We start from the raw sequence: 57,671 nt of genomic DNA, 5'->3' as shown, positions 1-57,671 counted from the left end.
ACTCAGGGTGAAGAGCTGGTCGATCAGGTGCTGGCCCAGCCAGATAGCCTGGCAAACATTGATGACATGCCCCTGCGCGACAATTTGCCCTATCCGTATTGCGACGAATTAGATCTGACAGCAGGACTGCTCTATGAGCAAAAAACCGAGCAGGAATTGCCATATCACAACACCGTGAACTATGCGCCACAGGGCAAACAGTTTAAAAATAAACCCAAAGTGTTAAAGCAAACCTACCCACAGTTGTTTGCTAAGTACTGGCAGGGGTAATGCGCCCCGCTCAGACTTGGTTTTTGGTTGTTTTTGATATCTGTACCAGTGATAAAGCGTCGGTACAGATGCAAAGCTTGCTGTACCTGGCTTATGGTGGCCGCTTCAATGTATGATCACATTAACTTTTGTACACCAAACGCAGGGTTGTGTTTGGTGTTTAAGTTCTAAAAAAGCAAATAGTTTCCCTTCTATGAAAACTTCGGGCCCGCTTAACTTTCTGAAGTATCAATTAACTTTTCAATCAAAGAGCGCATTTATTTTTGTATAACGGAATAATCTTCTGATTGTTCGTAAAATACCAGCATACAAACTGACTAGGTTTAGAGCTTGTCTGTTTAGTCTGAGCGTGATTAAAGTGCGAGTGCGAATATGAAATTTTAACAGGTTGTTTGTTTTTTGTTTCATTTTCGGTGTTTGTAAATTACGCTTTTATGACGTAATGCGTTAGGTTTGAACACCCTATAAAAAGAAGTAATTACTTCATAGTGTTAGCGCTATAGCCGGGTCACAAACTTACAAGGAAAAGTCTATTTTTTAAACTATGTGTATTCAGGGAGAGAGTGAATGCCTATTAACAAAGTCCCCATGGTGGCCTTTTTGTGCTGTTTCAGTTGTCTGAGTTACGCTGATACACAATGGGTCGACAAGCACACGCTACTAAATCAACAGCATCTGTGGCAGGAAATTGAGGAAGTATTGCAGGCGCAAGTCCGGGTAGAACCCTTTGCGTTGAAGACTGGACCTGCCGAAAAAGGGCTTACTTATCAGCACGTAAAAACTATAGGAACAGCCAAACGGTTCGAGCATTATCAGGTTCTTTATCGAGATAAGCCGGTGATCGATGGGCAATTTGTACTCGTCAGGAACAGTGCGGGCCAGATCCTACAGGGCCTTGGGGCTGCATTGAGGGTGAAAGAGGTAAAGAAGGCTCTGGATGGTCAGTACTTTCATAGTTCCCTGTTGGAAATCAGGCAACGACTGCTTGCCGATCCAAGCATAACCCCGGAGACTCAATTTCAGGATTTCGGCCGAGCTTACATGGTTTGGCAAGGCCGCTTGATTGGTGTGTTTCAGGTCACTGCCACTTCGAAAAAGGGCATACATAGACTCACTATCAGTGCTGATACACTCAGTGTACTTCAATCTGAGCAGGGGGTTGATCATTTTTCTGATGAGGGCCGATATGTGGCTGCTGGTGGCATTGGTGGCAATGAAAAAATGGGTGCCATATGTTACTCACCGCAACCGGCGACCATGGAGGCTTGTCTTGGATATCAATACGATGAAACGACCAGCGCTTCAACTGAACTGTTGTTTAATGATGTAAGTGATACAGATAGCCCACTCATCTTCGCAGAATTCAGCGGTTATCCTTTTGTGGTGAGAAAAGAAGGTGGAAGTTGTTTTTTGGAAAACCCGTATGTGCAGACTATTAACTTCCTTATTCATCAAACAGAACCTTATGAATTTGACTGTAACGGTAAGCCTGAAAGCTTTGAGCGTACCAAAGTCGATGAAGCTTACTATCATTTGTTTAGTTACAGTCCTGAGAATGAAGCTCACTTTTATGGTGGGCTAACAATGCAGTTTTTTCATAAGCAGCTGAATGAGTTATTTCCAGAACAAAATGTACATTGTGTAGAGAATGGCTACTGTCTTCAAACCTTGAAACAAAGGGTGCACCAGAATTCACTTGGCATGACTCAAGCTTATTGGGATGGTACCTATACCAATTTTGGTAATGGGGATAGCTACTTAAATTATTCGTTAACTACGTTGAGTGTAATAGCGCACGAGGCTGCGCATGCCGTGACACATTGGAATAGTCGGTTGGATAGTCAAGGTGAATCTGGCGCTTTTAATGAAGCATTCTCTGATATTACAGGCCTTGCTGTGCTGGACTACTTGCAGCGTAGTGTAGGGGGGAGTTTTAGCCAATCGGAACCATTTTTAAAGCAAGTACTTGATGGGACGGGTTACCCGCAAACCGATAAAAAGTGGTGGCTAGGTTGGGATGTTAAGTCTCATGACATAGGGCAGCGTTACTTTGCCCTTCCGTCACTGGATGGTCGTAGTATCGACCATCTGATAATGTATCGTGCAAACATGTCTCATTATGACTTGGGCGGTATTTTCAGAAAAGTGTTTTATGAGCTCGTAAAAACTTTCGGCTGGACAATTGAAGAAGCATTTAAGTTATACCTGAAAGCTAATGTATCTTGTCTGCCAGCTCACGCCAGTTTGGATGATGCATCAGTTTGCTTGATGTTGGTTGCAGATTCAGATGTTGTGAGCAAATCTAGACAGGAAGCACAGAAGAACGTCGATGAGGCGTTGCACTTGGTAGGGCTGGTGGCGCAGACGTCTGAAATTTCCAATTTGGCGGTCATGACTGTACCTCAGTACGATGAATTTGGCTACCAGATCGATACTCTTCCCATTAATGAAATTGAAAGCATCGCTGTTGATTGGGGTAATGGAAGCACCGAACGCTGGGAGCGTAATTCCAGTGATGCGATTTACCCGTTTTTACAAAGGGCACATGATGTTGAGCCCGATTTGCTTACGCGTTTTAAGTTAAAAGTAGTGAAAACAGACAATAAGGAGTTGCTTGCTTACCGTGATTATTACTCACGTCCGCTGGGAGTGATATGTCCGCCGTGGTTTGGAGGTGAAAGATTAGACATGATGAACAAGGTTTTGATTAATCATCAAAGTCTTTCGCTATTACCGGAGAGCTATCAGGAGGTTCTGGACCAGCCCTTGAGCTTATACTTGAAGCAAAAAAATATAATTGAACTAGGCGTAAATGCTGTCGGACACCAAGCGATAGTGATGCTAGATACCAACCGTAATGGTGTTTTTGAAGAACGAGAAGTGTATCGAAAAGAGGTGGTAACGGACTCGGGGCAGGTTGCCTTTACTCTACCTGAGGGGTTTCAGCCAGGCAAAACAATGATGCGTGTGGTTGTTGGTGGCAGATATAGCTTCTTATTTTCCTGCGGAGGTATTAGTGAGGGCCAAGTTTTAGATGTCAAAGTCAACTTTTCAGGCACAGACGAAATGCTGCCTACTGACTATGGTTTCGAAATTCATAGTGGTAATAAAGTGAAATTCATCAACAGTCTTGTCCAAAGTAACATACAATCTTCGGAAGATTTTGAACAATCCTTATGCGGAAATGGCTTGGAGCACAGCCTTTTATCAAACGCTATTTCGCACTCTTTTGGCACCCAGACTTGTTTTGAGGCAATTTCTGAAATGAGCTCACGAATTTATACATATATTGAACCGTTAGGTTTATCTGCCTATCAAGCAAAAAGCATCACGACTCAAACCTGTATGGTGCTCCACCCAACGTAATTGAAGGAATTGCTGTAGGGTTGCACTTGCATATCGCGGGTGGGACCTGAGCGTTTGCTCAAAACACTCTCCATATTAAGGGAATAAAATATGAAACCTCTCTATTTATCCATTGCATTTGCATTGGGGACGGCATCCGTCATGCCTGATGCTTTTGCAAGTCTAATTGAAGCTGATAATAATGTTGTATACCAACAAGACATTCAGATTAAAAATGATCGCTTGAAAGCGCGGCTAGCGCAGCACGGTCTGAGTAAAAAAAATCGACCTCATTTGTTTTCTCTGATTGAGCAAAGGCTGGAACAAGATGCATCAAGTGCTGATACTTTAGGGTTCAGCTTATTACAAAACTGCACAAGCGGCAGGCCTGAGCTGTGTTCGTTTTTTAAACATATGGGAATTGGGTCTGCGACTAAAGCATCTTCGGGTGAACAGTTTGTTGTGTTATCTGCATTAAATAGTAAAACGGTGCCGACCGATTATACGTTGATAGATCTGCAACTGGTCAACGAAAAAGGCGAGCAGTTAACTATGCCAATATACAATGAATACTTTGGTGACGGACAGGAAGCTAAGCGCAAATCGGTGTATTCCTACGCTAAGGTACAAAATATTCTCTCTAACCTTGCTGCTTCAGAACGTATCTTTGCTGATGGATGGATAACCGTAGTTTACAGGGATGCAAACAACAAACAGGTTATGGAAGACCGTAACGTTGTGGTGGAATATTCAAAAGAGACCTTGTTGGCTAAATTAGGTTATTTTTCCCAGCCAAGATCGATTGTATCCTCAGGGGCAGATACCATATTACTGCCTTTAACTGGTCGAGTTGGATTCGGAACACAGATTGATATGCCTATTGATAATCGCTCTGAAGCAGGTGCAGGCGTGCCGGATGGCAGGATCGTGATGTGTCTTAATCGGAATTTTGGGGATTGTGATTATGAAAATATCTATCCAACAGGAACCCCTACCAGTCAAACCAAACTAAAGGTGCCATTCAAGGGGAAGCTTGATGTAATGGGTAAAGTTACACGTATTTACCTACCTGACTTTACCACCCTGGAGGTAAAGGAAGAAAACGGCAAAATCACGTTAGTTGAGAGCCCTGAAATTGATAAACCTATTTTTGTGAATCATGGCACTAATATCTTTATTCAGACCAAAGAAGGTGGAGGAGCTGTATCTATAGACGGTTCTGCTTATCAGAGTATCAGCAACTTCTTTGCTAAGAATTTAACACTTAGCTACGAGAAGTCAGGTGTAATGGATATGACTGAAATATCCTGGGATATCCCACAAAATGAAGGTGTATTCGGAGATGCTACCTTATTTGGTAGATATCAGGATACCCACTGGATTATGCATTTTGCACTTGATCACGTAATTCGCCCTGGGAGACCGCCGCTAACGGCTTCTTTTGTTATTGGCTCCTCAGATATGGATAGTGGTTGGCAGGATATAGGTCATCCCCAGATGCAAATTGTATATAGTTGCCTGGCCGAAGGCACTTTGATCACCTTACCAAATGGTAAGCAGCTTCCAATAGAACAGCTTGAAGTGGGCGACCAGGTGTTGGGTGCCAGTGAGTTTTCACCTGCTAACCATCTAGCTCTGACAATTGAGGATATTTCTGTTGGTGTTGAAACCATCCCTATGGTTCAGCTGAGAACTAAGTCAGGTAAAACACTGTTATTGACTGAGTCTCACCCTGTTGTGATGCAATCTGGTAAAGCTGTCTGGGCGAGTAAGGTTGAACAGGGTACGCAGATCTTAACTGAAAATGGGCTAGAGATGATCACTCACATAGAGGAGGTTGAGTTTACCGATAAGGTATATAACCTTCGTCTGGGTCGCGGTAATGATGATCCGGATTATCAGCCAGATGAGTCCTTCAGCATGTTTGCAAATGGCCTGCAAGTGGGTGATTTGGCAATGCAAAGTGAGCATGAGTTTAGCAATGAGATCGAAACAACTGAAGATGTGCTTAATCGTTTGCCTCAGGCCTGGCATCAGGACTATCTGAACAGTCTGAAGCAGTAGTCATGGATTGACAAATACTAAGGCCCATCAGGGCCTTTCATGGAGATATGATTATGAAAATACGTAATGTGGTTTCGATTATGTTGTTATTTGGGGTCGCCCTGTTATTGATAAAGGCACACGCTCTCGATATAGCTGTCCATGAAGTAGAGAAACGAACAAACATTGATCAGAGTAACGACCTAGTGCCGCTGGGAACGGCTTATCAGAGCAAAGGTAAGCGATTTTTAGGGCTGCAATCTGTGCTTGGCAGACGAGTTGAGCATCTGGGTAATACGCATATAGATTTCAGAGTAGGTGTTGACTTGAGCTATCAGCAAGCTCTCAAGCTTGTTGATGGTAAGGTTGATGCTGGCTTCGAATTGCCTGCGGTACGAGCGGATGCTGGTGCAAACTATGCCAAAGACATCAGTGCTGACAGGTATACGGGTACTTACACTGTCTATTCTTCAATTAAACCTAAATCGAGCATGTTGATTCCCAACAATGATTCGGGCTACCAGCCGACACTAGCCGCAAAGGAATTGGCGAAGGCATATCCCGGGAACAAGGCAAGTAACCTGGGTGATGGGTTTGTGCATGGTTTTGCGTATGGTTCAAATGTCGTCATTAATATGAAAATTGAGTACCGAAATGAAACAGACAAACGCACCATTGGGGGCTACCTGAGTGTTGACTGGATAGGCACAGTGAAAGTTGACGGTGAACTTCAGAAAATAGCTGAAGATAAGAGAAAATCAGTTAAGATCACTATAAGTGGTATCCAAAGTGGGGGAGATCCCAACAGGCTGCTACAAGTCATACCTAACGGTATTATGCACTGCACATTGTTCAACCCTGAACCCTGCTTTAACTTGTTTGAAGCGGCGATACATTATCTGAAAACGGACTACATCAATCAATTTAATTCATTGGATGATTACAATATTACTGACGTATATACAGCCAGTTATCTGGATTCTGGTGCAGATCTCCAACTGCTTATTCCTGATAACGGTTACACACCCGGTAATTACCTGACGCGATTAATCGTCAAGGAGCTGACGGCACGCTGGATAGATGAGCGATTGGTTTATCGGCGTGCAAAAAATCTGCAACGTTATTACGCAGCACAGTTTTCTGCCCAACAACTTGAGCAGCTGCAGGATATTGAGACTAAGAGTCGTGCTAACGCCAACCTATTTGCCGATTTGGTGGACTACTGTGAGCGTAACCCTGAAGGCAATCACTGCATTGATTACGAGGCCGATAATCTGGTTTATTTGCGTGATTATAGCGCCATCAGTGACGTATTAAGATAAGGATATCCCATGAATATACTCAGATTTTTATTGGTTTTGTTCGTATTGCTTGTGCCTTTAGGTCTGCCAGTTCTGGCGTTAGCATCAGAGCAAAATACAAATACACACCAGCAAGCCAGGTTTAGCGAGCTGGGTGACTTACTTACGGTAGAGCAGGCTCAAGGCCGGTTTGCCTGGTTGAGTAAGTGTTACGATGGATTATTGGTTGAGCTGTGGGAGCGAATGCATGGCACGACCGATATTGTCGGTAAAGAGGAAAAACTTCGTCAGCTTAGAGAGTTATGGCTCTCTGACGCTGCGCTAGCCGCGGGGAAAGCTCAGTACCTGACCTTTGCAAACGTTGATTTTACCAATCCTTATCAATGGTATGCAGGTACCAGCGCGGGCGAAGCGTGCTCTATCTTGCCTCCAGAATATGAGCCGGTTGCCCTTAAAACGACAGTTTTGCCGAGATCATATTGTGATAATCGCAGCTATGATCACGAATGGGAGTGGATCTCTGAAGTAACAGTGGATGATTTTATTCACCAGTCTGAGAAACATGAACATAGCCTGGTTTCGGGAAAAGTGATTGTACTCAGAGCAAATCAGGTAGCGAAAGTGACCATTAAGCCGGGAAACAAACAGCCGGAGTTTCCTTCTTATGTAGCTGTTCGGGTATGGCTAGACTGGAATCACAATGGTCAGTTTGAGCAATCTGAAATGGTGTACCGTTCGGCATCATCAGGCGTTTTCAAGTTTTTGCTGGATGTGCCCACAACAGTGCCTGAAGGTTTGACGTTGATGCGTATTGCAACCGATGCTGGCGGAGGCTCGGATAACGCGTGTACTCGAATTCATTATGGTGAAGTCGAAGATTATCTGGTAACGGTTCGTTAAGGAAGATGATATGAAACCTATTTACTCTGCATTACTGACGATAAAGTTGGCGGTTGTAAGTGTTTGTACATACAGCACTGATACTCAGATGACCCATAACAGTCTTACAGGCTCTGTCATTTCGGGGCTGATCAATGATCATATAGAAGTAGGCACGGCTTATGATAGCCAAAAAAAGCGCTTTTTGAATGTACAAGCTGTCAGTGGTGTTGTTGACGAGAGCTTTGGTAATACCGAGCTGCAATTTAAAACCGGTATCGACATGAGTTACGACGATATGCTGACTATGCTTAATGGCAGTGTTGATACTGATGTGAATTTCCCTGTGGTGCGTGTATCTGCCGGGGCCTCGTTGGCAAAAGAAATGGCATCCAGCACGTATTCAAGCTCCTACACATTCAGTGCTTCCAGCACCCCGAAAAAGCGTGTGTTTTTGCCTGTGAATCAAAACACAGGATATACCCTCTCACAGGTTGGAGAAAAAATAGCGCACAATCATCAGACTCAGTTACAAGACTTGGTTGGTGATGAGTTTGTGACTGGTATTGAGTATGGTGCAAATGTCCTGGTCAATTTAAAGATTGACTATGGGAGTAATAAAGATAAGTCAGATATTGGAGGGTATCTGGATGTTGACTTATACGGGGGCGCATTTAATGTCGGCGGGCAACTTAATTACTTGCAGCACGATAAAAAATCGTCGGTCAAAATAACGGTGAGGGCGGTTCAGCAAGGAGGTGATCCCAAACAGTTGCTGAGTGTCATACCCAATAATATCATTACCTGCTCTTTGGATAACCCACAGCCCTGCTTTGATATGTTTTATGAGGCAGTTAAATATGCGAAAACGGGATTTAATGGTCAACTAACGTCACTCAGTGATTACAATGTGGTGCGTTACTACACAACTCGATACGACAAATCCTCATTGCCATTACGCGCGCTGGTACCAGAATATCAGATAGTGAGAAATGCAACCAAGTGGTTGATCAGCGAACTGGAAGATGACTTCAAACAGGCTATTTTGGATGAGCAACGAGCTGCCAGTTTGCTCAACAGCTATTATGCCTATTTGCCTGAAACACAGCGCCTGGCTGTAGAGCGCATCAAGAGTCTTGCCTATGACAATGCGTGGTTTTCCTTCACCGCAGCCCGGTTTTGTCGTGATAACCCCTTTGGATATGCTTGCGAAAATAAAGTTCAGGAAATGAAAAATGCCTGTGTGCAGCGCGGGAAATCTTGCCCAGCGAGCTACGATATAACTGATTTGCAGTTGCCTACCAGCGATGCTCAGGATTGGAAACAATGTGAGCTGGCGAGGCAAGAGGCTGTTCGTTCTGGTGCTGTGTCACAAGCGCACAGTGTTCTGTTTCGTAATTTGCGATGGGCACCGACTTTCATTGATTCAGCTGCACCTGCACGTGGGATTTTGAACTGGCGATTGTGTGAGGGGGCATTAAGCACTTATGGTATGGCTTTTCAGCAATAGAAATATCGTGTGTGTCTGTTAGCAGGCACACGCTTTAAAGCTTAACTTCGTCAAAGATTATGGCACCTTTGAAGGTGAAATAACAACCAATGTGGACTGATTAGATTCAGGTTTATATTCGTTTACATTGGCGCGTATATCGATTTTTTTGTAATTTTTATGTTAAAGTGAGTTTGGCGTTAGCTGGGAAATGAACACGGTTTTGGTGTTGTGAATGCTTCAATTTCACTATCAAGGAGTGACTATGTACAAAGTAATGAGCGGTCTTTTATGTTTTTTGACGTGCACTGTATTGGCAAGTGACGCGCAGTACTTTTGGCGGTTTGGTGACGGTGCTGTATCTCATGATGCAGAGCCTGAGCATCAGTACGAACAACCGGGGATTTATACTGTGACCCGGGAGGTGTATCAGGGTGGCAAATTATTGGAGTCCTCACAGAAACTGGTTGATCTTATCACGCCAAAAATCTCCGGGTTGGTGATCGTGCAGCCAGAGCAAGTCGTGCAGGGCACAAATGTCGAATTTCTGGCAAACTTGACGTCTAGTGAGCCGCTTGATTTAAATTTTCAGTGGTTTGTTGCGGGCGAGCCCATCGCTTCGGGTTCACAAACGGGCAAGTTAACTACTCAGTTTGCTGAGTCAGGTACTGTCGAGTTGTCGGTTGATGCAATGTGGCAGCAAACTGTCGTGTCGAGTGCAAGCACACAGCTATCAGTTCAAAAGCCTGAAAGTGAAAAACCTGATGGGGAAGATGGTGATGGCTCCGATGAGAGTGACAAAAACCCTGATGGCGATAACTCAGACGGTGGAAGCGATAATGACAATGGCCAGACACCAGGAAAAGAGGATGGCAGTGACAATAAAACGCCTGACACTGGAAAGTCTGGTGACGGGGGCTCTGGCGGTAGTCTTCACTTCCTGATGTTACTCCTCGCAGGTGCTAGTATTATACGCAGGCGTCTTTAGTTAAATAGTCCTGCCAACTCGTTTAGCTGCCAACACTTTGGCAGCTAGCGACTTTCCCTTCATTAATCACTTAAGTTACTTTGTCATCTTGATCTTCTATACGCTTCGATAAGCAGCATAGTATTACTTTGCTGATCTGAGTGGTTATCAGGCACATGCATTGTCGGATGGAGCGACCCGACACACCAACAACAGACAGTTACCCTTGTTATCGGCTGACTTGTTCTTGAGTAGTAAGCACTTGAGATGTGGAACGGTTTCATTTCTTTATTGCTCTATTGCTCTGCACGACAAGAAACTACTATTTACTGATTTTGTGATCGCTGTAATTCCCAAGCACAGCGCGCGCTGCTCATTTATCAGCAAGAGAGATTGTTATCTTTGCTGGCTGGCAAGGACCATGATGTGTCAGGCAAATGCCGCCCAGTCTCTGAATTTAAGCCTGCTTAATCTCAAACTATTGCATTTTTTAGTCACTGTTGGGCTAAGTTGGGGTCCCACGATATAGTTATTTTGTAACTGTAAAAGTCTAGTCCTCTGTGGCAACTGTTTGAACCACTTGTATATTTGCTGTACACTGCCTTCTCTGTACCTTTTATGGTTAATTTCTTTTTGCTAATTGTAATGCAAGGGTTAAAATGAACGTCAGGACTATAGTTTCATTTCTTATTTTTTGGGGAGTTGTGTCTTCTGCACTGGCCTCAAAAAGTGTCTATGCCGCAGGGTATGCGTATAACGCAAATGCGGGTTTTTCAGTCTCTTCATTTCAGAATGCAAGTAGTGACTTTTTAGTTATTAGTGGCACACAAAAGCTTGAACGGTTAGAGTTTTCTCAATTCAGTCAAGCCGGCAAGCCCTTGACTATCAGAGTGGCTGAAAACAGCCCCCTTGAAACTTTGGTGATAACAGCACCACATATGAAGCTAAACAGTAAAATTTCAGTCGTTGGAAAAATGATTGATGTGGTGTTTGCGACCAATTCCACCAGTTTAACTTGCCAAAGCTGTAGTTTTGATAATATGGGGCGGGTTACCCTGTTAAATGGTGCTTTTTCGGGTACTAACCTTAACTCTGGCAGCACGGGTAAAGTTGACATCAATAATCTTTTTGCACCAGGGGTCCAGTCTCTCGAAATAATCGCGAAAAGCATTGTGACCGCAGGCGTAATTGATACAAACCTGAGAGCAGAGCGTCACCCCAGAGGCGGGTTTTCAATATCACCAGAGGGTAACTACATTATTGGTGCTGGTGGCATCAATCTATATTCGGGTGAATTTAGTATTAAGTACAGTAACCTGGATATCCTGACGGCAAAAACGACCACATCATCTTATGTTCCGGGTGGCACATTCAAAGCAGCCAGTATTGGCATCGTAGCAGCGGGCCCGGTATCCATTTCCTCACAAACCGAGCTAAATACGCTATCTGATGCACTAGCGACCAGTACCAGGTTAAACGACTTCTATGCGCCGAATGAGGGAATATTCATTCAGGTCGCTCAGAGCAACAGTGGAAATGTATTCCTATCTGGTAAATTGTATTCTGATAACATTGTAACGGTTAAAAACCGTAATACAGTCTCTGTTCAGAGCTCTTCTCATGTTATGGCAAGCACATTCAAGGTACTGACTGAGGGCACTTTTTACAACTATGGTCGAGTTGATAGCGGGGCCATAGAACTTAAGGGGGCGAGGGTAATTAACAGCGGCCGACTTGTTGGGCAGCGTATTGAAATCGATAGTGATGGCGACGTATACAACAGTTTTGGTGGCGTTATGCAGGCTGGAACCATTAAAGCTACTGTGACCAATGGTATCTTTACTAATGGTTCTCGTACGACACGGTCTTACACACCTTCTCCATTAGCGTTAAAAACACCGACTTTAGACGTGACCAGCGCTAAACATGGCCTATATCAAAATGCGACCTTCAGTGGTTCCAACAGGTCTAATCTTAGTGCTTCTATTCACGCTAATTCTTTGTCAATCAGTGCGAAAGCTATCGAGAATATAAATCCTTATTCATTGAAGAAAGGGTCAGGTGAAAGCTGGGATTCAGGCATAAAGGTTAGCACCATACAGGCTAATCAGGTACGAATGTCAGCAGAGCATGCCCTGGAACTGAAAGCGAAATATTACATTCGTAACTCCTCTGCCATTATGGCACTCAATCAGGCGGGTAATTTTGACGTAAATACGCCTAAATTCTACAACGAGCGTTACAGACTGGAAGCAACGACCTTCCTTGTGTCACAAATGTCTTACGATGCGACCGATAATGCCACCTACAAAGAAGTACAAGTTGGTACTGAATCTAAAATAACGGCGTACTCGCCCCCAGGTCGCATTATTAGCTATGGCAAGTTGAAGGTCAGTGATGGTAACAATACAGATTCTAATGAGCAATTGGTAAATGCTTTCTCATATTTTGAAGTATTTGGGCAAAGTCACTTTCATCAGCTTGAGTTGAAATCAGTGGGACTTGAACTAAGCAGAGATATTGCAACTGCTGCTGTGACGAATATGCGGCTATGCATGCTTGGAGTCCGATGTAAAACCGATACAATAACAACTTATGCTGAAGCTGAAACCCTGCTTTCGTTGCAAGGTAATGTATATGGTCTGAATGAGCAAATGCTATCAGAGACCGACTATACGCAAGAGAATATCAATGTTCAGGACCAGATCAGAAGAGAAGCGATTGATAAATATAAGGCCCAGTTTATTTGGGATAAATCGAGTACTCATTATTCTCGGGTAACTAGTATCAAAGCTGAAGGTGACTGGCTCTCTGGTACTTACAAAGTATGTAACGGAACTAAGTACATTTTTTATGTTGGTGTCGAGGTTCCAGCTTGCGTTAATTCTTCTTTTGGAACTCGAATTTCTAAGCTCGTAGAAGAAGAAATTAAAGATAACTATGTTGGCACAACTGGCAAGACACACGCACAGATAAAGCAAGCATCCATCAATTATGTTGACACACTACCTAAAGATAATCCGACAGCCATAGAAACAATGGATAGTAAATCATATCAGTCTTACGCATTTAGCGCCGATTATAAGACCATAACGATCGTATACATAGAATATGGCAAAACATGGACTCCTGGCTCTGGTCAGGGCTATATCAAGTATAACCGTCGGCTCAGCAAAGAATTACCATTCTCTGATCTGATTAAGCATTTATAAGGGACTTTGAATCGTATGAAAAACAATAACTTCAACCCTGAAAAGCCTATATCATTGTGGCAAAAGTGTGTCGGTTACTTAAACATTGCATTATTAGTTGGTCAGCTCGGTTTACCGACGCTTGCGCAGGCTTTCACCTTGTTCGATGCTCAGCAAGCCGCAGCTGAACTTAATGCTGATCCGGCGTTTACTAAAGTCAGCAATTCGGACAGCCAATTTGTTAAATCAGACTATGTAGTAGAGTCTTCACAGGCGCGCTCCGCACAGACGATCGAAACATTTCATGCAAAGTTGGTTGAACACAACAAGAGTGGTCTGAATCCGCCAAAGTACATTCCTATTGCTAATGACTCGATTACGGTTATTTTTCCGCACTATGAGTTGACCAAAAGAGTGGGTGACAGATTTGTGCAATCGCGCATGGTGCGAACACAAATCTATAACCAGCTTAACCGTACTTTGATCAATGGCTCGTATACCAATGAGACACAGCAAATTAATGACTTGTACAACAATGCATTTGAATTTGCAGGGTCAACTGCGACTAAGTTTGGCGATAAAGTTACAGAAAATAACCTGAAGAGCTTCAATAAAAACTTCATCTGGCCAGAACTTCAGACTATCAATGGCGAAAAGGTATTGGTGCCAGTTGTACACCTGACTCAGAGTACCGTTGATAATCAGAGAGTTGATGGCCATGTAACAGAATTTGGTGGTTCAAGAGCTGAGTTCAGAAGCATTACAATTAATAGTGGTACGCTTAAAACTCAGCGTGACACCTTTGTAAAGACGGCCAAAGACCTTACCGTGATGCCCAAAGCAGAGATCCGCGCAGATGGCGACTTAAACCTATTTGTGGGGGGCACATTACAAAATTTGTCAGGTCGTCTTTCTGCGGCTCAAAACGTCGATATCGTGGCTGGCCAGTACGTACAAAAAACAGTATTGCACCGTTACAACACAGCTTATGGGCAGGGCACCCGACTCGGACAAATTGCTTCCGTAGATGGTCAGAATATTCGTATTCAAAGTTACGGTGACATAGTTGTTGAAGGTGGAGAAATCAATGGCAACACCATTGGCTTACGTGCCGATGGCAACATTATTTTAAAGTCTCAACAAACCACTTATTCAAGCAATAAAGAATATAAAGGTTTTAAAGAAAGCGCCTCAGAGGTAGAACATCTAACCACTAAGCTCTCTGCAAAAGACAGTATTTATCTGATGGCAGCGGGTGCGATAGAACTCAAAGCCGCAGAGCTACATGCTGACGAAGGGGTTATCGAGATTCTGGCTGGCCAGGGTATCTTTATCTCTAACGAATTTAATCAGTTCCAGAAGCAATCCAGTGCCAAGTGGGGTAAAACCACGGAAGAAGAGCAGGAATTCCAGACCATTGCTATCCGCTCAGCTCTTGAGGCAGGGAAAGGCGTAATGATCGCCTCGGACTTTGGTGATGTAACGTTACAAGCAACCCAAATCACGTCAGGTACTGGTACCACTATTGATGCGCGTAATGGCAAGGTTAACTTGTTACTGGCGAAAGAGCAGGATCATTATTTCTACAATAGAGTTAAAAAAGGTACATGGAAAATAAAGACCGAAACCATACAGGATACGGTCGATACCGCGGTATATAACGAGATCATTGGTGGTGTTAAGGTTCATGCAACGCACGGTATGACACTTGAGCTGGGGCAGTATGAGGGGGAGACACTCCAACAGACCCTAAACAAATTTAGCGGTAACGAAAGTCTAAGTTGGATGTCAGACCTGCACAATGATCCAGAATTTGCAGGAAATATTAATCTTGTATATCAAAAACTAGTCGAAATTCATAAGCATGATAAGACTAGCAGTTTGAGCCCGGCGGCCATGGCGATTGTAGCGATTGCAGTGTCGGTTGCAATGGGACCTGCTGGTGCTCAATTGATCGGTACTAGTGGTTCTATTGGTGCTGTTGGTTTTGTTAATGGTGCTGCAATGCAGGCTGGTGCCCTGGCGTTAGCGACACAGGCTGCAACAAGTATTGCTAATGGTGAAGGTATCGACGGTGCCATAAAGAATATTACCTCTAGTGAGGGACTGCGTTCGTTAGCCGTTTCAATGGCAACTGCGGGTGTTCTTAATAGTGAAGTATTCAAAAGCTCATCGTTCTTTGCTAACGCTGACCTAGGTTCACGCTTCTTCTCGAGTGAGTGGGCAATTGATATTGCTAATCAGGCAACACAGGCTGTGGTTACTTCAACGGTAAGGGCAGGTATAACTGCAGCCATTAACGGAACAAGCTTTGGCGATTCTTTCAAAACCTCATTGATGCAGTATGGCGTTGATCAGCTTGGCGAGTATATGGCCAGTGAGATCAAAGGTTTGGCTAGTGAACATAATTGGTCAGATGCAGTTCGCTATATTGCACATGCAGGAGCCGGGTGTATTTATGGTGCAGCTTTGGCTGAGGCAAGCGGTTCGACAGCAAATGGTGTCAGCTGTGCTTCAGGTGCTGGTGGAGCAGTCGTTGGTGAAATCATCGGCGATGCCCAAAAGAAGAAAATAGAAGAGCGAGAACAGCAACTTTCAAAGTTGTTGGAAGGTGAAGTTAACCTCATGCTGGCCAACTCAGATTTTGTTGGTTTAGAAGCCGAGGTTGCGAAAAGAAACTACTTGTTAGACCGTACTCCTGCGATCACCGAAGAGTTACACAGGCTTAAAGCGGCGGGTGTTGACCTTGCTAAACTCGGTGCTGGCTTAGCGGCATTTGCCGCTGGAGGCGATGTCAATATAGCTTCTAGTTCTGGCGCGAATGCAGCTGAACATAATGCATTGTTCCTGATATTTATCCCTGTTGTTTTAAAGCTAATTGACACGGCTTTGCTAGTTAATGACTTTGTTGAAGTTGCTCAGGTCTATGATGATTTCGGTCCGGAAGCGGGAGATAAAGCTCTTGCAGACACGCTCACCGCAATGGGAATAGGACTGGCTATCAGTCAGTTGATTCCCGGCTCGAAAGTTTTTGAAAAAGCCCTGGATAAGCTTAAAGCAGTTGGACAAGATAAAATTGCGGATAGCTTGTATGCGATGGCCCAAGGTCGTCTTGATGGAGCATCGGGTTCTTCTAGAAAAACAATGGAAGAGCAGATTGTCGAAGCAGGTCTTGATACTCGTAGGATGGCTAAGCGAGGGGAGGTCTTTTACAAAACAACAAAGGAAGCAACAGCTGCGGCGAAAAAGCTTGGTTTTGAAAAAACTAATGAGAAAGTTCATCGTGAAGTAGTTTACTTCAACAAAAAGAAGAAGCTGTATATATCACGTGATGTGGGCAGCGGAGATGGCAATGGCGCACATAATGGTGGGGTATGGAAAATGGCCAAATCAGTAAAAGAACTTGGAAGTAGAAAAACTCGTATGGGAACTTACGATGCTGACTTAAAATGGATTGGAGATTAGGTTAATGAGAGTTGACGACTTGATTAAATCGCTCATGGAAGTTGAGTCATGTAGCGTTTTAAGGGCAAGGTTCGGTAGAGAAGGTGAGGATCGCTTACTAGATATATTTGGGAATCATAATGGTTTTCCAGTTATATCTACTTTTGATTATGAGCCTGGTGAACAAGATAAGGCACTTCAAACCCTACTGACGGAACTTGTTGTCTGGAGGAATAGCAAAGCAGATCTGCTTATCGATAATGAAGTCCATCTCTCTAAGGTGACTGAGCATGAGGATGGAAGTTATGACATCCAATATTACCCGGTCATTCTTGTTAAAGAGCACGATGGTTATTTAATTGTCCAAGCATCTTGTGACGAGAGTCCAAGTCTCAGGGAACATTTCGAAGCTTAGACATAGCCTAAAATGCAGAAGGTACATTTTGTTTTCAGGGGTGTACCTTTAGTATAAATATCCTTTGCTAGCTCAGACTTGACCTGATAGTTGCATGTTTGTTGAATTCTGAAGATCAGCCTTTATTTGGGTTGGGTTGAGTTCTGATCAGCCGGATAGGTTTTTAAATCCAATAATATTGCACATGGTGTTTTGCCACGGCGCTGAAAAGTCGCTCTCCACACTAATGTCTCACTAATAACCGCACATTAAAATGATCTAAATGTTGGAAGAGCCTGTATCACCAGGCTCTGCCATTCTCAAAGGGCCGAATCCATACCCTGCCAGTCTCTGATTGCGCAGGGCGCATTTGTTAGCCTTGTGCTTGTAGTGCTTTAAGCGCCCGATTCACTTGTTGATCGGCCTGGCGGGTTGTTTCTGGCAGGCGGTATTTTGGCGTGAGTTTGAGGATCCAGTCTCTGGCTGTGCTCAGACTGACTTTGTGGCCGACAGAGACATACACAGGCTTAATGTTGTCCTGAGTCCGTAACACTTCCCCTATTATCTGCTCATTATCGATGAGCTTTGCGCTTGCCCCCCGCGTTTCAATTAAGGCCTCGTGTGTGCCTGTGAGTCGTGTTTTACCACACCCTATGGTTGGAATATCCAGGGTTACACCGAGGTGGCAGGCCAGCCCAAAGCGCCTTGGATGAGCCAGGCCCTGGCCATCACACACTATCATATCTGGCTTATGTGTAAGCTGCTCGAAAGCAGATAGCAATGGGGGCAACTCCCGGAATGAGAACAAACCGGGAATGTACGGAAAGCGTACACTTTCGGTGACTACCTGAGTTTCAATGATGTCCAGTGTATTGGCATCCAGCACGACAATGGCACCAACCAGTTGATTTGTCGCATCGTCATAGGCCACGTCCGTCCCTGCAATGGTGGAGATGGACTCAAAATTGTCTTCACAAATAACCTGAGTGGCGAGCGTTTCTTGCAGTGCCTGAGTTTCTGTTTCAGAGCTGGGGTACTCAATTTGCATTGTAACTACCTTATTCTTTGTATTACTGTGCAATTTTAACGTATCTTAGTTTGTTATTTATAGAGCAAAGTGGACAAACGGGTCGAGTAAAAAAGTGTTTTCGACGCAGTGATATAGGTAACTGACTGTTATTGGCTTTCACGAGGCGCGCCTAATTAGCTCAGGCTAAAAGTTCACGAACTTGTTTTTTGGAGCAAAAATTATGGCACTAGATTATGAAGAGATAAGAGGCGTTAGTTGTATGGTTGTCCGTGAAAATCGCAAGTTTTTTGTCAGTTATGACAGTGGTGCACAGGGCTCTCGCCCCACCGTTCAACAAATTACTGAACGGGATTTCAATGCGGTGAAAAGTGGCAGCCTGAGTGTTGAAAATGTGATGAAGCGTTATCATTATCAATGAGGTGTCTTGGAGGCTTAAACAGTCTGCTGTGGAGCTGGTGCCTAACGTCAAGCAACTATTATAAATTGGCCAATGTTTTACCTGATGTGCAACCGTTTGAGCGTTATTCGAATGATTGAAAATGAAGCGCGGCAGCGATCTTATAAAGGATAGCTGCCGCGCTTAATTCTAATTAGTATGTACTAATCATGGCTATTTATTGGTATAGATAGCTCTGTCGGTTATCCACAGCCAGGTATTTTCTACGCTGTGTGGCGTGCCGAGATTTTCAGAGAACACCTGATTCTGGTTGTCTTTTACAATAAAGTAACTGGATGAGCCATCGCTCTCTTGCGCTTTATATTTTAGAACGACCTCACCATTGTCTGCTGCTGCAAGCGGAGCGGTCGGTTCGTTGAGAAGCGATACTTGCTCTAAGCCACTACTCTTCGAGAAGCGCCAAACTTTATCATCATGTTCAAAAGTAAACCACTGACGATTAGGCGAGTGATAGTGGCTCAGGTCAGTACTACCGGTGTTATAGCTACTTACAGCCAGTTGTGCATGAGACTCGGAATCAAAGAAGTACAAGCTGTAATTCGGGTCAGTACTAAATTGGTCGAATGGAGACGTGAGGACCACATAGTAGCCATCCATAAACTCGATTCGACGTGCGCCCGACAGGTCAAGTGCTACATCAGTCCACTCACCACCAATGGCTTTAAATTTGAAGCTTTCAAAGTGACGTACTTGCGCTCCATCATATTGTTGACAGCTATTTTGATAGTAAACCGTACCTGCATTATTCACGAAAAAGCCATCGCTATAAGCATCGCACCAGTAGGTGTAGTCAGGCCAAGTTAACGCGGTAAGTTCGTCATCGGAAATACTATACAGATAAGGCAGTGCATTCTCTTTTTGCTCGTGAGATGTTCTGAGCAATAAGTAGTTGTCAGACGCAGAAGTCAAGAAGTAGTTGGCGATGATGTTTGCGCTTAAGTCAGCCGTATCTACCTTATATGTCGTATACTGTTTCTCTGTTTGATTAGAGATACTGAAGTAGAGCATATTGTCTTTACGAACAATGGTGCTGTCCACTTCAAAGCCTTGAGGAACGTTGAGTAGATCAATCGAATGCGCTTCACTAATACTAAACTGTGAGATAAAACGTGAATCTTCCGTTTGTCTGTAGTAGTAAATGTAGTTGCCATCCATTGAGTGTACTGAGCTGGCGTCGAAGTCTGCTGCTTTTTCCCATGCGTCATTTTTATTGATCAATCGCAGGTTGACAGCACTCAGTGAGGTAGAACCCAGTTCATCTTCTGCCTGAATGTGCGCTTTGGTAGCGGTAACAGGTGGTACTTTAGTATATTGCAGCGAATTAGTGTCCGAGGTGTGAACAATTTCGTCTTCGAGTTTCAGCGATAAACGGCAGTCTCCGTTATCATCACTGCACTTTGCAGCAAAGGCTAAAGTGCTCTGCGCATCAATGGTGAAATTGTCCGCAGCAATGAGATCTTGCCCATTAATTGTAAACTCTTCAACAACAGGTCGATTATTTGGGTACATAGGTAAAGACAGCAAAGCTGTTTGGCCATTCTTATCTTTAATGGTTGCCAGCAGGTGAGTCTCTTCTTGCATTTCGAACGCAGGGAAGGTGAAGCGCTTAGATGAGGTATCTACTTCGACTTGTTTTCCGTTGTAAGATACAAGGATGCTAGCCAGTTCAAATTGACTTGTAATATCAAAACGCAATGTTGCGCCATCATCGATGATAATTTTGTTGATATCCTGCACAGTGTCGAGGTAACCATAAGATGCCGTGTTCGCACTCACGTGTGCTCTTAAGGATATATTGCCGTTGATCGTAACTAAAAGCATCTGAGAGCCTGCTGTACCATCTGCAAAGTTTGCTTTCGCGGTAACAGCATAGACTCCTGGTGTGTCATACGTATTATTGACAGTAAACTCACTGCAAGAGGTCAGGTCATGGTCGAAAATACCATCGCCATTAAAGTCTAATTGGCAACTGGTAATGTCGCTATCATCTCGATTCAGTGTTCCCTGAAAAGTTACAGGAGACCCTACATCTGCAGTAATGCTGCTGAATTTGCCTTGTGAAGAGAAGTCAAATATCAATGCCGGTAGCTCTGGATCTGGCACTGGGTCAGTATCTGTATCTTTGTCCGAATCCTGATCTGTGTCTTTATCCGCATCCTGATCGGTGTCTTTATCAGTATCTTTGTCAGTAGTCGGGTTCTGTTCTTCACCAGCGTTATTATCTGGCTGAGGTTCAGGTGTGTTATCGTCGCTGGAGCAGGCTGTGTTCATTAACACGAGCCCAGAAATGAGTAGGAGCTTAAGATTCATAAAGTTTTTTCCCTTAACTTATTTAGATTATTGCAAGAACTATTTTACACTCTTGTCCACTAGAATGTGAAGTACCTTTTTATACTATATATCATTGTGACGCGAGTAAATTGTAAACCCTAAGTATTAGTAGGCATTACAGTTTTAATGCAGAGGACTTTATCACAATAATAAGAGCAGGGTATTTTTCTTCAATTAAACAAATTTCTTTTGGCGCAATGAAATCCCCGTAGCGAGCAAAATAGATGTGCCAAATCTGCGGGCTAAAATGTAGCATAGAGCAACTGAAATAAGGCCATCGAGCCTGTCCTCAGATTATTCCTCACGTTTAGCTCTATGATGATGCGCAAGGCTTTTGAACTAAGCGTAATACTGGATAATCACCTTTTGTCTGTCTATGGTTAGAATGTGTTCACCTTCCACAGTGGTGCCGTTTGACTGCCTGTTTCAATCGTTTTTCTTATTGTCTGAAATATATCAGAGTCATTTTACTTTTGGCCCTAATAATATGTGGGTTTGCAGTGAGTGCCAGCGTGACAGGGAGCTGTCAGGAGTTGAGGGTGGGTGGACCGATAAGTTGGTGGCCTATTGGGTATGTCAATGAGCAAACGGATCAAGCAGAGGGGGTTTCGTTTGAGTTGCTCGAGTACATTGGCGAACAGTTAAATCTGCCAATATGGGTCGCGCCGCCTTTACCCTGGAAACGTGTACTAAAAATGGTGGAAGTGGGGCAGCTTGATGTTGTCTCTGGCGCCTACAAAACCGAGCAGCGCAGCGCATTATTCCAGTACAGCGCACCTTATTACCGTAATGAGATCAGGGTGTTTGTACATAAAGACAGGCCATTTGTGTTTGAGAAGCTTGAGCACCTGAAGGGGCGTGTGGGGCTAAAACCGCTCGGAGGTAGCTATGGCCAGGCATTTGATAGTTTTGTGGCCGAAAACAAATCCAGTTTCGTTAGTGTCGCTGCGCATAAAGCCACTTTTGAGGTCAATGTACTGCGACCACTTATAGAAGGACTTGCGGATTACTTTGTGCTGGATTATCAAGATGGTTTGCTGTTTTTGCAAAAAAGTGGCTTGCAGGATGAGTTTATTGCTTTGCCGCACCCCGTTGCCGTGCTCGATGTACATTTATTATTATCTCGCCATTCCTGGTGTGCCAGTCTATTGGCAGAGATTAATCAGGTCATCGCGTTGGCAAAACGCAATGGCATACTGGCGAATATCATTGCAGGTTATAGCCGGTAGCTGCGCACCTTTGTCGGCGCGTACTAAAACTGATATCGATATACAACACCCCATGTCCTCGGATTGTTCCAGTTGGCCTGGATTGAATTGGCAGGCAAACCATTAACGATTTGAGAGTGCACAACAGCACGGTTGAGTACATTTTGGTTGGTCAGGTTTTCTACAAAGAACTGAATGTCTGTTCTGTCACTCAGGGTCCAGATAAGACGCACATCGGCCATCAAATGAGCATTGACTTTAACTTCTGGGATGTTGGTATCAAATGCGTAGTAGTCGTCTTTATAACTGAGCTGGATATACGGTGTTAAATAGGACGCTTCATCCAGGTAGAAATGATAGAGCGCACTGAACCCCAGCGTGTATTCTGAGGTCATTGCTGGTTGCCAGCGGGCAAAACTAAACTGGCTGGTGTGGTCATTAATATCTTGCCTGCCATCCAGATTTCCAAGCCCAAGGAGCGGACGAAGCGCCGCATTACCAACTTTAAAGTCATCGCTGAATCGAGCATCAATCCAGGTCATATTGGCGGACAGGCGCATATCGTCCATGGGTAACCAGAACAGCGCTAGATCCAGGCCCAAAGAGGCTATATCTCCACCGTTTTCATAATATTCGAATGTGGTACTGGTGCCGTCAGTAAGGCATTGGGTCACCGTATGGCCTGAGTTAACATCATTGCAGGCAATGGCAAACAGTTGTGCTTTTACATCGCTGTACTTATTCATATATGCGGATATATTCAACTGCATTGCGCCTCCCAGGAGAGAATGCTTCATACCTAACTCAAAGGAAACAACCTGCTCATTGTTGTAAAAAGGGTCTGCGCCACGCTCGATCACGCGTGCATCATTGGCACCTCCTGTGCGATAGCCATTGGCAATGCTGGCGTAATACAATGCGTCCTCGTTGACTTTAAGTTCCACCCCCGCTTTGTACAGCAAGGCTGAATTTTGCCATTGCGGGGTCAGGTTGCCTGTGAAGTCTTTCTTATCCTTGTTGTAACGTAAACCGCCGATTAAACGAAGCTTGTCATTTAGTGCAAACCTTAGTTGGCCAAATAGTGCTGTTGAGTGGGTGATATGAGGGTCATGCTCAGGGTTGCCCCAGGATGGCACATGAATGCTGTCTGCAATACCGTCACCATTGTTGTCTGTGTGCCACAACCACGCCCAGTCAGCTTCCTGATGAAATATGTTCAGGCCAGCAATCCAGGACAGCGGGCCTGCAGTTGCACAAGACGCTTGCAGTTCTGAGGACCAGCTATATTGTTCGTCCTGACGGCCGAACCCACCTACTTTGTCTGTACCGCCATCGCTGAAGTCATTATCGTAAAATTGTTTACCACTAAACTTGGTGTAGTTGCTGGTCCATTTATAGTGAGTCAGCGCATCGTGCCACTCTAACAGCACGGTGCCAGATAGCTCGTTTTGCTTATTAAAAGACAGTGCGTTGCGATACACATCATATGGGCCTGTGTCGTCATTTCTGACATTATCAGGTTGATAAATGTGGCCCGGTGTGACAGTGGCTTGAGGATGAAAAATGCCGGAACCAGGCTCGGTTTCACTGAGCTGATAACCATATATTTGTTGATAGCCCCAAATCGCATCTGAGTTGCCGTCTTTACTGGAGAAATCGAATCGTGCGGTCATCTGAAAACCGGAGTTATTCAGAAATTTGGAGATCCAGCGCGCGTAAAATAAGTTTTTCTCTCTGAGATCGTCCTCCGGGCCTGGCAGATGATGGTTGGCAATTAAGCCTTGGTGCTGATCTGTCACCATGACCAGCCGGGTTGCAAGTGAGCCGCTGATGGGCAGGTTGACCATTCCCTCATAGCGGTTTCTGTGGTAGCTACCTCTGAGCAATTTAATGCTGCCTTGCAGTGACTCAAAGTCAGGTTGTTTACTAACGATGTTAATACTTCCCGCAAATGTATTACGGCCATAAAGAGTACCTTGAGGGCCCCTTAAGACTTCTATCCGGTCAATATCAACGTAAGCGCCTATGCCTGCCGTGGTTGTTGGTACATAGACTCCATCCTGAAAAATCCCGACAACTTGTTCGGCAATCCCAGGGCCAGATACTCCTACTTCGTTGGTTCTTGCCCCGCGCATCGCCGGGCGTATTTCGGCTCCAGACTGCCCGATGCGTAATCCGGGAATGAGACCATCTAATCTGGTGATGTTGATAATACCTGCGCGTTCCATGTCTTCATCACTTAATACGGACATTGAAGATGAGACAGCCTGTGAATCTTGTTTACGGCGATTAGCCGTCACAGTAATTCGCTCTAGTTGTACTACCTTTGCATTTTGAGTGGGCTTATCTTGCGCCATTGTGGATGTGCAGAGCAGGTATAACAGAGGAACTGGTAAATAAAGTGAAAACCCTTTTAAATGGGTGACATACATACTGTTCTCAAGCGCTTCAGGAGTATTTTGAATTAAGTATAGTAAGTTACTAGTGGCCTGCCCCTATTGCCAAACAGTGATTTAACTCTTTCTCATAGTATACATCCTGAACATAAGTTGGTTGTTAACTGGAACCGTTCTTTTTAAGTCTGGCTCATGGCTTCCTGGCCATAAATTTCGCGAATACCCTGTATATTTGAAATTGTCGACAATCTACTCGGTGTTAGGTTGACGTAAACGTCAAGTAGCACTATATTGTCTACAACTTTTAACAAGACCGGAAGGCGAAGACAGAATGAGCTTTATGCATGAAAGTGCCGTAACTGCTTCAGATAAAGCATTTTTCCGGCTTAGGAAAGAGATTGTTGAAGGTGATGTTCCGGCTGGTTCTAAATTGAGCGAAATGGAATTGTCGACAAAATATGAAGTAAGTCGCGCTGTTGTACGGGAAGCGATAAACCGCCTTGAGGCCTGTCATTTGGTTGAGCGTCGTCCGAATGTGGGCGCCAGAGTGGTGTCATTAAGTGAAGAAGGCTTGATGGAATTGTATCAGGTGCGTGAGGCTCTCGAAGGTATGGCCGCACGTTTGGCAGCACAGCATATGCCAGATGATGAAGTCACTAAACTCAACAGCCTGTTGAATGAGCAGTTCGATGAAGTGAAAGGCGGTGAATCCTACTATCAGGAAGCCGGTGATCTGGATTTTCATTACCGCATCATTATGGGTAGTCAGAACCAGCAGCTTATCGCCATGTTGAGCAATGGTATTTATCACCTGGCACGTATGTATCGGGTACAGCTCGGAATGGCCGGGCCGCACGTAACGACGGCCTACGATGATCACAAACACATAGTACGTGCTATCGCAAGTCGGGATGCCGAACTGGCAGAGATGCTAATGCGTCGCCATATTCAATATTCAAAAAATAACATTGCTACCAAGTTAACCAAACAGCACCAGTAATTATCCGGGAGACACACTTATGAGTACAGGTATCTTCAGCGCAGGTAAAAAATTCCGCGACGCGCTCAAAGCCAATCGGCCGCTACAGATTGTAGGCACCATCAATGCTTACAGCGCAATTATGGCGAAGAAGATTGGCCATCAGGCGATTTACCTCTCCGGTGGTGGCGTAGCCAACGCATCTTATGGTCTGCCAGATTTGGGTATTACGTCTCTAAATGATGTGATTGCTGATGTACAGCGCATCACCTCAGCTTGTGATTTACCTCTGATGGTTGATATCGACACTGGCTGGGGTGGGGCGTTTAATATTGCTAAAACCATTCAGGAAATGCAAAAGGCTGGTGCAGCGGCAGTGCATCTGGAAGATCAGGTAGCACAAAAACGTTGTGGTCACCGTCCAAACAAAGAGATTGTTTCGACTGAGGAAATGGTTGATCGGATCAAAGCTGCCGTTGACGCGCGTACCGATCCTGACTTCTTCATCATGGCCCGTACTGATGCGTTTGCACAGGAAGGTCTGGAAGCGGCAATTGAGCGTGCCAAAGCATATGTTGCAGCGGGTGCGGATGGGATTTTTGCAGAAGCTGTTCAGACAGAAGAACATTATCGCGCGTTTTCAGAGGCGCTGGATGTGCCTATTCTCGCAAACATCACGGAATTCGGTAAAACCGAGTTGTGGAATAAACAAGAATTGGGCGAGTGGGGCGTTGATATGGTGCTTTACCCGTTAAGTGCCTTCCGTGCTATGAACAAAGCAGCAGAAATGGTGTATCAGTCCATCTTAGAGAATGGCGATCAGAAAGCCGTCATAGACAACATGCAAACTCGTATGGACTTGTATGACTATCTTGGCTACCACGAATATGAGCAAAAGCTCGATGGGTTATTTGCCCAGGGTAAAAATAAGTAAAAGACACAAAGGATAATGAGCAAGCGCCGCTGATATGTGGCCTTTCTTATAATGAAATTAACCAGCAGGTAAAAATTCAGGAGATAACAAAATGGCTAAAGTATTAAGCGGTGCAGGCCTTCGCGGTCAGGTTGCAGGTAAAACGGCACTGTCGACAGTGGGTGTATCAGGTTCAGGCCTGACCTACCGCGGTTACGACGTGAAAGACCTGGCAGAGCATTGTCAGTTCGAAGAAGTTGCGTATCTGATCCTAAAAGGCAAGCTACCGAATCAACAGGAGCTAGACAGCTACAAAGCTCTGCTGAGATCTCAGCGTGGACTGCCAGATGCGCTCAAAGAAGTACTAGAGCGTATTCCGGCTGACGCACATCCAATGGACGTATTACGTACTGGTTGTTCTATGCTGGGCAACCTAGAGGGTGAGCACGATTTTGAACAGCAGCAGGCAATTACTGACCGAATGTTGGCGTGCTTCCCAAGCATCATCTGTTACTGGTATCGCTTTAGCCATGACGGCGTTCGTATTGACGTTGAAACTGATGACGATTCAATCGGCGCCCACTTCCTGCACATGCTGCATGGAGAGAAGCCAAACGAATTACATGAGCGTGTTATGCATGTTTCTCTGATCCTATACGCAGAGCATGAGTTTAACGCGTCTACTTTCACGGCGCGTGTTTGTGCGTCTACCCTGTCAGACATGCACTCGTGTATTACAGGTGCAATTGGCTCATTGCGTGGTCCTTTGCACGGTGGTGCAAATGAAGCTGCAATGGAAATGATTGAGCGCTTTGAATCTGCTGATCACGCAGAGCAGGAAATGATGGGCATGCTTGAGCGTAAAGAGAAGATCATGGGCTTTGGACATGCTATCTACTCCGAGTCAGATCCGCGTAACGAAATCATCAAACAGTGGTCAGAAAAACTGGCTGCTGATGTAGGTGATACAGTTCTTTATCCTGTTTCTGTGCGCTGTGAAGCGGTCATGTGGCGTGAGAAAAAGCTATTCTGTAACGCGGATTTCTTCCACGCATCGGCTTATCACTTCATGAAGATCCCAACCAAGCTATTTACGCCTATTTTCGTGATGTCACGTTTAACAGGGTGGGCAGGTCATGTCATGGAGCAAAGAGCTGACAACCGTATTATCCGTCCGTCAGCGGATTACACGGGTGAGGAGCTACGTCCGGTTCCACCTATGTCTGAGCGTTAATATCTAAATCATCATTTCGCGTCACCTAATGGCACAGATCGTCCACAACAATTATAAAGATCTGTGCCGTTGAGCCAATGAGCAATTCTGGAAGTAGTTATGAACAGCCAATTTCGCAAAAAATTACCTGACTCTTCGTTGTGTTATTACGACACCCGCGAAGCAGTTGAAGCCATTAAGCCGGGTGCTTATGATGGCTTGCCTTATACCTCTAAAGTGTTAGCAGAAAATCTGGTACGTCGCGCTGAGCCTGAAAAACTCAATGATTACCTGACTCAAATTATCGAACGTCGTCGCGATCTGGATTTTCCCTGGTTTCCGGCTCGTGTAGTGTGCCATGACATCCTGGGTCAAACTGCATTAGTAGATCTTGCCGGCCTGCGCGATGCCATAGCAGAAAAAGGCGGCGATCCGGCTAAAGTAAACCCTGTGGTCCCGACACAGCTTATTGTTGATCACAGTCTAGCGGTTGAACACGCAGGCTATGAAGAGAATGCCTTTGAGAAAAACCGGGCGATTGAAGATCGACGTAACGACGACCGTTTCCACTTTATTAACTGGACTAAAACTGCATTTAAAAATGTCGATGTGATCCCGCCTGGCAACGGTATTCTACACCAGATAAACTTAGAGAAAATGTCGCCGGTTATCCAGGCGCGTGATGGCGTGGCATTTCCGGATACTCTGGTTGGTACCGACAGCCATACGCCGCATGTTGACGCGCTGGGTGTGATCGCAGTAGGCGTGGGTGGCCTTGAAGCTGAGAGCGTCATGCTGGGACGCGCATCATATATGCGTTTGCCTGATATCGTTGGTGTCGAGCTGGTTGGTCAACGTCAGCCAGGGATCACTGCGACGGATATCGTACTGGCCATCACTGAATTCTTGCGCCAGGAGCGTGTGGTTTCATCTTACCTTGAGTTCTTCGGTGAAGGCTGTGATGGTCTGTCCTTGGGCGATCGGGCTACTATTTCAAATATGACGCCAGAGTACGGTGCAACAGCTGCCATGTTCTATATCGATCAGCAAACTATCGATTACCTGCGTTTAACGGGTCGTGATGATGAGCAGATCAAACTCGTTGAACAATATGCGAAACACACAGGCTTATGGGCTGATGCCATGACCGGAGCGCATTATGAGCGCGTACTGAAATTTGATTTATCATCCGTTGGCCGCAACCTGGCTGGCCCATCTAACCCACACCGACGTGTCGCAACGGCAGACCTCGCCAAGCAGGGTATTGTAGCTGACTATGAACAGCGTGATGGTGAAATGCCGGACGGTGCGGTGATCATTGCAGCCATCACCAGCTGTACCAACACCAGTAATCCACGTAACGTGGTCGCGGCGGGGCTGTTAGCACGTAATGCGAATAAACTGGGCCTGAGTCGCAAGCCCTGGGTAAAAACGTCATTTGCGCCGGGCTCTAAAGCGGTTCGTTCTTATATGGAAGAAGCGCAGTTACTCCCTGAGCTGGAGCAGTTAGGCTTTGGTATCGTTGCATTTGCCTGTACTACCTGTAACGGTATGAGTGGCGCACTGGATCCAAAAATTCAGCAGGAAGTGATTGACCGCGACCTGTATTCCACCGCGGTGCTATCTGGTAACCGAAACTTTGATGGTCGCATTCACCCCTATGCTAAACAGGCTTTCCTGGCATCACCACCGCTAGTTGTGGCCTATGCTATCGCGGGCTCAGTTCGCTTTGATATCGAAAACGGTGTTTTGGGCAATGATCAGGAAGGCAACCCGGTTACGTTAAAAGACATCTGGCCGAGCGATGAAGAGATTGATGCGGTGATTGCTCAGAGCGTGAAGCCTGAACAATTCCGTGCCGTCTATGAGCCAATGTTTGATCTCAGCGTTGATTATGGCGAAGACAATGATCCATTGTACCAGTGGCGCCCAATGAGCACCTATATTCGCCGTCCGCCATACTGGGAAGGCGCACTAGCGGGTGAGCGCACTATGAAAGGCATGCGACCACTTGCGATTCTCGGTGATAACATCACCACAGATCACTTGTCTCCGTCGAATGCAATTCTGGCATCCAGCGCCGCCGGTGAATATCTGGCGAAAATGGGCCTGCCTGAAGAAGATTTTAACTCGTATGCAACGCACCGGGGCGATCACCTGACCGCACAGCGAGCTACCTTTGCGAATCCAAAGCTGCTGAACGAAATGGTGCTGGAGAACGGTGAGGTGAAGCATGGCTCTTTAGCACGTTTAGAGCCTGAGGGTAAAGTAACCCGTATGTGGGAAGCCATCGAAACCTATATGGATCGTAAGCAGCCACTGATCATCGTAGCCGGTGCAGATTATGGCCAGGGCTCCTCGCGAGACTGGGCAGCCAAAGGCGTGCGTCTGGCTGGGGTTGAGGTGATTGTGGCAGAAGGGTTTGAGCGTATCCACCGTACCAACCTGATAGGTATGGGTGTATTACCGCTTGAATTCCAAAATGGTACAACGCGCAAGACTCTGGAACTGGATGGCACCGAAACTTATGACGTGGAAGGTACGCGCACGCCGGGTGCGACCTTAAAGTTGATCATCCATCGTAACAATGGGGTACAAATCGAAGTACCTGTATTGTGTCGTTTGGATACAGAAGAAGAAGTGTCCATTTACGAAGCTGGTGGTGTACTGCAACGTTTTGCCAAAGATTTTCTGGAAGCAAACGCATAATCGATTCCGCTCCTGCTCCGCAGCCAATGCGGAGCTTACCTGAGCCGTGGGCATTCACTGTGAGTGTCCACGCTGCTATTTAGGATAAAAATGATGACTTTCAAACCTCAATTACGTGTGCCGGCGACTTATATGCGTGGCGGCACCTCCAAAGGTGTGTTTTTTAATCTCAGTGATCTGCCGGAAGTCGCACAGACTGCTGGTGAGGCGCGCGATAAGCTGTTACTGCGAGTAATTGGCAGCCCGGATCCTTATGGTAAACAAACGGATGGAATGGGCGGTGCGACCTCCAGCACCAGTAAAACTGTGATCTTGTCTAAAAGTAGCAAAGCTGAGCACGATGTGGACTATCTTTTTGGCCAGGTTGCCATAGATAAACCTTTTATCGACTGGAGTGGTAACTGCGGTAACCTGACCGCCGCTGTGGGGGCATTTGCGATTAGCAATGGTCTGGTTGATGCCTGCCGAGTCCCTGAAAATGGCATAGCCGTAGTAAGGATCTGGCAAGCCAACATAGAAAAAACCATTATTGCGCACATTCCCATGCTCAATGGTGAAGTTCAGGAAAGCGGTGATTTTGAGCTAGATGGTGTGACTTTTCCTGCTGCCGAAGTGGTGGTGGAGTTTATTGATCCGGCAGATGCTGATGCCGATATGTTCCCAAGTGGTAATTTAGTCGATCAACTGGTAGTGCCCGATATTGGCACTTTTGATGTGACTATGATAAATGCAGGGATCCCGACCCTGTTTTTCCGCGCAGAGGACTTGGGTTACACGGGGGTGGAGCTGCAAGAAGCCATTAATGGCGATGCAGCTGCACTGGCGCGCTTTGAGCAAATCCGCGCTTATGGCGCAGTCAAGATGGGTTTGATTGAGCATATTGATGAAGCCAAAATACGTCAGCATACGCCTAAGATTGCGTTTGTGTGCGGGGCCAAAGCGTATACCGCATCCAGTGGAAAAGTGATTGCAGAGCAAGATATCGATTTATCTGTTCGTGCCTTATCTATGGGCAAGTTGCACCACGCTATGATGGGCACCGCGGCGGTTGCGATTGCCACAGCCGCTGCCATTCCTGGCACATTGGTGAACCTGGCGGCAGGTGGGGGAGAGCGTAACAGTGTTACGTTTGGTCACCCTTCAGGCACGCTAAGAGTGGGGGCTGAAGCGGAGCAAGTGAATGATCGCTGGCTGGCCAAAAAAGCGGTGATGAGTCGCAGCGCCAGGGTGGTGATGGAGGGACATGTCAGAGTCCCACAAGAACAAGTTTAATGACGTACATCGGCCCGGTTTATCCGGGCTGATTTTTTAAGGAACGAAGTAGATGTATGAAGTGTTATTGTCGATAGCCCTGACAACGGCTTTGCTCATTGGCTCTCCCGGACCCGCTCCACTGGCATTGGCTGCGGTTGGAGCCAGTTCTGGGGCTCCCCGTGGTGTACCATTTTTAATTGGTATTCTGCTGGGTTTGCTCGTTGCTATTATTGTGGCTGCTACGGGTCTGGGCGCACTGCTGTTGAGTTATCCTAATCTCAGCGCGGTATGTCAGATTGTGGCCATTGTTTACTTGTTTTACGTCGCGTATAAAATTGCAAATAATCAAAGCGGTCTGTCGGATATTGAGGGGAGTGAAGTGGGGTTCCGGGACGGGTTTATTTTGAACCTGTTAAACCCCAAAGCTTACGCAGCCTGTATTGCTATTTTTGCTAATAACAGTGTACCTGATGTCAGCCCGATGATGGGAGCCATGTTGGCAGCGATCACCTGCTTTGTTGTTGCCATTGTCGTGGATAGTCTGTGGCTGATGCTCGGCGGCGTGTTGCACCGTTTCATTAAAACACCAGCACAGTTGCGTAATTTACGTTTATTTTTTGCCTTTTTGTTAACCTGTCTGCTAATTTGGATTAGTACAACCCATATCCTGAGCTGAGACTGCCATGGAGCGCTTTCATTCAATCTCCGTCGATACTGAACGCTTAAATGGCGACCTATTAATGAGTTTTAAAGCGCTGGGCAAGGTCAGTCATGCTGATTATATGGCCATTAAAGCTGTGATAGATAGTGCATTGAGAGCAGCAGTTGGTCAGAAAATCAGGGTCTTGGTGGATGTTACCGAGTTTGAGGGCTGGGACCTCCATGCAGCCTGGGACGATTTAGCACTTGCACTGCGTCACAGTCATGATTTTTATAAAATTGCAGTACTGGGGAACAGTCGTTGGCAAAAATTTGCGGCCATGGTGGGTAATTGGTTTGTTGAAGGTGAGTCTCGGTATTTTGAGGAAAAAACTCAAGCCTTGTCATGGTTAACAAAGTAAGTGACCCCGGTGACAGCGAAACATATATAATGGTCAGTGAGGCGTTAGGTAAAGGCTGAAATAAACTTATGAACACACTTTTTATCACAGGTGCAAATCGGGGGATCGGGCTTGCACTCGTTAAGCTTTATCTTGAGCAGGGCTGGCGAGTATTGGCCAGCTGTAGAACGCCGCAATCCGCAGAGGCATTGTGGCAGCTTGAGCAGCAATTTAGTCATTTGCAGATATTTGCACTGGACGTCATCCAGTATGAACAGATGAACAAACTGGCGAAATCGCTGAGTGAGACGCCTATCGATTTAATCATTAATAATGCCGGGGTTTATGGCCCAAAAGGATATGCTTTTGGTGATTGTGATGTTGAGCAGTGGAAGCATGTGATGGAAGTCAACGTTATTGCACCTTTGAAGCTGGCCGAAGCGTTTAGCGCGCACCTTAAGTTAGGTGACGTGAAAACATTTGCTGTCCTGTCATCCAAAGTCGGCAGCATGACTAATAACACCAAAGGGGGCGGCTATATCTATCGTAGCTCGAAAGCGGCTCTAAATTCGGTGATTAAAAGCCTGTCAAATGACCTTTTGCCTGAAGGGATCAAAACCGTCGCATTGCACCCGGGCTGGGTAAAAACTGATATGGGTGGTCCCAATGCACTGATCTCACCCGAAGAATCTGCACAAGGGCTTAAACAAGTGTTGGATGAGCTTCATGAAGCGCAAAGCGGCGGATTCTATGACTATCAGGGGCTTGCCATTCCCTGGTAGGTCCCGGGTGCCTAAGCGATAGCAGGGCGCTTAAGTAGCGTTATCGCGAGATTTGCTCGTCCCAATATTGGCTACTTAATTACGCGGATTGCTAAAAACCCATCCCTGTACCAGCTGCTATTTTACGAAAACTTGTCCTGAATTTGTGCCAGGTGATAGTAACCTAGCTGGCCAAAACGGCGGAGCTGCGGAAAGGGAATTTTCGGTAAAGGCCGTTGATAAAGTGGTAAGTTAGGTACCGCATCGCTCATTGTTAGTTGAGCCAGTCGATATGCAGCTTGCGAGCTAAATGACACACCAGAACCACAATAACCCAAAATGTAGCCGACATTCTCCTCAAAAAAGACATGCGGCATATCATCCAGGGCTGCTGCAATATAGCCATGCCAGTAAAAGTCGTGTGCTATGTTAGTGAGGCACGGAAAGCACTCGGCAAGAGCCGATTTAAGATGAGTAAGGTATTTGGTTTTATGCTGATCTTTGGCGAAAACAGCACCTCGGCCACCAAATAACAGTCGATTATCTGGCAGTAGCCGGTAGTAATATTTAAGCCTGCGGGTATCCATGACGACCTGATGAGTTTTCAGGCCAGTTTGTGTCAGTTCGTCATTGCTGAGCGGACGGGTCACAAAGATACTGCTGAGGATAGGCAGATAGCGGTTGTTAATCAATGGATGACTGTGTTTGTTATTGTACGCGTTACCGGTATACAACAGCTTATCAGCGCTGATAGTTTGATCGTTAACGCTCAGTTGGTGGCGCTGGCTATGGTTAACCTCACTAACAAGGCTATGCTCGAATAAAGTCACCCCAGCCTGGATAGCCATGTCGCGATAGCCAAGTAGCAGTTTGAGTGGGTGTAAACCGAAGCCATTCTCATAGCGCATTGCACCATGAGCATGGTGATTTAACATGAACTGTGCGTCAAGCGCATCGCGGCTGAGTAGCTTGCTCGCGTCATTGCCGAAATTATCTGAGATAAACTGCGCAGCGCTTTGTAAGTTGGCATAAGCCTGAGCATTATGTGCTATTTTTAGATAGCCCGATGCTTGTACGTCACAGTCTATCTGGTGTGCTTCAATCAAAGAGCGGACTCTGTTCACTCCGCCCTGAAATTCATCATAAATTCCACGGCTGACATCCATTCCCCAGCGTTTTGCATAATCGGCGTAGCCAAGCCGCCCTGAGCCAGGTAGCGCAAATCCTGCATTCCGGGCGCTCGCGCCGAAGCCAACCTGATTGGCTTCAAGGACACATACCTTCTGCTGATAAATATGGGCCAGATAATAAGCACTCAATAATCCACTAAAGCCGCCACCAATGATGGCCACGTCAAAATGCTCAGAAGCCTGTGGCGCGGAGTTTGCGACTGGCAGGGGCTGAGTCGCGGCCCAATAACTAGGCGCGAATGCTTGCCCCTGGCAGTGAGGTGCATGGAGAGGATCAAAAGCGTGCATCAGAACTCCAATACCATTTCAGCTGCCTGACAATGACATTCGTTGCCACAGACAGGGCAACAATATCCTTCGTACAAGGAGAGATCCAGCCAGCGATCATCATGGGCTTTGACAAGCTTCCCCCCAGATTTGGAGAAGTACTTGACTGCACCATTGCCTGGGCTTTGCATCCACAGATGAGATACACCCGCCTTAGCTCCTTGCTGTTTCAGCACTTCAACAGATGCTTTGAGTAACTTAGGTCCAATTCCCTGTCCCTGTGCATCCGGATGAATTGCAATGCACTTAAAGTATGCCATCTGCTTTGGGTCCACCGGCCAAAGCGTTGTCGAACACCATTTATCAATGGGCCACTGGCCAGCGCTGTATGATGTTCTAAATCCAACAACTCGTTGTAACTCATCAACAGCAACGAAAGAGGCATTCAGATCATGTTGAGTGCCTCGTTGATGCATCATTTTAATACCGTCAAGATCGAGGTAATTCTCTCCGTGGACCAGATTAGCGAGTTCGATTACGGCCGGGTAATGAGTTGTGTTGAGTGGGAGGATTGAGATCATATGCGATTGCCAAGTGTCATTTACAAGGAGATCATTTTGCAGCATTTCTTAATTGAAAACAAAGCTGTTCAAAAAAACTTGTACAAAATAGGTACGAAATTAGTGTGTTTTATGTTCAACTGTTATTGACAGCGATGTCATCTTGGTAATAATTGTGACAACAGTGTGTCTGATGTAGATGTTGCAATGATCTTTATTGGCAGGCTGTGCACAACAACGATAATAAACGAAATCGGGGTGCTCGCAGAGTGTCCCACAACACAACAACATGTAAAGGATGTCCTATGAATAAACTAAACTTTGTCAGTCTGGCAGTGATTGGGGGCCTGAGTGCTCCCGCTTTAGCCCTCAATGTACAGCCCGATCCAAACAAATCAGGTGCATATTTACTTGATCGTGCGGGCCTTCAGGCTGCCGAGTCAACGCTGACTGCTAATCCTATGTATGCGGTCTGGGCAAAAGCACTACAAACACGCAGCAATGCCATCGTTGATGCAATTGTTCCGGGTGCGGCAAGCAACCCCGATAACGTAAAACGTGTAGAGCGAGTGTTTGGTCAAAGTGAGTGGGATTTTTTGACTCAAATGGCGGCACCTGAGTACACCTATACACGATTTTTACGCGCAATTGGTAAGTTTCCAGCTTTTTGTGGTGATTACACTGATGGCCGCAATGCTGATGCTATTTGTAAAAAGTCTATCGTTACGGCATTTGCACACTTTGCTCAGGAAACGGGTGGCCATATTTCGAAAGACAATGTGTCAGACAACCCGCTACGCCTGGAAGAGTGGCAGCAGGCGCTGGTCCATGTGCGCGAAATGGGCTGGTCAGAAGGTCAACCCGGCTACACCACTGGGTGCGGTCAAAATGACTGGCAGAACCGTCGCTGGCCCTGCGCTGATGGCCAGGGTTACTTCGGTCGTGGTGCTAAGCAGCTATCCTACCATTTTAACTACGGTATGTTCTCTGAGGCAATGTTCGATGGTGACGCGACCGTACTGCTAAATAACCCGGCTTTGGTTGCCGACTCCTGGCTTAATCTTGCTTCTGCTATTTGGTTTTTCCTGACGCCACAGGCGCCAAAACCGGCGATGTTACATGTGATTGACCGGACCTGGGTACCGTCTCAGACAGAACTGAATGCTGGTATTGGTTACGGCTTTGGTACCACAATTAACGTTATCAATGGTGGCATTGAGTGTGGCGAGCACAACAGGAATAAAGGCCAGCCTGTCAATCGTATCCGTTATTGGGAAGGCTTGTCTCACTATTACACTATTCCAGTGGAAAGTGATGAGGAAAACACCTGCTGGCAACAAACGCCATTTGGTAGTCTGAATCTGGATGGTGCTGGCGAAGTGCTTTACACCAACTGGGAGGCAAACTGGGAGTATTACGCTGATCGTCCAGGTGGATTTTCATTTGAATGTAAGCTGGTAGGCTATCAGACCGCTTACTCTGCGCTTGTTGAAGGCGATTATGAGAAGTGTGTGACTAACTTCTATGGCTCTCATACCGGATGGCCGGTCGTCACAGTCGTTGACAACCTCCCTCCACCGGATGATAAGCCGCCGGTAGATAACGTAGCCGCATGGGAGGCAAATAAAGTTTATTTGCAAGGTGATAAAGCCAGCTTCAATGGCAAAGTGTATGTTGCTAAGTGGTGGACTCGTGGTGACGAGCCAAACGGGACAGGCCCATGGGCGCTTGTTACCGCACCTTGATTTTTAGGCTTTAATTTTACTTCGTGACTATATCATGACCAAAGCTCTTATAACTTAGGAGCTTTGGTAGCCTGAATAGTAAATCGATATTTACCATGGTTAACTGTTTGTTTTTTCTTTTGTTGTTGTTTTTTTACTGCGTGTACGGATGAAGTTTATTTTGGCCCTTTTTAATTAACGCAAGTTACTTTTCCTACTTTTCAGCTTGTTGAGGCGCTATGACAAAAGACTCTTAGTCTGAATTAACAGGTTGATTTTTTGTTATTTTTGGCGGCATCTGTGTGCACTTGATGATGGTATTGTGAACTTACAATTTATTTCATGTTCCTTTTTAGGTATCATTGTACCGATAACTCTCAAATGGACATAATAAAAAATGAAATTCTCTACACTTGCTATTTCCGCTTTATTCATCACTTTCGCTGGTCAGGCTGCTGCAAGCTGCAATAAGTACAGCTGTGAAGGCGTATCAAACGTTGTATTTTCTTCGGTTGTTGCCAACACAACTCAGGTAAAAGTGAAGTTCCCTCAGGGTACCAATGCCACTTTGGCTTGTAACCTGGACCAGGAAGAAGCGGCTGCGCTGAATAAAACCAGCGAGAACTATCGCAATATGCAGTCTATGCTACTCACGGCTGTTGCTGCGAACCTGCCCGTTAAGCTCACTTTTAATCAGGCTTCTGCGAACTGTCAAATCGATGAAGTTGAAGTGAAGGTGGTTGAATAACACCACCGACCAAATTGTCGATACGGCTATACCACTGTGCTCAATTCAGAGCACTGCATTCAGGTATCCTGATTTTGTGTACTACAGGCTGCCTGTGTCTCTGTGACACTATCAAGGCCCCGGGTGAGAATTACGCTTATTCTGGGTCTGCCAGTGCGCGCGATGTGTCTTTAAACTAAATGAGTGTAAATGCAGACAGGTATTAACGTCAGATAAAAATAAAAAACAAAGTGAGCAAACATGTTTAAGTACAAAGGAACCCTGGCCCTGATGCTGGGGGCTTTTAGTGTGTCGGGACAGGCCAGCCCGGTCACCCCCAGCAGCGATGTCTGGGGAGACAGTAACGGCCACCTCTATTATCAGCAGCCTGTTAAACAGGTTACCACGGCGGATGACGCCCCGGTCAGTATTCGTGTCCATAACGCCATGCCCTATGTGCGCGTGGTCGAAACGGCAAACGGATACAAACTGGAGTATCTGTCAAAGCAAGACTTTACGGCACTGCGCAACGACCTGGACGTGGTCGGTAAGCGTCTGCGAAGTGATTTTGACGGAGATGGTCAGCCTGACATTCTGATGCAGTCCGATCTTGGACATGAATTGCTCATTTCAAATGGCCAGGTACGCCCTTACCGTATCGGCATTGACCTGCGTGACATCGGTGTTCAGATGCAGGTACGCGATGTAAACTATGATTTTCGTAGTGACTTTGTGAACCCATCTGCCGAGCTGGTACATTATGCCCAGGCGACGGGGCTGAGTTCAGCCATCAACACCAATGATTATGTGGGCTCACTGCCGGCAGAGAGTAACGTATCACCCAGTGGTGAGTTTACTTATTCCATTCCCATCACCACGGGCGAATCAACGGGTGGACTGAAGCCGTCTGTGTCGCTCAGTTATGCGTCTAACCCCAACAATGGTCATGTGGGTGTGGGATTTGCCATTGGCGGACTCAGTGCCATTACCCGCTGTGAGCAGAATATGGAAACCGACGGCAAGGCCGGTGCGGTTAACTTTGATAGCAATGACCGCTTTTGTCTGGATGGCCAGCGTCTGATTGTGAAATCGGGTCAGACTTATGGCGCCAACAACACGGAATACCGTACGCGTCAGAACAGTGGTCAGAAAATCATTGCCCATACTTCCAGCACCAGCACAGGTCCGTATGCCTTCACAGTAACGGATGTGGAAGGCAATAAATATACCTATGGTAAGTACAGCAGCACCTCGGATGCGTTGATTAACTCAAAGCAGGGTAAGGCATTTACCTGGGCACTGAAGCGTGTTCAGGATGCTTCGGGTAACTACTATACCTACCACTATACTAAGGTCAGCGGTAGTCTGGAGTATTACCCGACGGCGGTGAAGTATTCGGGCTATGGTACAGGCGGCACCCGCAATGAAATCCGCTTTACCTGGGAAGACCGTGTAGATAAGAACAAAGTCTCTTATCTGAAAGGGAACAAGGTTGGCCTGACCAAGCGCCTGAAGCAAATTGATTCCTATTACTCAGGGAATCTGCTGCGTAAGTATAAGCTGACGTACCGCTATATCGGCACCGGCGTTACACAAAGTGCGCTGCAAAAAGTGCAGGTCTGTTCGTCGGACAACAGCTGTTTGTCGCCCACAGTGTTTAACTGGAAAACACGGGGTAGCATTCGTCTGGGGTCAGACATTGGTCGTGATTACTCCAGAAACAGCCGCTATAAAGCGCACCAGTTTATGGATTTCAACGGGGATGGTCTGACTGACATCGCGTTTGTGCGTAACGACCGGGGCAGCTCGTCAGATCATTTATACATGATCCCGAATACGGGTCGCGGGTTCGGCGATGAGCGTCGTTTTCATGATATTGCCACGAAAACTTTCCGTAAAACCTGGAAAGTCATTGACTATGATAAGGATGGTAAAGACGACATCCTGTATATGAAGGGCAGCAGCCAGTACTGGCAGCTGATGCGTCATACGTCAGCAATGAATTTCACGACTACCCAACTGAGCGGGATCAGTAAGCCGAGCTCAGATGACAACACGCGCTTTTTAGACATAGACGCAGATGGTTACCCGGAGCTGTTGCATTTTGTGGGTAATAAGCTGTCTTATCAGAAAGGCACTAAAACTGGCCTGGCTAGCGGTCAAGCAAAAGCGCTGAAGTTTAACCTGTCGGCACCGAGTGGCTCAACGGCGACTATGTTGTCGTACGATAAAGAGGACAACACCTTCCAGGCGATGGATTTTAATGGAGATGGCCGTGCTGACTTTCTGGCACAAGTACGTGTGAGCACCTATACCAGCGGCGGTGGCGGCGGTGGCGGCTGCGACTTTGAAGGCAGATGTGAAGATCCAGTAGGGATTCAACCAATTGAACCTTTTTCAGCCAGCACACAACACTTAGTCTCTCGCACGGCTAATCTGGGCGATAAATTTGGTGGTCAGGTAGAGCGCCTTGGTGGTGGTTCAACCCCATTAAACAATGAGTCAGCACCTATTAAACCAGTTAATCTGAGCCAGCTGAATTCGGTGAATATGGTAGGCGGGCCAGCCGCTACGGTAGCACTCCAGGCGGCACAGGTACAGTCACTGAGCCGGGTATCAGGTCCCATTACCACACAGGGCTATTCACATGTAACTTACTGGAAAATTCTAGTCTCAAAGGGCAATGATACTTTCGAAGAACTTTACTCTTTAGGTAGTACCAGCTCATATAAAGACATTCAGGCGGTTGAACTGAATGGCGATGGTCTGGCAGATATTCTGTACCGCAACAGTAACAATGACTGGTATGCTCGGATCAATACCGGTACTGGGCTTGCGGGCGGGATCAAGTTATTTAACTATGACAAGCCAAGCCTGAAGGTGTTTGATATCAATGGTGATGGGATCCCAGAGGTATACCGGGAAGATCACGGAGATCATTTTTACTTTTATAACGGCACGAACTTTACGTACCGCAAAATGACTTCTAATGGGTCGAACTATGACTTCACGACTTATATGGACGTCACGGGTGATGGCAGCGCAGACAAACTGGTATTCCAGGGTCGTATGGGCTTATATCAGAACTCGGATGCACCGACCAACCTGATCGAGTCCGTACGAGACGGGTTTGGTGCGTATACGAGGGTGTCGTATTCGACGCTGAACAACCGCAATATTTACACACCACATAATGATGCCCGCACCAAGAGCTGGGGCAATGGCCGCGTTACGGATATGAAGTCCGGTGCTCGCGTAGTCAGCACCCTGACAGCAAAAGGTGAAACCATTAAGTACAAGTATCACGGTGCGAAGGCCCAGGTGGGTCGTGGTATGCTGGGTTTCCGTCAGATAGAAATGGAAGCGGTCAATGGCGGGACTAAGGTTGTTACAACCTATCGTCAGGATGGCGATTACCGGGGCAGCCCGGAGCGGGTTCAGACCTATGTACGTTATGGCAGCGACACGTCCACCGGTGGCGGCTCAGGTGGTGGCTCCGGCGGAGGGTCGGGTGGCGGCTCCGGTGGCGGTGGTGACTTAGATCCTTGTGAAGTATTTCCGGAAAGCTGTAACTGCTCCTGGCAACCTGGTGAGCGTTGCGAAGCACCAAAGTTTGCACCAATAGATACTCTGGCTGCCTCAGCCAGGACTTTCAGTGCGGCAGAAGGCATTTCTGCTGCTGGGATACAGGCATCGCCTGTACAGGTAAGCAGTGCACAGTTTGCAACGCTGTCTACGGCGTCGGTGAATACCAGTATCTGGCGTCTGAAATCAGATATGACGTCGACTTTTGGTCGTAAGCAGGCAACGAGTTTTGTTACTGCCAATAGCACCAAACCCTATATGGTCTATCCGTCCAGAACGGTTACTAAAACTTATAATACGGATGTCAGCAGTCTGACGCTGATAGCGACCAAAACTAAAAATGTTACGGTGGACAGTTACGGTAATCTGTTAACGCAAAGCAGCATAGTTGATTCGAAAAATGGCTATGCGAAGACAGACACAAGAAATACTTACAGCTACAGCAATTACGGTGGCCGGGTTACTAAAACGGTGGAGACCAAGCGTTATCTGAACCGTTTGAATGGCACAAATAAAGGGAACTATCAGAACACCCATACCTCAACCTTTGCGTATGACAGCAAAGGGCGCCTGATTAAGTCAACCGCAGATAACGGTGTGGTGAAAAGCTATACCCTGAACAGTTATGGTCTGATCACTAAAGAAACCGTCTCTAAGTCAGGCTTACCTACCAAGACGCTGGAAACCTATTATGACAGCACCTACCGTTTGGTCACGGGTGAGAAGAATAGCCTCGGGCATCGCAGTTCCATAGGTTATGACAGCCTGGGTCGTAAGTCTTATACCCAGACTGCCAATGGTCAGCGGACTTACTATACCTATAATAAACTGGGTCGTTTGACAGGAGAAACTTCAACTCCGGCTGACAATACAAGCAAGACTGGCGTTAAGGCACTGAGCAGCAGCGAGAGTAAATACTGGTGTACCAGTAGTAATGGCTGTGTGAGCGGTGCGGCGTATTACGAGGAAAGTGTGTCTGAGAGCGGACCTACCAGCCGAAAGTACTTTGATAAGTATGGTCGTGTGTTGCGTGAGTCTGGTATGTCCCTGAGTGGTACATTCATCAACGTTGATTATTTGTATGACACCAAAGGCCGTAAGTACAAAGAGTCCATGCCGTATTTCCACGGTGGCACGCCACTTTGGAATGTTTACAAATACGATAAGCAGAATCGGGTTGTACAGGTTACTAAGGCAGATGGCTCTATCTGGAAAACCGAGTATAACGGCGAGAGTGTGACCACGGTTAACCCGTCTAATCGTAAAAATACCCAGCTGAAAAATGCGATGGGCCTGCTGGTCAAGGTCACAGATGCAAACAGTAAATCGGCATACTATGAGTATGATGAAAATGGTAAGTCACGCCTGCTGACTGGCCCTAAGGGCAATAAGATCCAGATCAGCTTTGATAAATACGGCAATAAAACCCGTGTAATCGACTCTGACAAGGGCACCATCAATTACAGCTATAATGCCTATCATCAGGTAACCCGAGAGTCAGACAGCAATGGCAATGTGATCACGTATCAATACGATGTACTGGGACGGACAACAGAAGTACAGCGCAAGCGCGGTGGCACGAAGCTTGAGCATCATGCGGTGAATACCTATGACAGTGGTGCGTATGCCAAGGGGATGATTGCTGTGACGACTGACAGGGTCACAGGATTTACCGAGCGCTTCTACTACGACAGTTTTGGTCGTAGCCGCGAAAAGCATACGGTGATTGACGGCACTACCTATAAAGAAAGTGCGCGTTATAATAATGCTGGTCAGCTGGATAAAGAAACAGATGCGTCGGGCAAGTCAGTGACTTATCACTACAATGCGCACAAGCACCTGAGCTCCCTCAAAGACTTGCAGACGAACAGTGTCGTCTGGCAGGCCACGGCGGCGGATGCCTTTGGTAACATCACCACAGAGAAACTGGGTAGTCGCATTACCCGGACTAAAGTGTTCGATCAGAAAACGGGTTTGCTGACCAGTCTGAAGTCAACGGGCAGTGGCACGTTACAGAACTGGGCCTATAACTGGAGTAATCTGGGTAACCTGAATTATCGTCAGGACCATACGATTGGTAAGAAAGAAACGTTCGGGTATGACAGCCTGAACCGGGTTACCAGCAGTGCGATATCAGGGGGGCCGAGCACCACAATCAGCTATAATGAGCTGGGTAACATCACCTATAAAACAGGTGTGGGCCATTATCATTATCAGTCGAGCCGCCCCCATGCGGTGACGAAAGTCACGGGTGACAGAGCCAATACCTACCAGTACGATGCGGCAGGTAACATGGTGAAGGACAATGCCCGAGAGCTGGTATACAACACCTTCCACAAGCCGGTTTACATCAAAAAAGACAGCTACTGGATGGAGTTTGCCTACTCAGGTTATGGTAAGCGTTATAAGCGTACTGAATTTGGTGGTGAAAAAGGTTTGCTGTTGCCTATCCTCAACGGGGATATCAGCACCTTTATTCCAATCGCGCAGGAAACCCGCTATGTAGGTAATGTGGAGTTCATCCGATATGGCGGCCAGAGCACCTGGGTGAGCAAGCGCTACATCGCGGGCAAAGTACTTATTACCACAGTGAACAATCAGGCGACGACACGCTTTATGCTGGACGACCATCTGGGTTCAACGCATGTGATTGCGGATGCCAGTGGTAAGAAAGAGCAGGTGATGAGCTTTGATGTGTTTGGTGCACGGCGAAACGCGACCACCTGGGCGAGAGACTTCAGTGACCAGAATAAGTTCACCAGCAAACTGACACTACGTGGTTACACGGGTCATGAGCAGATGGATGAGGTGGGTCTGGTGCACATGGGCGGGCGTATTTACGACCCTATTCTGGGACGTTTCTTACAAGCTGACCCTATGGTGCAGGCGCCGCACAATATTCAGAACCTGAACCGCTACTCGTATGTGGTGAATAATCCGCTGAATAAGACAGACCCCAGTGGTTATATCTTCATGACAATCGCTGTTTGGGCGTTCAATACTTTCGCTACCGAGGCATTCTTAGCAACTGCAATCGGTTCTATTATGTCTGTTGCATTTACAGCGTACGAGTATTACGGCTATGCCAAGCTTGCAGTAGGGATAATTCAAGCTGCTAATGATGGGGGGACGGCGCTTGCGAACTTTGCGGGTGGCTGGGCCAAAGGGTTTGCGAAAGGTCAAGCAATAACTTGTATGCTTAATATGGCAGCAGGTGGAGGATGCATTGATGGAGTTGAAACAAAGACTCAAGGCAACGCAGATACAGATGGTCAAGAGGAAACCGGTGGTTCAGAGGAGAGTGGTGACGGCTCGGGCAGTGTGCCAGAAGAAGGCGGGACCTCTGAAGCTGGCCACAATGATGCTGGCGGCTTAGATGACTCAAATGGTTGGCGTCATGTCGGTTTTAATGGCTCAATCCCTGTTTATAGTAAAACCTACAATCTGTCAGAGATTCTTGGCGAATCAGGTGATTCGTTTGATCCGATGTTGGACTTTCTGGGCGGGTTATCAGCGGCTGCGTCTTTTGGCTTATCAAGTGATTATGTAGCCAGCAATCCTCTCGTTAACCCTGAGTCTCGCATGTACTATTTAGGTATGATCGCAGGCGGGTTAGGTATCAAACAGGCTGTTACTAAAAGCCTAGCTGGGTTAACTTTTGGTCAAGCTAAGATAGTTTTAAAAACAGCACAATTGCCTAAAAAAGGTTCTACAGTGGTCGGCCATGCTTTGTCAAAGCACGGCGGAAGAAAACCTGAGATTTGGGGAAAAGTTACAGGTCATCAAAGAACATATAATGCTCAAGGGATGAAGCATCTAAAGGAGATATTCCGGGGGCCGGGTGATTTCAAGAAAGTTACAAATGACAAAGGAATAACTTTCTTAGAAAAAAGGTTAAGTGATGGAAGGGGGGCAAGACTTCAGCTTGACTACACCTTTAAAGGGTTTATTGATTGAGAAAACTATATGTCGGACTTAATAGAAATTGTAATTGAAGATATCAAACGTTCCCAGGTATTGGACGTGCTGACTAAGCTCACCGAAGGTGCTGGGGGAGCTCAAAAAATCTGGTCTAGTGATGAAGATTTTGCACTTGACTCTTCGATAGGTGCCTCTATTCAGGACTTGAGTAATTTTATCGATCAAGCGGATGACGCTGTTCTATATTTCAGTTTTGAAAGTTTGACTCTGGGAGAGGTTAGACTGCAGCAAGTCTTGCTAAGGCTTGTTAAATATAGCGAAAAGTTTGATATTGACTTTAGCTTTGATGAAGCTAGCGTGTCTGATTGGCAAATGTCAATGTTAATGGTCAAAGTTCAAAAGTTTATTGCTATGTTGGTATCTGGTGCTAATGTTGGTGATTGGTTTGGTGGAATAGAACCTGCCTCTGATGAAGACACGAGATATTTCACACAAGATGCTTCTGGACCGCTGTTATGAAAAATGATTTGTAGGTAAATAGTAATTTACGCTTTTATTTTTACTGTACTAGCTCAGACACGAGGCTGTTAGTCTTAGTCTGAGCTAGATTCCTATCCATCATGTTATTCAAATTAGTCCACATGGATTTTCTATTAGGAGTTAGTTGAACAAACACGGGCGTTAAAGTGATATTGCAAGAGTAGGTGTGCAGGATAGTTAATGTGAGCAATCTTGTTTGTACCTTTACATGTTTTGCCATCCTAGTGTTTGGTCCAGTTCACCGAAAATGTGTTGCTCTGACATATATCCAGACTGAGTGTTTATTCACTACAATTTGTTTATGTGGGGGGAGTCTCTCATTCCAAACCTGCTTGTGGAATGTACGCCATCTACCGTTCGGTATAATATACAATGGATTGAGGGTCACAGATTATGTAAGTGGCAAGAAAGTGCCAGACAAGCTTATTATATTAGTTTAGATAGGGTCCGGCTGTGACCAGTTTTCTGATAGGTGCTCATGAGCTTTAGCTTACACCAGATTCTTATCAAATTTGTGATGTACATTAACTCTCATGGATGAACCGGGAGTAAACTCCCCACTTCTGCGAAGATAGCTTAATATTTTATACCTTATAGAGCAGGGGGAGTTGTAGGTTTTTGTTAATGCAAGTGTGAGGTTAAAGTTTTTTTCATGTTTATTTTTAGGTATCATTGTACCGATAACTCTCAAAAGGACATAATAATAATGAAATTTTCTACACTTGCTATCTCCGCTTTATTCATTACTTTCGCTGGTCAGGCTGCTGCAAGCTGCGATAAGTACAGCTGTGAAGGCGTATCAAACGTTGTATTTTCTTCGGTTGTTGCTAACACCACTCAGGTAAAAGTGAAGTTCCCTCAGGGTACTAATGCCACTTTGGCTTGTAACCTGGATCAGGAAGAAGCGGCTGCACTGAATAAAACCAGTGAAAACTATCGCAATATGCAGTCTATGCTACTGACTGCTGTTGCCGCGAACCTGCCCGTTAAGCTCACTTTTAACCAAGCTTCTGCGAACTGCCAAATCGATGAAGTTGAAGTGAAGGTGGTTGAATAACACCACCGACCGAATTGTCGATACGGCTATACCTCTGTGCTCAAGTCAGAGCACTGCATTCAGGTATCCTGATTTTGTGTGCAACAGGCTGCCTGTGTCTCTGTGACACTATCAAGGTCCCGGGTGAGAATTACGCTTATGCCGGGTCTGCCAGCGCGCGCGGTGTGTCTTCAAACTGAATGTGTGTAAATGCAGACAGGTATTAACGTCAGATAAAAATAACAAATAAAGTGAGCAAACATGTTTAAGTACAAAGGAACCCTGGCCCTGATGCTGGGGGCTTTTAGTGTGTCGGGACAGGCCAGCCCGGTCACCCCCAGCAGCGATGTCTGGGGAGACAGTAACGGCCACCTCTATTATCAGCAGCCTGTTAAACAGGTTACCACGGCGGATGACGCCCCGGTCAGTATTCGTGTCCATAACGCCATGCCCTATGTGCGCGTGGTCGAAACGGCAAACGGATACAAACTGGAGTATCTGTCAAAGCAAGACTTTACGGCACTGCGCAACGACCTGGACGTGGTCGGTAAGCGTCTGCGAAGTGATTTTGACGGAGATGGTCAGCCTGACATTCTGATGCAGTCCGATCTTGGACATGAATTGCTCATTTCAAATGGCCAGGTACGCCCTTACCGTATCGGCATTGACCTGCGAGACATCGGTACGCGGATGCAGGTACGCGATGTAAACTATGATTTTCGTAGTGACTTTGTGAACCCATCTGCCGAGCTGGTGCATTATGCTCAGGCGACGGGTCTGAGTTCGGCCATCAACACCAATGATTATGTGGGTTCACTGCCGGCAGAGAGTAACGTATCACCCAGTGGTGAGTTTACTTATTCCATTCCCATCACTACGGGTGAATCAACGGGTGGACTGAAGCCGTCTGTGTCGCTCAGTTATGCGTCTAACCCCAACAATGGTCATGTGGGTGTGGGATTTGCCATTGGCGGGCTCAGTGCCATTACCCGCTGTGAGCAGAATATGGAAACCGACGGCAAGGCCGGTGCGGTTAACTTTGATAGCAATGACCGCTTTTGTCTGGACGGTCAGCGCCTGATTGTGAAATCCGGTCAGACTTATGGCGCCAACAACACGGAATACCGTACGCGTCAGAACAGTGGCCAGAAAATCATTGCCCATACTTCCAGCACCAGCACAGGCCCGTATGCCTTTACAGTAACGGATGTGAAAGGCAATAAATATACCTATGGTAAATACAGCAGCACCTCGGATGCGTTGATTAACTCAAAGCAGGGCAAGGCATTTGCCTGGGCACTGAAGCGTGTTCAGGATGCTTCGGGTAACTACTACACCTACCACTATACCAAGGTCAGCGGCAGTCTGGAGTATTACCCGACGGCAGTGAAGTATTCAGGCTATGGTACAGGCGGCACCCGCAATGAAATCCGCTTTACCTGGGAAGACCGTGTTGATAAGAACAAAGTCTCCTATCTGAAAGGGAACAAGGTTAGCCTGACTAAACGCCTGAAGCAAATCGACTCCTATTACTCAGGGAACCTGCTGCGTAAGTATAAGCTGACGTACCGCTACATCGGCACCGGCGTTACACAAAGTGCGCTGCAAAAAGTGCAGGCCTGCTCGTCGGACAACAGCTGTTTGTCACCCACTGTGTTTAACTGGAAAACACGGGGTAGCATTCGCCTGGGCTCAGACATTGGTCGTGACTACTCCAGAAACAGTCGCTATAAAGCGCACCAGTTTATGGATTTCAACGGGGATGGCCTGACCGATATCGCTTATGTGCGTAATGACCGGGGCAGCTCGTCAGATCATTTATACATGATCCCGAATACGGGCAGTGGCTTTGGCGATGAGCGTCGTTTTCATGATATTGCTACGAAAACCTTCCGTAAAACCTGGAAAGTCATTGACTATGATAAGGATGGCAAAGACGACATCCTGTATATGAAGGGCAGCAGCCAGTACTGGCAACTGATGCGCCATACGTCAGCGATGAACTTCACGTTTACGCAGCTGACGGGGATCAGTAAGCCGAGCTCGGATGACAACACGCGCTTTTTAGACATAGACGCAGATGGTTACCCGGAGCTGTTACATTTTGTGGGCAACAAGCTGTCTTATCAGAAAGGCATTAAAACGGGTCTGGCCAGTGGTGCAGCAAAAGCGCTGAAGTTTAACCTGTCGGCACCGAGTGGCTCAACGGCGACTATGATGTCGTACGATAAAGAAGACAACACCTTCCAGGCGATGGACTTTAATGGGGATGGTCGTGCTGATTTCCTCGCTAAAGTGCGAGTGAGTACTTATTATGACGATATTCATCCCCCCTGTGAAAGACCGCCTTTCTGTGAAGATCCCAGAGGGATTGAACCCACTCCAATGGCGGTTAAGGTTAACCATGTCGGGGCCTCTTCAAGCCTGGCAGATCGATTTGGTGGTCAGGTGGAGCGCATCGGTGGTGGTACGGTCACACAGCGTAGTGAATCAGCACCCATTACTCCGGTTAATCTGAGTCAGCTGAATCCGGTGAATATGGTGGGTGGCCCGGCAGCCAGTGCGTTATTACAGGCGGAGCAGCAGGCGGCGCAGGTACAGTCACTGAGCCGGACATCTGGCCCTATTACCACTCAGGGCTATCGTAACAGTTACTACTGGAAAATCCTGGTTTCAACGGGTAATGACACCTTTGCAGAGCTTTATTCTTTAGGCAGTACCAGTTCGTATAAAGACATTCAGGCGGTTGAACTGAATGGCGATGGTCTGGCAGATATTCTGTACCGCAACAGTAATAATGACTGGTATGCCCGGATCAACACAGGCACAGGGTTTGCCAGCGGAATTAAGTTATTTAACTATGACAAGCCGAGCCTGAAGGTGTTTGATATCAATGGTGATGGGATCCCAGAGGTATACCGGGAAGACCATGGAGACCATTTCTACTTCTACAATGGCACAGGATTCACGTATCGTAAACTGACCTCGCATGGCTCTAACTATGACTTTACGACCTTTATGGATGTCACTGGTGACGGTGCTGCAGACAAGCTGGTATTTCAGGGGCGCATGGGTCTTTATCAGAACTCGGATGCACCGACCAATCTGATTTCGTCGGTACGAGACGGCTTTGGTGCGTATACGACGGTGTCGTATTCGACGCTGAACAACCGTAATATCTATACGCCACACAGCGATGCCCGCACTAAGAGCTGGGGCAATGGCCGTGTTACGGATATGAAGTCAGGGGCGCGGGTCGTCAGTGCACTCATTAAGAATGATGACACCATTAAGTACAAGTATCATGGTGCAAAGGCCCAGGTGGGTCGCGGCATGCTGGGCTTCCGTCAGATAGAAGTGGAAAGCGTGAATGGTGGTACTAAGATAGTCACGACCTATCGTCAGGATGGGGATTACCGGGGCAGCCCGGAGCGGGTTCAGACCTATGTGCGCTATGGTAGCGATACGTCTTCCGGTGGTGGTTCAGGTGGCGGCTCTGGCGGTGGTTCAGGTGGCGGCGGTGGCGGGCCTATTGACCCGTGTGAAGTATTTCCTGAAACTTGTAACTGTCGCTGGGAAGCAGACCGAGCCTGTGAGTTACCAAGAGTTGCACCGATAGAGACATTCAGTGCGGCAGAGGGTTTCAACGGTGCACTGGCGTCACCTGTGCGTTCAAACAGCGCCCAGTTTGCGACCATGAGTACGGCTTCTGTTAACACCAGTATCTGGCGTTTAAAATCAGACATGACCTCAAGTTATGGTCGTAAGCAGGAAACAAGCTTTGTCACTGCGAACAGCACTAAGCCTTATCTGGTATATCCATCTAAAACGATCACTAAGCGCTATAACACAGACGTCAGCAGTCTGACGCTGATATCAACCAAAACTAAAACCGTGTCTTCAGTAGACAGTTTCGGTAATCCAGTAAAACACAGCAGTGTGATTGATACGAAAAACGGTTATGCAAAGACGGAAAAAACGAATACGTATGGTTACAGCTATTATGGTGGCCGGGTTACCAAAACGGTAGAGACCAAGCGTTATCTGAACCGTTTGAATGGCACAAATAAAGGGAACTATCAGAATACCCACACCTCAACCTTTGCCTATGACAGCAAAGGACGGTTAATAAAGACCACTGCAGATAACGGTGTGGCGAAAAGCTATACCCTGAACAGTTATGGTCTGATCACTAAAGAAACCGTCTCTAAGTCAGGTTTACCCACCAAGACGCTGGAAACCTACTATGACAGTACTTACCGCTTGGTGACCGGTGAGAAGAACAGCCTCGGGCATCGCAGCACCATAGGTTATGATAGCCTGGGTCGCAAGTCTTATACCCAGACTGCCAATGGTCAGCGTACTTACTATACCTATAATAAACTGGGTCGTCTGACGGGAGAAGTTTCAACCCCGGCCGACAACACAAGCAAGACTGGCACTAAGGCGCTGAGCACTAGTCAGAGTAAATACTGGTGCACCAGTGGCTGTATCAGTGGGGCTGCTTATTACGAGGAAAGTGTCTCGGAAAGTGACCCAACGAGTCGCACTTACTATGATAAGTATGGCCGTGTTCTACGCGAATCTACTCTTTCAAGAAGTGGTACTTACACGCACGTGGACTCTATCTACGACACGAAAGGACGTAAATATAAAGAGTCCATGCCGTATTTCCACGGTGGCACGCCACTTTGGAATGTGTACAAATACGATAAGCAAAACCGGGTTGTGCAGGTCACTAAGGCCGATGGCTCTATCTGGAAAACCGAGTACAACGGCGAGAGTGTGACCACGGTTAACCCGTCCAATCATAAACATACCCAGCTGAAAAATACGATGGGCTTGCTGGTCAAAGTCACAGATGCAAACAGTAAGTCAGCTTATTACGAGTATGATGAAAAAGGTAAAACCCGTCTGTTAACGGGGCCTAAGGGCAATAAGATCCAGGTTAGTTATGATAAGTATGGTAACAAAACCCGGGTAATTGACCCGGATAAGGGAACGGTCAACTATAGTTATAATGCTTATCATCAGTTGACTCGCGAGTCAGACAGCAACGGTAATGTGATCACGTACCAATACGATGTGCTGGGACGCTCAAAAGAGGTGCAGCGTAAGCGCGGTAGTAAACTGGAACATCATGCGGTCAATACCTATGACAGTGGTGCGTATGCCAAGGGGATGATTGCGGTGACGACCGATAAGGTCACAGGATTTACCGAGCGCTTCTACTACGACAGTTTTGGTCGTACAAGAGAAAAGCATACGGTGATTGACGGCAGTACCTATAAGGAAATCTGGGCGTTCAATAATGCCGGTCAGCTATATAAAGAAACAGATGCTTCGGGCAAGTCAGTGACCTATCACTACAATGCGCACAAGCACCTGAGTTCCCTCAAAGACTTGCAGACTAACAGCACGGTCTGGCAGGCTTCGGCGGCGGATGCCTTCGGTAACATCACCACAGAGAAACTGGGCAGTCGCATTACCCGGACTAAGGTGTTCGATCAGAAGACCGGCTTGCTGACCAGTCTGAAGTCAACGGGCAGTGGCACGTTACAGAACTGGGCTTATAACTGGAGTAATCTGGGCAACCTGACCTATCGTCAGGACCATACGATTGGTAAGAAAGAAACGTTCGGGTATGACAGCCTGAACCGGGTTACCAGCAGTGCGATATCAGGGGGGCCGAGCACCACAATCAGCTATAATGAGCTGGGTAACATCACCTATAAAACAGGTGTGGGCCATTATCATTATCAGTCGAGCCGCCCCCATGCGGTGACGAAAGTCACGGGTGACAGAGCCAATACCTACCAGTACGATGCGGCAGGTAACATGGTGAAGGACAATGCCCGAGAGCTGGTATACAACACTTTCCACAAGCCGGTTTACATCAAAAAAGACAGCTACTGGATGGAGTTTGCCTACTCAGGTTCTGGTAAGCGTTATAAGCGTACTGAATTTGGTGGTGAAAAAGGTTTGCTGTTGCCTATCCTCAACGGGGATATCAGCACCTTTATTCCAATCGCACAGGAAACCCGTTATGTGGGTAATGTGGAGTTCGTTCGCTATGGTGGCCAGAGCACCTGGGTGAGCAAGCGCTACATTGCGGGCAAAGTACTTATTACCACAGTGAACAATCAGGCGACAACACGCTTTATGCTGGACGACCACCTGGGTTCAACGCATGTGATTGCGGATGCCAGTGGTAAGAAAGAGCAGGTGATGAGCTTTGATGTGTTTGGTGCACGTCGGAACGCGACCACCTGGGCGAGAGACTTCAGCGACCAGAATAAGTTCACCAGCAAACTGACACTACGTGGTTACACGGGTCATGAGCAGATGGATGAAGTGGGCCTGGTGCACATGGGCGGGCGTATTTACGACCCAATCCTGGGACGTTTCTTACAAGCAGACCCGATGGTGCAGGCGCCGAATAATATTCAGAACCTGAACCGCTACTCGTATGTAATGAATAACCCGCTGAATAAGACCGACCCCAGTGGATATATCTTTGCGACGATAGCAATTTGGGCACTGAATGCGGCAATCAGCCAGGGAATTATCACGGGTGTGACAGCGACTGTACTCAGTGGTTTGCTGACAGCCTATTCATACTATGGTTACGCAAAGCTGGCGGTGGGTATTATCCAGGCAGCGAATCAGGGCGGAACGGCACTGGCGAACTTTGCCGGCGGCTGGGCCAAAGGGTTTGCGAAAGGTCAGGCGGTTACCTGTATGCTGAATATGGCAGCCGGTGGAGGCTGTGTTGATGGGTTAGAGACTAAGCAGCAAGGTAATAGTCAGACAGATGGTAATACTGCCCAACAACAGCAAACCCGTTCGAGAAATAGCTCTGATGAGCAGCCTGTTAAGTATAACCGGGGTGGTAAAGAGCGTTTTAGTGATGATGTTATTAAGAAAATCAACACCGATATTAAGAATGCAGCTAAAAATCTGAAAAGTTATCGTGAGAGTGCCGAGTCGTACAGTGTAGATGATGCTGTAGGTGACTTTGCGTTTGAAATCGATACTATTGCTGAAAAGTATAATATTGAAATTGGCGCTATGATTACGGAGTCAAATGGTAAAGCTGTTATAGGTGAACTACAAACTCAATTTGAATCTGAAAGTGTTGGCCTGTCTGTTGTTTCTGGTGCTGTCGCTGATGTACACTCCCATGGCTCGTCTTTTTATCGTTTACTGAGCCCATCAGATATCCAGCAGACTACACGTAACACTTATATGACAGCGAGTGGCAGAATGATGGCTAAGTTTGACTATGACGGGTTTAAAGCTGCTGAAAAAGTGACTCCAGGGATCACTGAAAAAGGCTTCTTGTATGGTCATGATTACACTGACTGGGTAAAAAATGGCGATCAATATGTGGGTGATGATTACGAATGGTTAAACAAATAAGAAGTGTAGTAGCTAGTATTGTGATGCTAAGTGGATTGTTGTCAAGCTGTGTACTCAGCGCAGCACCACAAAAAGTGTCTTTTTACGACCTTATAGTGAATAAAGCTGATTATCGAGGAAAAGAGGTCTCTGTACAGGGGGTTGCCTCGACAGGAAGCAAAGACATGTATTTATATGCGAGCTTTGAGGCTTATAACCACTATGCATTTAATAACAGTTTTAAGCTATCTATTGCGCAACTGGATGAGGAAATCAGAAAGGAGTTCGAAGGAAAGTGGGTCGAAGTGATCGCAACGTTTGATTATGTTGAGAACACTCAAACTTCTGGCAGTTTAACAGTCGTGAGCTATTTAAAACGATTGCCGGATAGGGCGGGTAAGACTTCGAGATATGCCATATATCCACAGGAAATTAAAAAACCATAACAAAAAGCGCCAGCCCTTCAAGGCTGGCGCTTCTTCGCACTGATTTATATTCTTTCAGTGAGTTGTATCGTCTGATAGGTAACTTTCTGTTTGAATTTAACCACCGTCAAGGTTCACGGTGAAGTAAGTACAACTACTACTGAGGTACTTGTGACAAAGAACAAGTAACTTAAATCACACTACTGCATTTAAAAAAATAAGCGACTGAGTTAGTTACAAAACCTGAGGTTGCTGCTGCGAGGTTTGTTTCTTTGTTAATACAAGTGTGAATTTAAAGTTTTTTTCATGTTCCTTTTTCGGTATCATTGTAACGATAACTAATAAAAGGACATAATAATAATGAAATTTTCTACACTTGCTATCTCCGCTTTATTCATCACTTTCGCTGGCCAGGCTGCTGCAAGCTGCGATAAGTACAGCTGTGAAGGCGTATCGAACGTTGTATTTTCTTCGGTTGTTGCCAAAGCAAATCAGGTAAAAGTAAAGTTTCCTCAAGGTACTAATGCCACTTTGGCTTGTAACCTGGATCAGGAAGAAGCGGCTGCACTGAATAAAACCAGCGAAAACTATCGCAATATGCAGTCTATGCTACTCACGGCTGTTGCCGCGAACCTGCCCGTTAAGCTCACTTTTAATCAGGCTTCTGCGAACTGCCAAATCGATGAAGTTGAAGTAAAGGTCGTTGAATAATATTACTGGCTGAATATCGATACAGCTATATCTATCTGCTCAACTCAGAGTACTGTGCTCAGGCACATGAATTTTGTTGTTAATACCTTACTTACCTTTTTCTGAGACAGTTGCAGCTGTGTAAGTGAGGGAGTGCCTTGTAGTTGATCTCAGGTTCGGCAAAAAAGTGTGAGCAGATATCAACGTCAGATAAAAATAAAAAACAAAGTGAGCAAACATGTTTAAGTACAAAGGAACCCTGGCCCTGATGCTGGGGGCTTTTAGTGTGTCGGGACAGGCCAGCCCGGTCACCCCCAGCAGCGATGTCTGGGGAGACAGTAACGGCCACCTCTATTATCAGCAGCCTGTTAAACAGGTTACCACGGCGGATGACGCCCCGGTCAGTATTCGTGTCCATAACGCCATGCCCTATGTGCGCGTGGTCGAAACGGCAAACGGATACAAACTGGAGTATCTGTCAAAGCAAGACTTTACGGCACTGCGCAACGACCTGGACGTGGTCGGTAAGCGTCTGCGAAGTGATTTTGACGGAGATGGTCAGCCTGACATTCTGATGCAGTCCGATCTTGGACATGAATTGCTCATTTCAAATGGCCAGGTACGCCCTTACCGTATCGGCATTGACCTGCGAGACATCGGTACGCGGATGCAGGTACGCGATGTAAACTATGATTTTCGTAGTGACTTTGTGAACCCATCTGCCGAGCTGGTGCATTATGCTCAGGCGACGGGGCTGAGTTCGGCCATCAACACCAATGATTATGTGGGCTCACTGCCGGCAGAGAGTAACGTATCACCCAGTGGTGAGTTTACTTATTCCATTCCCATCACCACGGGTGAATCAACGGGTGGCTTTAAGCCGTCTGTTTCTCTGAGCTATGCGTCTAACCCCAACAATGGTCATGTGGGTGTGGGATTTGCCATTGGCGGACTCAGTGCCATTACCCGTTGTGAGCAGAATATGGAAACCGACGGCAAGGCCGGTGCGGTTAACTTTGATAGCAATGACCGCTTTTGTCTGGACGGTCAGCGCCTGATTGTGAAATCCGGTCAGACTTATGGCGCCAACAACACGGAATACCGTACGCGTCAGAACAGTGGCCAGAAAATCATTGCCCATACTTCCAGCACCAGCACAGGCCCGTATGCCTTTACAGTAACGGATGTGAAAGGCAATAAATATACCTATGGTAAATACAGCAGCACCTCGGATGCGTTGATTAACTCAAAGCAGGGCAAGGCATTTGCCTGGGCACTGAAGCGTGTTCAGGATGCTTCGGGTAACTACTACACCTACCACTATACCAAGGTCAGCGGCAGTCTGGAGTATTACCCGACGGCAGTGAAGTATTCAGGCTATGGTACAGGCGGCACCCGCAATGAAATCCGCTTTACCTGGGAAGACCGTGTTGATAAGAACAAAGTCTCCTATCTGAAAGGGAACAAGGTTAGCCTGACTAAACGCCTGAAGCAAATCGACTCCTATTACTCAGGGAACCTGCTGCGTAAGTATAAGCTGACGTACCGCTACATCGGCACCGGCGTTACACAAAGTGCGCTGCAAAAAGTGCAGGCCTGCTCGTCGGACAACAGCTGTTTGTCACCCACTGTGTTTAACTGGAAAACACGGGGTAGCATTCGCCTGGGCTCAGACATTGGTCGTGACTACTCCAGAAACAGTCGCTATAAAGCGCACCAGTTTATGGATTTCAACGGGGATGGCCTGACCGATATCGCTTATGTGCGTAATGACCGGGGCAGCTCGTCAGATCATTTATACATGATCCCGAATACGGGCAGTGGCTTTGGCGATGAGCGTCGTTTTCATGATATTGCTACGAAAACCTTCCGTAAAACCTGGAAAGTCATTGACTATGATAAGGATGGCAAAGACGACATCCTGTATATGAAGGGCAGCAGCCAGTACTGGCAACTGATGCGCCATACGTCAGCGATGAACTTCACGTTTA

General features: G+C 46.5%; 34 protein-coding genes (2 of these 34 only partly in view). 29 read left to right on the top strand and 5 right to left on the bottom strand.

Annotation, left to right across the window (positions count from 1 at the left end; all coding sequences use genetic code 11):
• The 10 genes from CWC22_RS22160 to CWC22_RS22115 all read left to right on the top strand — a co-directional run.
• Nucleotides 1-270, top strand: partial view of a DUF4240 domain-containing protein gene (locus tag CWC22_RS22160; RefSeq protein ID WP_138538388.1) — the 3' portion only. Its footprint begins 234 nt before the window's first position; only the last 270 of its 504 coding nucleotides appear in the window; its start codon lies off the left edge, out of view; its stop codon occupies nucleotides 268-270.
• A gap of 567 nt (nucleotides 271-837) precedes the next feature.
• The gene (locus CWC22_RS22155) at nucleotides 838-3,636 is read left to right on the top strand and encodes a M4 family metallopeptidase (RefSeq protein ID WP_138538387.1); all 2,799 of its coding nucleotides are present in this window, start codon (nucleotides 838-840) and stop codon (nucleotides 3,634-3,636) included.
• A 90-nt stretch (nucleotides 3,637-3,726) separates the two neighbouring features.
• Nucleotides 3,727-5,679: a Hint domain-containing protein gene (locus tag CWC22_RS22150; protein WP_138538386.1), complete on the top strand. Its 1,953-nt coding sequence runs from the start codon at nucleotides 3,727-3,729 to the stop codon at nucleotides 5,677-5,679.
• Nucleotides 5,680-5,732: 53 nt separating this feature from the next.
• A complete protein-coding gene (locus CWC22_RS22145) occupies nucleotides 5,733-6,980 on the top strand; it encodes a hypothetical protein (RefSeq protein WP_138538385.1) in 1,248 nt (415 codons plus the stop codon).
• A 9-nt stretch (nucleotides 6,981-6,989) separates the two neighbouring features.
• Nucleotides 6,990-7,859, top strand: coding sequence for a GEVED domain-containing protein (locus tag CWC22_RS22140; protein ID WP_138538384.1), 870 nt, complete (start codon nucleotides 6,990-6,992; stop codon nucleotides 7,857-7,859).
• Nucleotides 7,860-7,869: 10 nt separating this feature from the next.
• Nucleotides 7,870-9,348 carry an internalin gene (locus CWC22_RS22135; RefSeq protein ID WP_138538383.1) on the top strand — a complete coding sequence of 493 codons (1,479 nt, stop codon included), beginning with the start codon at nucleotides 7,870-7,872 and terminating at the stop codon, nucleotides 9,346-9,348.
• Between the two features lie 244 nt (nucleotides 9,349-9,592).
• Nucleotides 9,593-10,315, top strand: a complete 723-nt coding sequence (locus CWC22_RS22130; protein ID WP_138538382.1) for a PKD domain-containing protein — start codon at nucleotides 9,593-9,595, stop codon at nucleotides 10,313-10,315.
• A gap of 683 nt (nucleotides 10,316-10,998) precedes the next feature.
• Nucleotides 10,999-13,506, top strand: coding sequence for a hypothetical protein (locus CWC22_RS22125; protein ID WP_138538381.1), 2,508 nt, complete (start codon nucleotides 10,999-11,001; stop codon nucleotides 13,504-13,506).
• 15 nt (nucleotides 13,507-13,521) lie between these two features.
• The gene (locus tag CWC22_RS22120; protein WP_138538380.1) at nucleotides 13,522-16,950 is read left to right on the top strand and encodes a toxin C-terminal domain-containing protein; all 3,429 of its coding nucleotides are present in this window, start codon (nucleotides 13,522-13,524) and stop codon (nucleotides 16,948-16,950) included.
• 4 nt (nucleotides 16,951-16,954) lie between these two features.
• Nucleotides 16,955-17,344: a hypothetical protein gene (locus CWC22_RS22115; RefSeq protein ID WP_138538379.1), complete on the top strand. Its 390-nt coding sequence runs from the start codon at nucleotides 16,955-16,957 to the stop codon at nucleotides 17,342-17,344.
• A 352-nt stretch (nucleotides 17,345-17,696) separates the two neighbouring features.
• Here CWC22_RS22115 and nfi read toward each other — a convergent pair whose 3' ends face one another.
• On the bottom strand, nucleotides 17,697-18,371 hold the full coding sequence (nfi, locus tag CWC22_RS22110) for a deoxyribonuclease V (RefSeq protein ID WP_138538378.1): 675 nt from the start codon (nucleotides 18,369-18,371) through the stop codon (nucleotides 17,697-17,699).
• A 202-nt stretch (nucleotides 18,372-18,573) separates the two neighbouring features.
• On the opposite strand from nfi, the gene CWC22_RS22105 reads away from it, so the two are divergent.
• Nucleotides 18,574-18,771: a hypothetical protein gene (locus tag CWC22_RS22105; protein WP_138538377.1), complete on the top strand. Its 198-nt coding sequence runs from the start codon at nucleotides 18,574-18,576 to the stop codon at nucleotides 18,769-18,771.
• A 192-nt stretch (nucleotides 18,772-18,963) separates the two neighbouring features.
• Here CWC22_RS22105 and CWC22_RS22100 read toward each other — a convergent pair whose 3' ends face one another.
• Nucleotides 18,964-21,120, bottom strand: coding sequence for a PKD domain-containing protein (locus CWC22_RS22100; protein WP_138538376.1), 2,157 nt, complete (start codon nucleotides 21,118-21,120; stop codon nucleotides 18,964-18,966).
• Nucleotides 21,121-21,680: 560 nt separating this feature from the next.
• Here CWC22_RS22100 and CWC22_RS22095 point away from each other — a divergent pair.
• A complete protein-coding gene (locus CWC22_RS22095; RefSeq protein ID WP_164517592.1) occupies nucleotides 21,681-22,370 on the top strand; it encodes a substrate-binding periplasmic protein in 690 nt (229 codons plus the stop codon).
• Between the two features lie 23 nt (nucleotides 22,371-22,393).
• Here the strand turns inward: CWC22_RS22095 and CWC22_RS22090 are convergent, their stop codons facing one another.
• Nucleotides 22,394-24,706 (bottom strand): TonB-dependent receptor, encoded by a 2,313-nt coding sequence (locus CWC22_RS22090; RefSeq protein WP_230090664.1) that lies wholly within the window; start codon nucleotides 24,704-24,706, stop codon nucleotides 22,394-22,396.
• 370 nt (nucleotides 24,707-25,076) lie between these two features.
• Here CWC22_RS22090 and CWC22_RS22085 point away from each other — a divergent pair, with 370 nt between their 5' ends.
• The 8 genes from CWC22_RS22085 (at nucleotide 25,077) to CWC22_RS22050 (ending at nucleotide 33,635) form a co-directional block, all read left to right on the top strand.
• A complete protein-coding gene (locus CWC22_RS22085; protein ID WP_138538373.1) occupies nucleotides 25,077-25,745 on the top strand; it encodes a GntR family transcriptional regulator in 669 nt (222 codons plus the stop codon).
• Nucleotides 25,746-25,764: 19 nt separating this feature from the next.
• The gene (gene prpB, locus CWC22_RS22080; RefSeq protein WP_125562711.1) at nucleotides 25,765-26,658 is read left to right on the top strand and encodes a methylisocitrate lyase; all 894 of its coding nucleotides are present in this window, start codon (nucleotides 25,765-25,767) and stop codon (nucleotides 26,656-26,658) included.
• A gap of 91 nt (nucleotides 26,659-26,749) precedes the next feature.
• Nucleotides 26,750-27,871: a bifunctional 2-methylcitrate synthase/citrate synthase gene (gene prpC / locus CWC22_RS22075; protein ID WP_138538372.1), complete on the top strand. Its 1,122-nt coding sequence runs from the start codon at nucleotides 26,750-26,752 to the stop codon at nucleotides 27,869-27,871.
• Nucleotides 27,872-27,970: 99 nt separating this feature from the next.
• Nucleotides 27,971-30,559 carry a Fe/S-dependent 2-methylisocitrate dehydratase AcnD gene (gene acnD, locus CWC22_RS22070; protein ID WP_138538371.1) on the top strand — a complete coding sequence of 863 codons (2,589 nt, stop codon included), beginning with the start codon at nucleotides 27,971-27,973 and terminating at the stop codon, nucleotides 30,557-30,559.
• 90 nt (nucleotides 30,560-30,649) lie between these two features.
• A complete protein-coding gene (gene prpF / locus CWC22_RS22065; RefSeq protein WP_230090663.1) occupies nucleotides 30,650-31,831 on the top strand; it encodes a 2-methylaconitate cis-trans isomerase PrpF in 1,182 nt (393 codons plus the stop codon).
• Between the two features lie 52 nt (nucleotides 31,832-31,883).
• Complete coding sequence (locus tag CWC22_RS22060; protein ID WP_125562717.1) at nucleotides 31,884-32,489, top strand: LysE family translocator; 606 nt, start codon at nucleotides 31,884-31,886, stop codon at nucleotides 32,487-32,489.
• 7 nt (nucleotides 32,490-32,496) lie between these two features.
• Nucleotides 32,497-32,874, top strand: a complete 378-nt coding sequence (locus CWC22_RS22055; protein ID WP_138538369.1) for an STAS/SEC14 domain-containing protein — start codon at nucleotides 32,497-32,499, stop codon at nucleotides 32,872-32,874.
• Between the two features lie 68 nt (nucleotides 32,875-32,942).
• Nucleotides 32,943-33,635, top strand: a complete 693-nt coding sequence (locus tag CWC22_RS22050; RefSeq protein WP_125562721.1) for an SDR family oxidoreductase — start codon at nucleotides 32,943-32,945, stop codon at nucleotides 33,633-33,635.
• A 122-nt stretch (nucleotides 33,636-33,757) separates the two neighbouring features.
• Here the strand turns inward: CWC22_RS22050 and CWC22_RS22045 are convergent, their stop codons facing one another.
• Both CWC22_RS22045 and CWC22_RS22040 read right to left on the bottom strand, forming a co-directional pair.
• Nucleotides 33,758-35,092: an NAD(P)/FAD-dependent oxidoreductase gene (locus tag CWC22_RS22045; RefSeq protein WP_125562723.1), complete on the bottom strand. Its 1,335-nt coding sequence runs from the start codon at nucleotides 35,090-35,092 to the stop codon at nucleotides 33,758-33,760.
• Complete coding sequence (locus CWC22_RS22040; RefSeq protein ID WP_125562739.1) at nucleotides 35,092-35,649, bottom strand: GNAT family N-acetyltransferase; 558 nt, start codon at nucleotides 35,647-35,649, stop codon at nucleotides 35,092-35,094. The genes CWC22_RS22045 and CWC22_RS22040 overlap by 1 nt, the downstream gene beginning before the upstream one ends.
• A gap of 287 nt (nucleotides 35,650-35,936) precedes the next feature.
• On the opposite strand from CWC22_RS22040, the gene CWC22_RS22035 reads away from it, so the two are divergent.
• From CWC22_RS22035 to CWC22_RS21995, 9 genes are all read left to right on the top strand, one after another.
• Complete coding sequence (locus CWC22_RS22035; protein WP_138538368.1) at nucleotides 35,937-37,376, top strand: chitinase; 1,440 nt, start codon at nucleotides 35,937-35,939, stop codon at nucleotides 37,374-37,376.
• Nucleotides 37,377-37,752: 376 nt separating this feature from the next.
• A complete protein-coding gene (locus CWC22_RS22030; RefSeq protein ID WP_125562727.1) occupies nucleotides 37,753-38,103 on the top strand; it encodes a hypothetical protein in 351 nt (116 codons plus the stop codon).
• Between the two features lie 240 nt (nucleotides 38,104-38,343).
• Nucleotides 38,344-45,624, top strand: a complete 7,281-nt coding sequence (locus tag CWC22_RS22025; RefSeq protein WP_195879873.1) for an RHS repeat-associated core domain-containing protein — start codon at nucleotides 38,344-38,346, stop codon at nucleotides 45,622-45,624.
• A 9-nt stretch (nucleotides 45,625-45,633) separates the two neighbouring features.
• Nucleotides 45,634-46,107 (top strand): hypothetical protein, encoded by a 474-nt coding sequence (locus CWC22_RS22020; RefSeq protein WP_138539780.1) that lies wholly within the window; start codon nucleotides 45,634-45,636, stop codon nucleotides 46,105-46,107.
• A gap of 727 nt (nucleotides 46,108-46,834) precedes the next feature.
• A complete protein-coding gene (locus CWC22_RS22015) occupies nucleotides 46,835-47,185 on the top strand; it encodes a hypothetical protein (RefSeq protein WP_138539779.1) in 351 nt (116 codons plus the stop codon).
• 240 nt (nucleotides 47,186-47,425) lie between these two features.
• On the top strand, nucleotides 47,426-54,586 hold the full coding sequence (locus CWC22_RS22010) for an FG-GAP-like repeat-containing protein (RefSeq protein ID WP_195879872.1): 7,161 nt from the start codon (nucleotides 47,426-47,428) through the stop codon (nucleotides 54,584-54,586).
• Complete coding sequence (locus CWC22_RS22005) at nucleotides 54,571-55,011, top strand: hypothetical protein (RefSeq protein WP_138539868.1); 441 nt, start codon at nucleotides 54,571-54,573, stop codon at nucleotides 55,009-55,011. Before CWC22_RS22010 ends, CWC22_RS22005 begins: the two co-directional genes overlap by 16 nt.
• A 339-nt stretch (nucleotides 55,012-55,350) precedes the next feature.
• Nucleotides 55,351-55,701, top strand: coding sequence for a hypothetical protein (locus CWC22_RS22000; RefSeq protein ID WP_138539869.1), 351 nt, complete (start codon nucleotides 55,351-55,353; stop codon nucleotides 55,699-55,701).
• 217 nt (nucleotides 55,702-55,918) lie between these two features.
• Nucleotides 55,919-57,671: the 5' portion of an FG-GAP-like repeat-containing protein gene (locus CWC22_RS21995; RefSeq protein ID WP_195879870.1), read on the top strand. It continues 5,387 nt past the right edge of the window; only the first 1,753 of its 7,140 coding nucleotides appear in the window; the start codon lies at nucleotides 55,919-55,921; the stop codon falls past the right edge of the window.

It is taken from the genome of Pseudoalteromonas rubra, from assembly GCF_005886805.2.
Taxonomy (GTDB): Bacteria; Pseudomonadota; Gammaproteobacteria; order Enterobacterales; family Alteromonadaceae; genus Pseudoalteromonas; species Pseudoalteromonas rubra_D.
Note: the sequence above shows the minus strand (reverse complement) of the source record. Positions and strands in the feature narration are given on the sequence as shown.

What these genes read in the sequence shown, in the direction of transcription:
- CWC22_RS22155 (WP_138538387.1), top strand. Translation starts at nt 838, where the DNA reads ATGCCTATTAACAAAGTCCCCATGGTGGCCTTTTTGTGCTGTTTCAGT.
- CWC22_RS22150 (WP_138538386.1), top strand. Translation starts at nt 3,727, where the DNA reads ATGAAACCTCTCTATTTATCCATTGCATTTGCATTGGGGACGGCATCC.
- CWC22_RS22145 (WP_138538385.1), top strand. Translation starts at nt 5,733, where the DNA reads ATGAAAATACGTAATGTGGTTTCGATTATGTTGTTATTTGGGGTCGCC.
- CWC22_RS22140 (WP_138538384.1), top strand. Translation starts at nt 6,990, where the DNA reads ATGAATATACTCAGATTTTTATTGGTTTTGTTCGTATTGCTTGTGCCT.
- CWC22_RS22135 (WP_138538383.1), top strand. Translation starts at nt 7,870, where the DNA reads ATGAAACCTATTTACTCTGCATTACTGACGATAAAGTTGGCGGTTGTA.
- CWC22_RS22130 (WP_138538382.1), top strand. Translation starts at nt 9,593, where the DNA reads ATGTACAAAGTAATGAGCGGTCTTTTATGTTTTTTGACGTGCACTGTA.
- CWC22_RS22120 (WP_138538380.1), top strand. Translation starts at nt 13,522, where the DNA reads ATGAAAAACAATAACTTCAACCCTGAAAAGCCTATATCATTGTGGCAA.
- CWC22_RS22115 (WP_138538379.1), top strand. Translation starts at nt 16,955, where the DNA reads ATGAGAGTTGACGACTTGATTAAATCGCTCATGGAAGTTGAGTCATGT.
- nfi (WP_138538378.1), bottom strand. Translation starts at nt 18,371, where the DNA reads ATGCAAATTGAGTACCCCAGCTCTGAAACAGAAACTCAGGCACTGCAA.
- CWC22_RS22105 (WP_138538377.1), top strand. Translation starts at nt 18,574, where the DNA reads ATGGCACTAGATTATGAAGAGATAAGAGGCGTTAGTTGTATGGTTGTC.
- CWC22_RS22100 (WP_138538376.1), bottom strand. Translation starts at nt 21,120, where the DNA reads ATGAATCTTAAGCTCCTACTCATTTCTGGGCTCGTGTTAATGAACACA.
- CWC22_RS22090 (WP_230090664.1), bottom strand. Translation starts at nt 24,706, where the DNA reads ATGGCGCAAGATAAGCCCACTCAAAATGCAAAGGTAGTACAACTAGAG.
- CWC22_RS22085 (WP_138538373.1), top strand. Translation starts at nt 25,077, where the DNA reads ATGAGCTTTATGCATGAAAGTGCCGTAACTGCTTCAGATAAAGCATTT.
- prpB (WP_125562711.1), top strand. Translation starts at nt 25,765, where the DNA reads ATGAGTACAGGTATCTTCAGCGCAGGTAAAAAATTCCGCGACGCGCTC.
- prpC (WP_138538372.1), top strand. Translation starts at nt 26,750, where the DNA reads ATGGCTAAAGTATTAAGCGGTGCAGGCCTTCGCGGTCAGGTTGCAGGT.
- acnD (WP_138538371.1), top strand. Translation starts at nt 27,971, where the DNA reads ATGAACAGCCAATTTCGCAAAAAATTACCTGACTCTTCGTTGTGTTAT.
- prpF (WP_230090663.1), top strand. Translation starts at nt 30,650, where the DNA reads ATGATGACTTTCAAACCTCAATTACGTGTGCCGGCGACTTATATGCGT.
- CWC22_RS22060 (WP_125562717.1), top strand. Translation starts at nt 31,884, where the DNA reads ATGTATGAAGTGTTATTGTCGATAGCCCTGACAACGGCTTTGCTCATT.
- CWC22_RS22055 (WP_138538369.1), top strand. Translation starts at nt 32,497, where the DNA reads ATGGAGCGCTTTCATTCAATCTCCGTCGATACTGAACGCTTAAATGGC.
- CWC22_RS22050 (WP_125562721.1), top strand. Translation starts at nt 32,943, where the DNA reads ATGAACACACTTTTTATCACAGGTGCAAATCGGGGGATCGGGCTTGCA.
- CWC22_RS22045 (WP_125562723.1), bottom strand. Translation starts at nt 35,092, where the DNA reads ATGCACGCTTTTGATCCTCTCCATGCACCTCACTGCCAGGGGCAAGCA.
- CWC22_RS22035 (WP_138538368.1), top strand. Translation starts at nt 35,937, where the DNA reads ATGAATAAACTAAACTTTGTCAGTCTGGCAGTGATTGGGGGCCTGAGT.
- CWC22_RS22030 (WP_125562727.1), top strand. Translation starts at nt 37,753, where the DNA reads ATGAAATTCTCTACACTTGCTATTTCCGCTTTATTCATCACTTTCGCT.
- CWC22_RS22025 (WP_195879873.1), top strand. Translation starts at nt 38,344, where the DNA reads ATGTTTAAGTACAAAGGAACCCTGGCCCTGATGCTGGGGGCTTTTAGT.
- CWC22_RS22020 (WP_138539780.1), top strand. Translation starts at nt 45,634, where the DNA reads ATGTCGGACTTAATAGAAATTGTAATTGAAGATATCAAACGTTCCCAG.
- CWC22_RS22015 (WP_138539779.1), top strand. Translation starts at nt 46,835, where the DNA reads ATGAAATTTTCTACACTTGCTATCTCCGCTTTATTCATTACTTTCGCT.
- CWC22_RS22010 (WP_195879872.1), top strand. Translation starts at nt 47,426, where the DNA reads ATGTTTAAGTACAAAGGAACCCTGGCCCTGATGCTGGGGGCTTTTAGT.
- CWC22_RS22005 (WP_138539868.1), top strand. Translation starts at nt 54,571, where the DNA reads ATGGTTAAACAAATAAGAAGTGTAGTAGCTAGTATTGTGATGCTAAGT.
- CWC22_RS22000 (WP_138539869.1), top strand. Translation starts at nt 55,351, where the DNA reads ATGAAATTTTCTACACTTGCTATCTCCGCTTTATTCATCACTTTCGCT.